We start from the raw sequence: 49,143 nt of genomic DNA, 5'->3' as shown, positions 1-49,143 counted from the left end.
GCGCCGCACAATGCGTCTACCTCGACAGCGCAAAGAGGCTGTGGACAATCTCCCCGATCGCCTGTGGATCATCGCGCCCGATACGCGGTCAGTTTGGCCGAGCTGAGCCCGGTCAGTTTAGGCGAGCCTTGACAGGCGTCGGCGTAGCATCCGGCGCCGGCGTTGCGCTGACGCGCGCGGTTGGACGACTCACCGCGGCGGTGGTGCCACCCGGGGTCCTGGTGCCACCACTTGGCGTCAGCGATGCTTTCGGCGTTGCCGAACTCTGCGGTGTGCGCTCCGGCCCGGGCGTCAGGGTAGTGGAGGTCGCCTCGGCCGCGGGCGTCTCACCTAGCGTAGCCGCTCCGGCTGCACCCGGTGTCGGCGTCTGGCCGCCCTTAACCGCCGCCCGTGGCTCGGGCCGCGGGCGTGGGGAAGGCACACCAGGTACTGGCTGAGCGGCTGTGGGGGGCCGCAGGTCACCACTTAACCGCGGCTGCACCGCTTGGGCCTTGTCTCCCGCCCGCAGCCGCGTGCCGGGCACAACCACCGTCGGGGGCGACGCGGCCTGCTGCGAAGGGCCGACAACCAACTCCAGCACCAGCACACTGTCAGGCATCTTGTCGAGGCTGAACTCATGCAATCCTACACGATCCATATTGATCAGATCACTCGGCCTCCATAGCGGCGTGTTCGGCACACCGGTATGCATGTAGAAGGCTACGCCTAACTCGGCGCGCAGTTCGCTATCGTCAAAAAAGAGCGCCCCGATGTTGTCGACCTCGCGCAGGTACAGGGAAAGCGCCTTTGGTCTCTTGTCCACTTGGAACGCGGTAAACGACCGCGCGAGTTGAACCACAGCGCTGATTCCCGGGGTCAGATTGTCACCGTCAAAATACAAGTTGAGTGCTGTGAACGGAGGGAAGTCTGCCATCGGACACTGCCATAGCAGTGTGAAGATATAACGGCCCGGCCGGAGTTCCAGATCGATTTCGCCGTTCTCGTTGTTAGCCAGCGGTGCTGTCCTGATATGCGCCGGGCTAGCATCGGTGATGCCGAGCGGGTGGCCGCCTGAGCCGCTTGCCGTATGCCAGAATGGCCCCGTAGTTCCCCTGAGCCTCACGCCGTAAATCAACGCCCCAGTCAGCTCCAGCCCTTGCACCGGAGCTACCACCACGAGCACCACTACCACAGCAACGACAAGAAGTAAGGCGCGAGGCGTAAGGCGCGAGGCGTAAGGCGCGAGGCCTAAGCCACGGATCAAAGATAAGGGGCGACGGGTCAGACGGACCACCGCCCGGGGCCGGCACGCCCGCAAGAAGCTTCTGCTAATCACTTTCACACCCTTCCGTCACTCCAACCCCCTAACTAACAGCCCGTTGAAAAGGGCTGTCCGCTCGCCCTTCGGGAAGCTTAGGGGTGAGCGCTTGGCGATCTCCACTTGCCCTCGTTATCCAGCGGGGCACCGCGCAGTCAGGGCGGCGGCGCCTGGCTGAAGCCGAGTGGCCGCGCGGGCCCATTCGACGTGTGCCTGAACGGCCCGACACGCAGGTTCAAGCCCCTACGCCGGTCAGCTCCAGCGCGTGCGCGCCTCGCGGCGTCACGAGGCTGATCGTGATCAGCCCGAACGCCGCGCACGCCTTCAACGTTCGTCGCCATCCCATGCTGCTCCTGGTGTGCGTCCCTCACGCCTGCACTCTGGCGTACGTGCGCACAAAGCTCAGCACGCCCAGCCAGTAGATGGCTAGAAACAGCACGATCACCGATGAAAACCCGTACGTCATGGCGATGATGATGCTACTGACCGATCCCACTACCGTCAGGCAGCCGTTGATGGCCCACGCCCACGCGACAAAGTCACGATTGAGCGCCGACGTGAGCCGGATGCCGTAAGGAAAAAACATCCCCAAGAGCCCACCAAGCGGCGCGCATAACACGAATGTGAGCACCACCTTCACCGCCAGCCCCGCGGCGAGTGAGGCCTCGAATATTGGCGGCAGCGCCAGGAGGTAGAAGGCCACCAGCGCCGTCAGCACACCGGCCAGCGCCGGCAGCGTGCGCGCCGGATTACCCGGCAGCCGGCCGCTGAGATGCGCCCCGATGCCGGCGGCAGTCAGAAACGAGAACAGCATGACCGTCAGCGAGTAAGTCGGGTAGCCAAGAAACAGAATGAACTTCTGCACGAAGCAAATCTCGGCGAAAATGAACCCGGCGCCGAGGGCGGCAAAGTAGACCAAGAAGCCCCAATGGCCGGGCATCCTGGCGGCGCCGGTGCCCGCACGGATCATCGGCAGCGCGATCGCCACGATCGAGAACAAGATCGCCAGAGCCAAAATCAAAACCAGCACCAGTTGCCCGGTTGCGAGGGTGTGGCCCTTGTCGATCTCGTCGCGGTGCTCAAACAAATTGCGCCACTTGTAGTAGCTGAAGAAGAACGGCCGATCATCAGTGGGCGGGCGCAGGTCTAGAAACGTGTCCGTGAAGAAGCGTTCGCGGTTCACCGCGGATTCTTCAAGCAGGGTACGAAACACGGCCTGTTGGCGCGCCGGGCGGTTGGGGAGATACCAGGCCTGAAACTCGTTCTCGTCGATGAACTGTTCCATAGTCGTGATTTCGGCGTCCGAAAACGGCTGCAGCTTGGTCAACACCTCGATCTTCGAAACCCCGTCGCGCGTGGCCACCACCATCACGTGCTCGTGGGGCCGCGCGACGCCGCGCTCGCGCAAGGCGTCATACGAGAGCGCGGCGAACCGGAGCGCGTGCCGCGGGTAGCTGGCCCGCGGGTGAAAGTCGAGTGTGCCAATGCTGTGTAACCCGTCGTCGCGCAGGACGCGAAAATAATCGCGGTACGCATCCACCGTGTAGAGGTAATTCTCGGCGAGAACGTACGCACCGCTCGACAGGGCTGCTAGGGTATCAACCCCCGTTATCTGAATCATGTCAAAGCGCTGATCCGTCGAGCGCACGAAGTGGCGGCCCTCACTGGCGTGAATTTTCACGTTCGGCTGATCGTAAATCCCGCCGGTGAAGTCGCGGTACTGCCGCGTGATCAGGTCGACAGTCAACGGATCCAGCTCCGCACCGGTGATCTTCGCCGCGCCGTTCAGCAGCCCGTTGATGACATCAGCCCCGCCGCCGACGCCGATGATCAGCACCTCCGGATTCGTGCGCACGACGTATGGCGCCGTGAGTACGTGATGCCGAAACATCTCCAGGCCTCGCTTCCCGCCAGTGACCTGGTACATGATCGCAGCAGCCCCGCCGTCGTGGACGATCATGCGATACGGTGGCGCCTCCCCCTTGTACCGCGGACTGGTGCCTTGCCTGCGGTACCCACCGAAGTCGGCTTCGGCCTCGCGACCGCCCATTAAGTCCGTGCGGAAGATCGAGCTCCACTTCGTGTAGTGGGTCACGCCGGTCTGCAGCCAGTTGGAGATGTTCTTGTCTTTACTCGGCGTGAAGGGCAATCGGCCCGGGAGCGGGCCGATCAGTACCAGTACCACCACGCTGATTCCAAGATTCCAGTTGCGAACCGCGGACGACTCGCCACTGCTGGCAATCAGGCCTGCCAGCGCAAACAGCAATGCCACCAGCATGACGACCCGCGGCGTTTCCAGCCAGTCGATGGCCCATACCACCAGCGCGCAGCCGAGGCCGGCGCCAATGAGGTCCCAGAAGTAGAGGCGATTGACCTCGGGGCCCGCCGCCCGCAACGCGATCGTAATCGAGAGACCCGCGAAGAAGAACGGAACCGACACGGTCAAGAAGTACAGCACGAACTTCGCCAACTCGCTGCCTTTCGACAACGCCTCGAAAGGATGCAGCGGGACCGTGCCGATCACCACCAACATCACCACCGTTGTGACCGCACAGAGAGCCGAGTAGGCCCCGATGGTGCGCCCGATTGGCTCGCTGCCAAGCGATGGAAACGCCGCCAGCATAGAGCCGCTCGCCCCGAAGCCCAGCAGCGCGAGGCTCACCGAGATGTAGGCGAAGTGGTACCAGATCGTGAACGAGAAGATCCGGCTTAGGGCAATCTGTACCATCAATACCGCGACCGACAGCAGGAAGACCGTTGGGAAGATGCGGCGCGGCAACCGCTCGGCGGCTTTGGGTGTACCTGTCTGATTCATTTTCATACCCTCCTTACCCGTTTCACTCTAGCCCAGTTTCATGGTGCCAACCCGCGACAGACGGATGAGATCTGCGAGACCCACCTCGCTGCTGATCCGGGTTGACCCACTCGCTCTCGGGGTCTCGTGGAAGTGCTCGAAGCGGTACGCCGCACACGATTACGTCAATCCCAGCCCCGAGCAGTTTCGTTACGAACAAGGTGGCACCACCGGCGTAAAGGCCGACCTCACTGCAGTCGATTGTTTCAAGATCCGATCGGCCCAAGCACCGACACAGCTCACTCCCCAGCAGGTACGGAATCACAGTCGTTTCGGCACCGTCGACGGAGCTCATCGTGGAGTCACCTACCGGCGCGATACGCACAGCCCCACCGGGAACCTGTTCTTAATGACTTAACGACGTCAACGAAAGCACGCAGTCGCCGCCCGAGGTTGCGTTCTCTCGGCATCTTGGGCGGAGTCACAAGGCGGGGCACAGCGAAACCGCCGAAGAAGCGCCCCGCAACCCACCAAACCACGACCACCTGGAACGCAACCTTGATAACGGTTGCGGTTACGCCACCCCCGAGATGGGGTCGGCGGATCGACTTCCACATCACAAACCGAGCAGTGTCGCCACGTGCCAAGGCCAAGGGGGTAGCCAGCCGCTCAACCACGCCAAAGCGCAACATATGCCCGTCAGGAAATCGACATGGATGTACGCGTCTTCTACAGAGGTTGGACCATGGTTGCAAGATTGACAAATGGGGTCGGAGGGGTCGGGCGGACCATCGGTCCGCCCCTCAAGGGGATGCCAACAGACGACGCGAACACCAGCACCGCCTCACGCCACATCCTTGATGGCCGGGCACCGAAGGGCCGCTCGGGCCTCGGAATGGGCTGACTATCACTCCGCCAGGGTCGCTTCTTCTTGCTGTGCTCGAGGTGTTCGCCCGTGGCGCCACCCGTCCATCCTCCGCCCCCCACCGCCTCACCTCACCCCCTACTCCTCACCCTTCAGGCCTCACCGACACGGCGCCAGTACGCGCGCGCGTCTGATCCGCTTGTCGTGTGCCAAACAGGTCCGACTTCGCCATCAAGGCTGGTCCGGTAGATGAGCTGACCCGGTCAGCTCCAGCACCTGGCTGGACGAGGTAACGCACCCCACCAACACAGCAACCACCAAAACCCTGCAGAGCGTGTCCACGTAGCCACCCCTTGTTCGGCGAGGATTCACAGTCATAATGCTCACCATAGCCTGCCCTGCCGGTTGACCGCCTCCGTACCGCTGTATTAGACGGGGGCAGCGTGGCCATTGACTGGTCTCCCTGACGTCCGATGCCTCACCAGACTTCCCCGACCCGTATTCCGTGGATTGATACTCTCAAGGCATGCGCCATTATCGCAGTTGTATGGATTCACGCTTTCCTTAGCTTCTCGCCGTCTCAGGCGGTTCCACTGGGGCTCTTCGGCAACCTCACGATCTCGGCTGTCCCGTCCTTCTTGTTTGCGTCTGGTTTCGTGAGCTACAGACCGCATCCAATACCGTGTGCGGATCTAGGCTCCCGACTTTGGCGACTCTTTACGCCGTATACTGGTTGCCAGCATGCTGGCCTTAGCATTTCGAGCGGCTGTAGAACGAGCCCCCCCAAGTACAACTACTGCTGAGTGTGCCCGGGGCGCCGCTCAAGCACTGCTGTGCGGGTCTGCCTTCGGCATCTACTACTTTGTCCCCATCCTATGTGGAGCACTCGTACTCGGCTGGGTGCTGTCCCGGTGTGGCAGGGCTGCGCTGTTAGTGGCGCTCGGCTTCTTCCTGCTGTCTGGCTACCTCGCCCTCTCGGGCCACGACCCTTTTGCCGATCTCCTAACGCCGCCAGCGGGTCGGCCCTTCTACTGGAGGTTCCGCAGCCCACTGCGCTGGTGGGGGTACTTCCTCTCGGGATGGACACTTGCCGCGTACTGGCCCCGAGCTGCCCCAGGGCTGCCTGCGCCGGCGCCGCGACAGTTCTGGTGCAACCGCAATGTCGGCTGGGCGCTATTAGGCGTGTCTGCACTGACTGCCTGGGCACTGGCGCTAGTCTCGCCCTCGCGCCCCTGTGCCTGGCGTGGTGCGTCGCTCAGTATTATCACCTACAGTGTAATCGCAGGCTTCGTCCTCATTCGTCCCACCGGCAGGGCTCCGTCGTGGGCGGTCACCCTGAGCCAGCTGACGTACCCGATCTACCTATACCACTTCTTCTTTGTAGAAGCGCTGGGTTTAATCTTCCAACTAGTCCCTTTCGCGATGCCTTGGGGTCTGGCAAGCCTCCTGAAGTTCGTAGCGGCCCTAGCTGGCTCGCTAGGGCTCGCCCAACTAGCACGTGCCTTCCTAGGCATACGACTTACTCGCATCCTCCTTGGGTAGGTTGGTCGGACGGACGCTGTTAACAGGCCTCCCGAGCGCACGCCCCGCGCCGATCTCAAGGCCGTAATGCGTGCCATGCGCCCTGCTGTCAAGGCTCCCGCTGTGCTCGCCGCTCCACGCTAGCGAGGGCAAGGACCCCCACGGCATAGGCTCCAACCGCGGCCAAAGTGACCTCGCGAAAGCTCCAGGTCATACCCATCATCACAGCCACGATGGTCCCCACCACCGTTGCACAGCCGTTCACGCCCCATGCCCACGGGATGAGCGGCGACGCTCGAAGCTCGAGGACGCGTATTCCGAGAGGGAAAAACGCCCCCAATATCAATCCGAGCGGCGCCAGCAGAACGATGGACAAGAGAACCCGCCCCGCCAGCGGCACCCCGAGAAACAGGTTAAACAAACTAGTCAGCCCTAAGTGGAAGGCGCCGGCAACAACCAGCAGCCACAACAATCGCCACAAGAGGACGCGCCCGAAGCCGTCGTGAATCTTGTCCGTTAGATAACTCCCGAGGCCCGTAAACACCAAGAGGGAGAGCAGGACTACGGTCAACGCATACGTTGGATATCCTAGGAATAGCACAAAACGCTGGATGAAACTGATTTCGAGCAAGATAAACCCAATACCCAACGCGGCAAAGTACGCTAGATAGCCAGCGCGTTGTGCCAGTAGGCCTGTTCCGCCAGTGCGCACAAAGAGCAGAGGTAGCAGGATTAGGCCGGCGCCGAATACGACGGACTGAATCAGCATCACCACCATAACAATTTGCCCAGTCGCCAGCGTTCGGTCGTAGCTAACATCGGCGCGGCCTGAGCGCTGCAAGAGAGCCGACCACTTGTAGAAGTTGAAGAAGAATGGAGATTCATCGGTCGTGGGCTGCAGATTGAGGTAGTACTCGCGATAGAACTGCGACAAGCGCGGTTGGTCCCAGGTTAGGATCTCGGCGGTCCGGGTCGGCAGAACCTGGTCTGGTCGATGCCAGAAGACAAAGCCCTCCTGATTGACAAAGGCTTCGACGGCGGCGACCTCGGCTTGGGTAAAGGGCTCGTTCTTCACTAGTGTGTGAGTGAGGGGCAAGTTATTTCCGGTGCCAACGACGAGCACATGTCGCGCCGGTTCTTGCACCTTGCGCATCTCGAGCGCCCGTCTTACGACGGAGGCCAACCGCAAGGTATGTCGCGGGGGCTCGCGCTCGTCGTTCAAATCGCCAACCGCCATTGCGAAGATGCCGCCCGGGTTAAGGTGCGAAAGATAGTCACTCACGGCGTCGGCCGTGTAGAGGTAGCTTTCGGACAAGACGTAGGCGCCGGTCGAGAGAGCGGAAAGCGTATCGACGCTGTTGATCTCAATGAGATCATAGTGCGCATTGCGTGTCCGCAGAAAGCTGCGTCCCTCGCTCGCAACCGCATCAACCTTCGGATGATTCAGAATGTTCCCGTTAAACTCTCGAAAGAGAGTTTTCCCGGCATAAACGGTGGCGGGGTTGATCTCGACACCGACAATCGAGCGCGCGCCGTTCAACAAGCCGTTCAGAACGTCGGCTCCGCCTCCTAGGCCAATCGCGACTACGCTCGGTTCCGACAGCAGTAGATACGGCACGCGCAGAACGTGGTGACGCAGGAACTCTATGGTCTCCGGTTTGCCGTCCCAGTTGTACATGACCGCACACGAGTCGCCGTCGTTGCCCACCATGAAGTAGCCGGGGCCCTGACCCTTGTAATTCGGGCTGATCCCCCAATTGACGTAACTGCCAGTGCGGGGCGGAGGATCGAAGGTCACGACATCGACGCGGTTGATCGGCGTCCAGCGACTAAACCCAAGCTGGGCACCCGCCGCAGCCAGAAATCGCGACACGAACTTCGTTGGGGCTGGGGTAAAGGTGGCTTGGGCGCACAGCAACACCCCTGCTAGCCCGAGGACCGCGGCAATGACGCCCTGACGCAAGCGAACCTGGGGTGCCGCATACGCCCATGCGGCAACACCGAACGCTACGGTCGCCATCCCGGTGGTGATGGGCGTACCGATCCACCATATGGACGGCACAATCAAGCCGCAGGCGATACCAGCTGCCAGCAAGTCAGCGAAGTACAATCGGCTCACGAGCTCGGGGCGGGCCTGCAGAGGGCCAGCGACACAGAGGCCGCCGGCAAAGAAGGGCAACGTGACCACTACGTAGTAGAGCAGCAGCCTACCAAGCGCGCTCTTGTCGGCGACCACCTTGAGTGGATCAAGCGGCACTGCACTGACGACTGCCAGCGCAAGTACCACGCCCACCTGCCCACCCACTGCAGCCCACGTTAGGAAATCGCGGCGCGTATTCGCGCCTCGAAACACCGTCAGAAATGACCCACTCGCGCCGAATCCGAGCAGGGCTACGCTGATGGTGAGATACGCGAAATGATACCAAATGGTATAGGAGAAGATGCGCGTCAGGCCGATCTCGAGAATGAGTACTGCTGCCGCCGAAAACGCGATCCCCGTATACAGCTGCCTGGGAGTATGCATATTTGTCACCTTGCGCGACCTGTTCTAAAATGTTGCCTCACCCTGAGATGAGATCAGCGTACAATCCAGCGTGTCCTAGGAGGTGCTGGAAAGTCTGCATAATCAGCCGCTAGCGCGCGCCGATAGTCCCGCGTAGCCCGGCCTGAGCCGAACCGCGATACGCGACATTCGAAACAGCCGGCAACCGTGGCACCTCGGTACCGGTGCCAGTTTGCCGAAGCCCGTTGCCGGTAGTTTCATCCATGTTTGTGACCATACAAGTGACTCTCCCTTAGCGCAAACTTGGCGGCACGAATTTCCCTTGTTGGCCTGACGTTCCCTTACTCGGGTCGGGCCGCACGCCCACTTCCCACTCTTCGCTTCTCACCTCTAACCCCTCACCTCTCACCCATCACCAACTCACCATTCACGACCACAGTGTTCCATCCGCGACCGTGGCGAGAAGATCGGCGACCGGTAGCAGAGCGATGCCGTCTGAGGTGCGGGCGCGCCGGCCTTCGGGGTGCACCGGCACCCGCCGGCTACCACCGCCACCGCCGGCTCGCCTGTGAGCTTCTGAAGCAGCTCCGCACGGCGCACCGCCCGCGCTACATCGTCCACCCCGATACCGCGTCCACCCCGATACCGCCCGAGACCTCGACCGCCAGGTACGCCACGGCGCCGTCGCGGCGCGACACCCCGCGCACGACGACATCGGCGGCCAGCAGCTCTTCGCTTTCCTTTTCGGCGATCAGGCCCCGCTCTTCCGCATCGTCCAGGAGCGCGGCGATCTCTTCGCTCGACAGCGCGTGGATGCGCCGCAGCAGCGGCGCGAAATACGCGGGCGCGCGTTCGCGGTAGCGGCGCTCCAAGTCCGATCCCTTCAGGCGGCCCACCTGGTTGGTCAGCAGGTGCATCTGCTTGACCAGATGTTCGACCGTGCGCGCCAACTGCGCGCCCGTCCACGTTTCACGACTTACTCGCCGCAGATCGCCAGCAAATCCACCGAGCCGGCGGCGTCGTTGCCGATGCAGAAGTCGGCGGCGGTGACCTCAGCCGACCCTCGGCTGTCGCGGGCGATGTTCTTGCGCACCAGGCGCGCCAGCTTGGGATAGGCCCACTCGATCAATTGGCGCGGCAGCAGGTTGCGCACGCCCAAGGGATCGAGCCTGAGAATGCGATTGGCTTGCACGCCACGCGCGCGCTCGAAAGCCATTACCCGCTCGTTGCCGCAGACGCCGCGCAATTCGACTCGGGCGAAAACCTCCCGCAGCAGCGCCGCCAACTCGCCGGCCTCGTACTCGTGGACGTGGTACGGGTTCTCGACGAGGGAATTGACCCGGTTCGGCGTGGTGACGATCAGCCGGCCGCCCGGGCGCAAGACCGCCTGCACCTGGCGCAGGAACGGCCGCGGATCGACCAAGTGCTCGATCACCTGGAAGTTGATGACCAGCTCGAAGCGCTCACCCAAATCCGCCAGCCGTGTCAGTTCGCACACGCGATACGTCAGGTTGGACGTCTGGTAGCGCCGCGCCGCCACCGCTACCGTGTCGGCCGAGCGATCGACGCCCACGACCCGTGCGGCGGTCTCGGCCAACAGGTGACTGCCGTAGCCGTCGCCGCAACCGGCATCGAGCACGAGCTTGCCACGCGCCAGCTCTTGCGCGTAGCGGTAGGCCACCAAGTGCCGGGCGAAGTCCACCGCAAACAGCGGATCACCCGCCACCAGTCGCTCGCCAGTGAAAATGCCTGCTGATTGGGACATGGGGATTAGGGGATAGGCGTGAGGGGTGGGTGAGGGGTTAGGGGTTAAGCGGCGTCGGTATGCAGTCAAGCGCCGGCTGTTTGCAGGGCAAGAATCCGCTTGGCGACAGCCTTCGGAAAGTCCACGAAGACAAAGTGACTCCTGTGGTAGAGGTAGTCTTCGCCGCTCTCGTCAACGATGCGAACCAAATCATCCCGCGCGGCCTTGGCGTCGGGCAGAATCCGGTACACTTTGCCGAGGATGAGGGACGCCTCGTATTCGGCGTTGTCGACGCAAAGAGCGAACGGTTTCGCAGGCTGCTTCATGGCTTCTCCGACAGGTAGTGCTTGATCTTCATATCCCGTCGCCCGATACCGTGCGCTTCATACCAATGGATTTCAACCCGGTGCAGCGCCCCGTTCGGCAAGCGAACCGTCGCAATCCCCTTCAACTTCCGCCACCGCGCGGCGCCGTATGCCCTGCGCAGCCCGTCGAACACGCACGCCCGGTCCCGCGGCAATGACCTCAACAGGCTCGATCCGACCGACGATCTCGAACTTCATATACTGCGGCAGCCGGACGCCATAATCGCGGTGGCTCCTGCCTTGGCTCAGCCCCTAACCCCTTACGCCTCATTCCCCACCCCTCACCCCCTTCACCCTCCTCACCGCACGCGCGGCGACGGCGGCCACCTGGTCATTGCCGTCGCGGGCGAGTTGTTCGAGCGCGGGTATGCTCTCGACCGCGCCTTCGTTGGCGAGTGCCCAGGCGGCAGCGATGCGGATCTCAGGTACCGCATCCTGCAAGCCATACTGTAGCGACTCAATCAGCCCGGGGTCATGCGTCGCCGCCGCCACCCAGAAGGCCTCCGCCCGTAGGCCGTCATTAGGCACCCGCATCGCCTTGGCCACCAAGGCACGCGCCAACGCCGGCGCCTGCGGATACAGCTTCACCGTCAAGACGGCAGGCACCAGCGGGTCGATCTGTATCAGCCCGGCTATGGCTGAAAGCATCTGCGTTCCAAAACCCAGCTCCACCAAGCTGTGCGCGGCGTCGACGCGCAGGTTGGGCACCTCGTTCGGATCACCGGCGAGTCGGACCAGGAACGGAATGGCCGCACGGTCACCGAGCCAACCGGCAACGCGAATCGCGAAAGAGCGCAGCGCCGGCGACTCCCACGGATTATCCAACCAATGAACAATCTGGTTGAGAGTCGTGGCCTCGAGGATTTCTGCCGCCTGCCGCGCGGGTGGCGCGTACCAGTAGTCTTCGAGCCAGGAGCGCGATGCCAGGGTAAAAAGGCTGCCGCTGATACCGCCGAGCTGGCTGGGCTCGGCGGTCTTGAGCAGGCGCAACAACGGCGCCACGGACCGCAGATCGCCGACTTCGCTAATGGCGCGCAGAAACAGCTCGCGCATGGTTGGATCGAGCCACGGCTCCTCCAACGCCAGCGCCAGAGCCGCCGCCCCTTCAGCACTGCGGCTCTTGCGAATCAGACCGGCCACTACCCGCTGGGCCGGCGCATCGAGCGCGGTCACGGTGGCAGCCAGCGCGGCAGTGTCGGCCGCAGAGAGTCGGCCCAACACCGCCTCCACACGCCGCGCGCGCTTGCCCGCGTGGTGCTGCAGCTCAGCCCGCCAGCGAGTGATAGCATTGCTCAAGGTGGTATCGCCCATCCCCTCCGCTGCCGGCGGGCCGGCGGCGTGATTCGGGGCCAACAGGTCCAGATTGCCGATCCTGCGCTCTAGCCGATAGTTGTCGGTAACGTACTGGCGCAGGTTGAAGTAGTAGATCGGCGCCGACATGAAGAACATGGCGTGGCCATGCAGGGCGACGATGTAGCGCGGCTGCCGGGCGCGCAATGAGTCAATGACTTCGGCCTCCACCTCGCGCCCAGGCCAGCCGGGATAGAAGTAGCCGTGCCGGGTCGGATTTTGCCGGTCGGCCAGAAAGCTCACCAGATCCAGCGCCGGGAAGCTGAAGACGAACTCGTCGGGCCGCGCGTGCTCGGTCAGGTAACGGGCCGCGGCCGACAATGACTCGAACGGTTCGCCCGCAGCCGGCTCCAGCACCAACGGCGCGCGGGGATTGTCCAGCCGCACGAGCGCACTGGCATCGTGCTCCCACCACGCGCGCGCCAGATAGCTAATGCGCACCAGCGCGGGGGCGATCAGAATCACGACCAGGAGGTACAACGGGGCCACGGCCGCCGCCGCCACCGCGCCGCGGCCCAGCGCGGTGCGCGCGCCCGCCGCCCATTGACGCGCCAAGCGCTCCAGCAGCCACGCCACCAACACCAGAATGCCCGGGCAAGCCGGCACCAGGTGCATGAAATCCGTCCGCGGATAGAGCTGCATGTGCATCAGCACCGCCGACAACAGCAGGAGCAGCAGCAGGCCCGCGTGGGTGTTCTGGCGCGGGTCCGCGTCCGGCTGCGCGGCGGCGGCGCGACCAGCGCGAATTCCGGGGGCGAGGTAGATGCCGATCGCCAACCACTCGGCCACCAAGATGATCCCGAAAGCGACGCTACGCAGCCGGGTCACCACCGAGATCTGGAAGCCTTCCACCATCGGCGGCGGGTGGCGCAACAGCCAGGCGAACGCGGCCAGCAGCACCAACGCGATTGCGCCGCCGACCAGTCGCAGCGGTAGCCAGCCGTGCCGAATCATCACGCCCACCGCCCAAGCCGCGAAGATCGCCACGCCCAGAGCAGCGTCCACCTGCCCAAGTTCGGGGTACGGCATGAAGTAGAAGCGGTCGAAATTGGTGCCGAGGAATAGGACCGCGCGCAAGAACGGCCGGGTGCCGAGCTGGCTCCAGAAGTAGGCCACCCACGGCAGAATCACGACGGCGAAGCCGATCGCCAGCAACAGCAGGTCCCGCCAGATCGCTAGCGGCGCCACCGCCCGCGCCAGTCGGCGCCCGCGCGCAGTCACGTGCTGGTAGGCCACCAGCACCACCAGCGGCAGCGCAAACAGCAGCGCCTCGCGGCGCCCGCTGCCGGCACCGCGGATGAACAGCAGGGTCAGCGCCAGCGCCAACCCCCAGGGAATCAGCCAACGCAGGCTGCGCTCGCCGGCAACGAGCAGGCCCCGGACACCGCCGCCGACTTCGGGGTTATTCTCCTGCGGCCGCTGTAGACGGGTCAGGGCGATCAACAACACCGCGAGATTGAGTAACCCGCTGTTGGGCTTGAAGGTGAACACCACGCCGGTACAGGCACCGGCGATCAACCAATGCCACGTTTGCCCGCGCTCCCACCACCGCACGGTGGCTATGACGCTCAACAGCCAGAAGAGCGTTACGTACCAGATCGGGTACGGGATGTTGAAGGCCGCGAATTGGCCGTCGTAGTAAGGGATGAAGGCAAGATAGACCAGCCCGGCCACGGCCGCGGCCACCGGCGACGCGCCCAGCCGGCGCGCTAGCCAGTAGAGGCAGTACACGCTCAGCCCATTCACCACCGCCAGGCACAGCCGCAGCACGACCACGTTGACGCCAAACAACGAAAACAGCGCCGCGTTCCAGTAGAAGAGCCCCGGCGTGTAGCCGGCGTGGAAGTCCACGTACAGGACCTGCCCGAGATAGGTGCGGTAGATCTGGTACAGCAGCGTCCCTTCGTCATCGACGTTGAGCCCGTAGGGTGCCAGCGCGGCAAAGTACGCCACCGGCAAGGCCAACATCAGCCCGCCCCACAGCGCCGCCGTACCGCTGAGCTTCTCACGTCTCACTTCTTACTCCTCACCCCTTACGCCTCACGTCTCACTTCTACTTCTTGCTTCTGACTTCTCACCCCCCACACCCAGCCACGCCAGGCTCGCCTGAGCGAAATCGCGCACCTGCTCTACCGAATCACCACGCCACGCGCGTTCAATGTCAGCCCGTGCTGCCTCGAGATGGAGCACACCGGCGGCCCAGATGGCGGCGATGCGTACGCGCGGCAGAGGGTCAGTGATGCCGCCGAGAATCGTCTCGCCCAGCACCCGATCACCGAGCGCGCCGGCGATGAAGGCCAGCGTCTCGCGCTGCTTGTCGTTGCCGCGGCGAAACGCCTCCGCCAGCACGACGCGAGCGCGTTCGGGGTTGGCCTGACTCCAGGCGAGCACCGCACCGGGCAGAAACATCTCGTCGTAAGCCAATCCTGCCAGCAGCGGTTCGATCACGCCGTCAGCCACGCCCAAGCGCAGCAACGCATCGGCGGCGACCGCCTGCATGGCCACGTCGGGTTCAGCCAGCAGGCGGCGCAAGCCCGGTTCGGCGGCCGAGTCGGCGCGCACACCGGCGATCCAGGCGCCGGCGAAACGCAGCCGCAGGTCCGATTGGCCTTCGGCCAGCCACGCCAGCGCTGCCGCGCCAATGCGCGGGTCCGCCCTTACCTCTTCCTCGCCTTCGGTGCGCGGCACGAACAGCGTGCGTAGGATGAATGCGCGGCTGGCTACGTTGAACAGAGCGGTATCCAACTCATCGCGCGCCTGCCCCGTGAGCCTCTCCCGCGCCGCGACCAACACCGGGGCCGTACGGGCATCGGCCTGCTGGCCAATCACTCGAACGGCGGGCAGCATCGCGCCTGGCGCCAGCGTGCCGGCGCGCACGGCATCCGCCAGCGCCCAAGCGCCGTCGGCATCTTGCGCAGCGCGCGCTGCCAGCACTGCGCGCCCCTGCAGCGCCGGGCTGACGCCCATCCGCCAGCATCCGCTTAGCTCGATGCTGCGTCCTGAACGTTCGCGTTCCGCTGCGGCCAGCGCCGCAGCGCAATCTGCCGGTATCTGCGCTAGTACGTCCGTCGGGGTCGGTTGCGAGGCCACAGTTGCCCTCTTTGCACCACGCCGTCGCAGGATATCGTAGCTTCCAAACCGCGCCGCCGGTTCGTAGTTACGCTGGACGTACCGACGCAGGAGCAGATAATAAAGCGAGGCATGCCCCATGAAGAGCAGGGGATCGCGGTTCAGGATCATCAACGGTGTCCGGCGCGACTCGATCGCGTTGACGATCTGAGCTTCCAGCACGTGATCGGGCCAGCCGGGGTGGAAGTAGCCGTAGCGCGCAGGTGATTGGCGCGCGGACAGGAAGTTGACCAAATGCAGATTAGGAAACCCCAACAAGGTGTCATGCGGCTCGCTGTTCTGCCGGATGAACTCGACCGCACGCTGTAGGTCGTCGAAGCGCTGGCGCCGGCCGGCTTCCAGCACCACGGGGGCGTGCGCCAGATTCAGCTGCGCGAGGTCGTCTGCGGGCGTCAGCTGCAGCCGGGTCGCGAGCAGTACGTTCGGTGCCGCCAGGATTAGCACCGCCGCGCAGGCGGGCAACGCCGCTACACGCGACCAGCGCTCCCCGGCTAACCAGGTGCGCGCCACCTGCCAATAGCACCACATCCCGAGTACCAGAGTAACGGGTGCGCTCAGCAGCCAATGAAAGAAATCGCTGCGGGGATAAATGCTGAGGTACAAGCAGGGCGCGCTGACCGCGAGCGCGACGATGGCGGCGTTGGTGGGCATATTCGCCGCGCCGGTGGAGGTGAAAAAGCGCCGCGCCAAAACCAGAACTCCCGCCCAGTGCACGATCAGCGCCGCCCCGAAGCTGACATGCTGTGCCCGCTGCACGACCGCATTCGAAAAACCCTCCGGCATGGGTGCCAGCGTCAGGATTCCTGCCATCGCCAGCGACAGCAGCGTTGCCGCAGCCACAGCCACCAACCGCGGCGCCACCTCCAGTCGTCGCAGGGCTCGACCGGCGATGACAAACGCCACGGCCCCTAGCGCAAGCACCGCATCACCGGCACCCAGGTCTCTGATCGGCAGCAAAAAGAACAGCTCGTGACCGCTGCCGATGAATAACACTTCGCGCAGAAACCGCTCGCGGCCCAACTCGGCCAGGTAGTACAGCATCCACGGCAGCGTGACCGCGGCAAACCCGCCCACTAGTGCGGTTGCCCCGGCGGCAAACTGCCGCGGCGACAGCGTTCCCAACTGCCGCTGTGGAGCGACGAGACGCAGCAACCCGATAGCAAACAGAGGCCACAGCAGGAGCCGCGCGTCTCGAGTTGCAGGCTGGAAGTGAAATACGGCGGCGAGGGCTCCCAACACCCCAGCCAGCAAGCTCCACCACAACAGCCGCTGCCAGCACGTTCCGCGCGCCGCGCTGGTGCACAACAACACCATCGCCAACGCCGCCAGGTTGAAGGCGCCCGTGTTGGGCTTGAAAGCGCACGCGACACCTACCAGTAGCCCGGCCACCGCCATCCAACGCACTTGCGCGCCGGCACAGAAGCGTACCACTGCCAGTGTGCTTGTTACCCACGTTAGCACCACATACCAGGCAGGATATGGAACGTTGAACATGGCGCACTCGCCGGCAAAGACCGGCATCAGCGCCACGTACGCCAGCGCTGGCACTGCCGCCGGCAGCGGCGGCATCACCGCCGCACCCAGGCGGTAGAGCCCGAATACGGCCAGCGCGTTGACCGCGGCCAGCGCGCCTCGCAACACAAGCAGATTGGCTCCAAAGACATGAAACAGCGCGGCGTTGAAGTAGAAGAAACCCGGGGTATAGCCGCTTGCAAAATCCAGGTATGGGCGGTGGCCGGAGAAAGTGCGGTAGATGAGGTAGACCACATCGCCGTCCTCGCCGAGATTGTAACCGTAGCGGACGAAGCTGGCGAAGTAGAGCCCGGCCCCACCGAGAACCGCCAGGCCGGGCCAATCAAGCCACTTCGCACGGCTAGCGCCCGTCACGATTGCCTGACCTCCGCCGTCCCATCTTCGCCCTCAAACCAAGCTGGCCTCTCCGCCTGGCAGGGAGCGCCAGCTGCTTCCTCGATGCACTGGCGCGTGGCCTCGGCAACACCCGCCCACGAAAAGCGCTCGGCCCACTGCCGCGCCCCGCGCCCCAGCTGTCGGCACCGCTGGTGATCGCGTAGCAGCTCGACCGCGCTCCGCACCAGTGACTCCGCGTCTCCATGCGGCACCAGTACGCCCGTGCGCCCGTCACGCACGGCATCGCGCAGGCCGGGCACGTCACTGGCCACCGTCGCCAAGCCGCAGGCGGCGGCTTCGAGCACCGTCAGGCCCCAGCCTTCTTTCTCCGAGGTATTGAGCACCAGATGCGCTGAGTGGAGGTGCTGGATCTTCTCCTGCTCGCCAACGAAGCCGGTGCAGGTTACGCAGTCGCCCAACCCAAGGCGGCGGACGTGATCGCGCACCGCGTCGAGTCCGGTGCCACCACCGACCACCATCAGGCGCACCGCGGGAACCTGCTCGCGGATGCGTACCAGCGCTTGCAACATCACATCGATGCGCTTGTAGGGCTCCACCCGCCCGAGTGCCAGCAGTGTCGGCGGCCCATCGGACTCACGCGCAGGCAAGCAGTATCGCTCGGTGTCGACGCCGTTGGGCACTACTCGGATGCGCGCCGCCGCTACCCCACGCTCGATCAAGTCGTGCTTGGTGCTGGGCGAGACGGCGATGAACTGACAACGGCGATACACCGGCGGAATCAACCATTCGGCCGCCACCACGACCGCCGCCACCGGCCATGGCACCTGCCAGAAGGCGGTGGCGCCGAAGAGGTGATGGGTAATCGGCAGCACCGGCACCTTGGTGTAGAGCGGGGCACAGAACGGCAGCTTGCACAGGTGCTCGATGATCACCGTGTCCGGCGTCAGCTCCCGCCGCACCCGCGGCGGTAGTTGTAGGTAATACGTCAACCGGTTGCCGAGGCGAACTACGCGGATGCCGTCGATGGTCTCCTCTGCCGCCGCGCCGGCAAAGCTGGTGCATATCAACGTGGCGCGGTATCCCAGCGCCACCAGCCGGCGCGTCACCTCGAACAGATTGACCTCCGCCCCGCCGGCATTGGGATGGCGGATGTCCCGCTCATTGAGGATCAGCAGCGGGCGCATGGTTGGCAAGGAAGTGAGAAGTGATGAGTAAGAAGTCAGGGGTAAGGGGTGAGAAGTGAGAAGTCAGAAGTTAGAGGCGGCCGGCCAAGTGCATGAGGCGCAGCCACCACACGATCCACAGGGCTTCGAGGGCGATGCGCTTGTTCATCTTCGAGTCGCCGTCGGTGCGGTCCATGAAAATGATCGGGATCTCCTTGATGCGGTAGCCCAGGCGCCAGGCGCGGTAGGTCATCTCGATCTGGAAGGCGTAGCCGTTGGAGCGCACGCGCTCGAGCCCGATGCGATCGAGGACCTCGCGGCGCCAACACTTGAAACCGCCGGTGACATCGTGGTTGGGCAGGCCGGTGATCCGGCGCGAATACCAGTTGCCGAAATAACTCAGCAGCAGCCGCTCGATCGGCCAGTTCACCACGGTGATGCCGTTGAGATAGCGCGAGCCGAGCACGATGTCGTAGTCGCGCATCTCACGGATGAACTCGGGCAGCATTTCGGCCGGGTGCGAAAAATCGGCGTCCATCTGCACGATGTAGTCGGCGCCGTTGCGCAAGGCTTCGATGAAGCCGGCCTTGTAGGCCGGACCGATACCCTGCGCCTGCGCCCGGCTCAGCAACGCCACCCGGCTGTCGGCGGCGGCCAGCTCGCGCACGATGTCGGCGGTGCCGTCGGGCGAGTTGTCGTCCACCACCAACACCGAGATGCCCGGATCCTGGTGCAGCACCGCGGGAATCAGCCGGCCGATGTTCTCCCGCTCTCTGAAGGTGGGGATGACGACGACCGTGTGCTTCAATGAATCGCTCACGAACCTAGATACCTATCCGAAATACCTATCCGAATTACCAGCGAGCATAGCTCCGCCCACTTCGCCGCGCACGGGCAGGGGCGATCGTGTGCTTGTAAGCTGCTCCGGCGGGCTTTTGCAAGTCGATTCTCCGCACCCCAGCCGATTTCCCACGACTCAATGCGGCGCTTACAGGGCGGCGTCAGCCTGGAGACGGCGTGCCCTGACGCTGGCCTTCAGCCGCCTTTACCGCGAATGAAATCCGAACCGGCAGTTTGACCGCAATCACGGTGCCCGCCACACACTCGACACGAGCAGTGGGCAGCACGCTGGCAACCGCGGCGCGGAACTCGCGTTCGAAAGCGCCGGAATCGTCATCTAGCGGCATCGGCCGAAGCGTCTCGATGAGGGGTGAGCGGCGAGCAGCAAGCGGTCAAACACCTTCACGCTGCACGCCTCACGGCTTGCCGCGCACCCTTCCTTAGAACTCCACGAACTCTTCCGGATAATGCGACAGGTCGAGCTTCTCTTCGGTGGGGTTCAGGCTGATGCCCCATTGCTGCATCGCGAGCGCACCGAACAGGATTTCGATCGGCTTGCCGTCTTCGTCGTTACCGATCTCGTCGATCACCAAGGCGTGGGTCGAGAAGGGGTGCCCCTCGATTTCGCCCTCAAGCAGCGCCGCCCGGTTGGCTTCCCTCACGGTCCCGCCCAGCGCCGTGCGGATCACCCGCGGGGTGGCCGAGGTCGTCAGAATCTCCGCCACCGAAGGAACCACGTACGTGTTGCGCGCACCCGAATCGAAGAGCGTCCAACACTGGCGGCCGTCAACCGCAATCGCTTGCCGAATCCGTCCCATCGTCATAACTGTAGAGAACGCGAGAATCCGCAGTCAAGCCGGTCACGACCTTTTCGGCGATCAGGCCGCGCTCTTCCGCATCGTCCAGGAGCGCGGCGATCTCTTCGCTCGACAGCGCGTGGATGCGCCGCAGCAGCGGCGCGAAATACGCGGGCGCGCGTTCGCGGTAGCGGCGCTCCCAGTCCGATCCCTTCAGGCGGCCCACCTGGTTGGTCAACAGTTGCATCTGCTTGACCAGATGTTCGACCGTGCGCGTCAACTGCGCGAGTTGCGATGTCATTTCTTGCTGCGCTGCCGCGAGCTGGTCGACGCGCTGGGTGAGCTGATCGACGCGCTCGGTCAGACGCTCCAGCCGCGCCTCGGTGGCGCGTTGCGCCTGGGCGAGCTCGCCCATCAAGCGCGGCAGGTCGATGACGTCGTCGCTGAGCAATACGCGGCGCAGCTCGCGGCGCCATTCGGGGCGTTGCTCCAATTCCCGAACTAACTCCTGAAACTCGCTGGCGCTGATTGCCATCCAACTTGCTCTTACCACGGCCCGTGCCTTTGGTGCCAGCGTTCGGCCACAACCGGCGAAACGCGGGGGTAAGGGGCTAAGCGTTATCAGGGAGCGGAATCATGCCACGCTTCACCGCTCACTCGCCGCAGATGGCCGGCAAATCCACCGAGCCGGCGGCGTCGTTGCTGATGCAGAAGTCGGCGGCGCTGACCTCAGAGGCTGTGAAAAACTCTGAGGAGTGGAGCAATGCTCCACCCCTCAACAATGATGCGATTCGCTCCCGCCTTCCGATCTTGAGGGCGGGAGCGGTGCTCCCGCCGCGGCCATCTCGATCTGGAAGGCGCAGCCGTTGCAGCGTACGCGCTTGTTACCCCGCGCCGCGCTGCCAAGGTCAGACCGCGCTGAGCACCGCCGTTCGGGACTGCAAGACGTATCCACTACTCGACGGCGTAGCCTAGCGCGCGCAAGCGCTCGCGTGTGGCCGCATCGGGTCGGGCAGTCTCGGCCTCCGGCGGCCGAGCGATGTACCAGACCAGGATCATAGCGCCGGGAAATGCCGAACACTCCGGTGCCTCGCCCGCAGCGACCGTGAGCCGCGCGGCCTCCAGCTCGATCGCACCGGCGACCGCCGCCGGTGAATCGTGGCCAAGACGCAGACTGGGCCGCTCTTGCTCAGGCCGCGACGACACCCGCAGCGTCGGCCGCGTGCCTGCAAACCACAGCTCGTCGGCATCACGGGTTGCGGTATCAACCAGTTTGCCCAACAACTCACGCTGGCGTGTCACCGGGCCGACCGTCGCCTCGAGGCGCAGGCGCCCGCTGCCGGCGGCGGCCTCCAGTCGGTCTTCTGCTTCCAGGTCGGTGGACTCAACTGCACCCTCGACCCCATCCACGGCGACGCTGATGGCCTGCGCGCCGGCGCCGCCGCAGATGCGCACGTGCCAGCCGCTGCGGCCGCGCGCCAGCTCGGCATCGAGCATACGCTGCAACTCGTCCCGCCGCGCCTGGTCCGCGCTCGGCCGGTGTTCTTGCGGGTCGGCCTGCAAGTCGAACAGCAGCGTGTCGTTGTGCGGGCGCAGGCGGCGAATGAGCTTGTGCTCCGCCGTCATCAGCCCGTACGCCAGTGTGCCGTCCAACTGAGTCGATGCCGTGAGCCGGCTGCGGCCGGCGGCCTTGCCCGCCATCGCGGGCATCAGGTCCTGCCCTGCGATCGCCGGCGGGCTCGGCCAGCCCATCGCCGCCGCCAGCGTCGGCAACACGTCGGTCAGCGAACTCATCCGTGCCACGCGCTCGCCGCGATGGGCCGCTTTGGGAAACTTGATCAACAGCGGCACGTGCAGCATCTCCTCGAACAGGGTCTTGCCGTGACTGATGTCGCCGTGATCGGTGAACTCCTCGCCGTGGTCGCCGACCACGGCGATGGCCGCGTTGTCGTACAAGCCGCGCGCACGCAGCCGCTCGATGAACTGGCCCAGCGCCGCATCGGCGTGACGGATCTCGCCGTCGTAGCGCCGCACCGCGGCGGCGATCACTGCCGGCGGGTCGGTGGCCCGCAGGTTACGCCCCGGGCTCTGGGGCGAGTAGTCGGGAAACAGCTGGCGCGCCGCCGGCGGCGGCGGATCGTAGGGGCCGTGAGGATCGTTCACATGCAGATACAAGAACAGCGGCAGCGGCTCATCGTCCAGCAGCCGTTCGGCGCGGGCAAAGACCTGCTGCGCGTCGGAGTTCTCCAGCCAGCGAAAGGAATCCAAATCGATGAAGCGCCCGAACCCCTGCGCCAGCCCCCACAGCGGGAGCACGTTGGGGTTGGTGCTGACAGCGGCAGTGCGAAAGCCTTGGCGGCGGATAACCTCCGGCCAGGTGGTGATCTGCTGCGGCAGCCGGTCGACGCGATCGACGACACGGTGAGTGAGCGGATCGAGGCTGGTCAGAAGCGACGTTACCGACGGCCGCGTCCAAGGCGCCGGGGTGTGCGCCTGCGTGAAGGTCACGCCATCACGAGCCAGCTGCTCCAAGTTGGGCGTGGTCGGCAGGTGGTAGCCGAGCAGCGAGGTGTGATCGGCTCTCAGGGTGTCGATGAGCACGACCACCACCAGGGCCGGCGCCAGCGCCGCCGGCGGCTCGATCCATGGATCACCCAGCAGCACCGCGCTCGGCTCGGATTGCGGCACTGTAAAGCTGATCCGCTGGCCGGCACGCAGCACCTGCCCGGTTGCCATGGTTTGCCAGTGCCTGTGGCTGGCGGCGGCAACCGTGGCCAAGCGCGCCGCACCGCCGCCGGCTTCGGTGGCATTGACTTCGAGCCGGGGCGGATGCTCGGCCGCCTCGGCGCGCTCGGCCGCAAAGGCAAAATGCAGCCGGCCGCTGACCGCCACCGGCCAAGCCACCGTCGCCCCCGGCGCCAACCGGACTCCCGGCCGTGTCTCGTCACCGACTGTGAGCAGCGTGACCTCGGCTGCCGGCGCCGAGCCGCCCGCCAGCAACCACTGCCTCACCCCGGGCGCCTCCCGCCCGCATCCTGACAGCACCAACAGTGCAAGCAGGAGCCAGCCCGATGTCGAACTCAGCGGCTGCGATAGGTCACTTGCGCGTCGTAGAGGCATACGCCCGGGCCGGTGAGCAGCACTTGCAGCAGATAGGTGTAGCGCTCGTTGTCGATCACGGGCGCACTAATGTCAGCGCTGGCGAGGGTTTCCAGCTCGGTGGTTCCGGCGGACACCGGGCTGATCGCCAGCACTTCGAAGCGCTCGGGCTCACGGCGCACCAGCGACATCAGGCCGAGGGCGTCGCGGTTGGTGTCGACCAGCAGCATGGCCACGCGCTCGATGACCGCGCCGTCGGGCAGTTGCAGCGGAGCGACAAAGTAGCCCGCCCCCTTGTGCGAGCACAGGCGGCCGAGCCCGCCCTGCTCGACAACATAACCGGCTGCGTTGTTGGCGGGCAGAAACGCGATCGGAGCGACGTGGAGCAGCTGACTCGCTGCCGCAGTAGTCTGCCCCGCCGCCGCTCCCGGCAGCACCCACGCAAGAGCGGCCCCGCCAAGCAATGCTCTCCAGCGCCGCCGCGGTGTGATCATGGCCTCCGTTACTAGCTGCCAGGCGCGGCCCGCGCAAACCCGCCGGGTTCCCCACCCGGCAAACCTTTGCCTCGCTGCATCGCCTGGTGTACACCGCTGCCCATGCAACGCGAGCTGAGGCAGATCTTTGCGGCCAGCATCGCCGCGAAGCAGCAGTTCCTGCGCCAGCACGGCCGCGCGATCGAGCCGGTCGTTCATCTGATCGCCGACGCCCTATACGCCGGCAACAAACTGCTGCTCTTCGGCAACGGCGGTAGCGCCGCGGATGCCCAGCACATCGCCGCCGAGTACGTCAACCGCTTCGCGCTCGAACGCCCGCCGCTGGCGGCGATTGCGCTCACTACCGACTCCTCGACCTTGACCTCGATTGCCAACGACTTCGGCTACGACGAGGTCTTCGCCAAGCAAGTCCGTGCCCTCGGGCGGAGCGGCGACGTGGCCATCGCCCTCTCCACCAGCGGCAACTCCGCCAGTGTGCTGCGCGCCGTCGCTGCCTGCGGTGAAATGGGAATTCGCACCGTCGGCCTTACCGGCGGCAGCGGCGGCAAGCTGGGCGCGCTGGTCGATCACCACCTGTGTGTAAGCGCAACCGGCGACACCGCACGGATTCAGGAGACCCACATTCTGATCGGCCACGCGATCTGTGAGCTGGCCGAGCAGATCCTCTTCGGCCGAGCGGCGGGTCCGCCGGCGACACCCCGACGGCCGCGCCAGCGGAGCAAGGCGGCCAGGCGATGAGGCGATTTCCGCCGCTCGACCTCGCCCAGGTCCGCACCTATCCGCTGGGGAAGCGGCCGAGCAAGGTGGCCACCGGCGCGCTCGGCGTCCCGCATCGCGCGAACGGCAGTGTCCGCGACTTGCTCGCTGCCCTGCCCGACGTCCTCGCGGCCCGCGACCTGCGCGCGATCGCCGCGGCGATCGCGAGCCGCCAGCGCGCCGGCAAGACGATCGTTCTCGGTATGGGCGCGCACCCGATCAAAGTCGGGCTGAGTCCGCTGATCATCGACCTGATGGAGCGCGAAGTACTCCACGCCGTGGCCATGAACGGCGCCGCGATCATCCATGATTTCGAGCTGGCTTATCAGGGTGAGACCTCGGAAGACGTCGCGGCGCATCTGCCCGACGGGCGCTTCGGCATGGCGCAGGAGACCGGCGAATTCCTCAACCGGGCGATTGTGCAGGGGGCCCAAGCCGGCCTCGGCCTTGGCCAATCCGTCGGCCGCGAGATCGCGCGCGCCGCCCTGCCGCATCAGCGGTTGAGCATCCTGGCGGCTGCCGACCGTTTGGCAATCCCGGCCACGGTGCATGTTGCCATCGGCACCGACATCATCCACATGCATCCGAGCGCAGACGGGGCCGCCATCGGCAGCACCAGCCTCGCCGATTTCCGCGCGCTGGCGGCGGTGGCCGCAGGCATGGACGGCGGCGTCTTCATCAACCTGGGTTCCGCCGTCGTCATCCCGGAGACGTTTCTGAAGGCGCTCAACCTCGCCCGCAACGTGGGCGCGACGGTTGCCGATCTCGTCACCGTGGACATGGACTTCTTGCGTCACTACCGGCCGCACGTCAACGTCGTGCAGCGGCCGACGCTCGGCAGCGGCCGCGGCTACGAGCTCACCGGCCACCACGAGATCATGTTCCCGCTGCTGTGCGCGGCGATCACGGAGGAAATGGAGCGGCCAACCCGGGCGTGATCCCGGCCGGCAGGGCTCGTCGTTCATCGAGGAAAGCACCGATGATCGCTGCCGCCGAAACGCCGCCGCGCACGGCGAGCGGATCATGGACCTGCCGCCTCTCCTCGAAGGCCTTGACCACAGCAAACGGGTTAGTATGGTCGATGCGTGGCAAAGGTCGTCTTCGGTGACTTCGAATGGGATGATCTAAAGGCTGCTGCCAACATCAAGAAACACGGCGTGTCCTTCGAGGAAGCGATCACCGCGCTCGCGGATCCGATGGCCGTCGGGGCGCCGGATCTGGTTTTTCCGCAACGCTGGATCACCATCGGCCGTTCCGCTCTGCTGCGGGTTCTTTTCGTTGTGCACACCGAAAGCCTGCTCGCTGGGCGGGTTCGCATCATCAGCGCACGCAAGGCGTCCGCCACGCAAAGGAGGAAATACGATGAGCCGAATTGACCCCAGCAAACTTCCCGAGGGGCATCCGGGTCGCTACGACTGGTCGAAGGCCACCCGGGGAAGACTCGCCGGCAAGGCTGGCAGAGCATCGGCGCTGCTCCGGGTGCTCGATCCGGATCTGGCGGCGCGCTTTCCCGACTCCCAGTGCGTGAACGAAGCTCTGCGTGCCCTCGTGGCCCTCGACGAAGCGTTGCCGCGACGGCGCTCCCGCAGGAGGCGGGCGGCATGATGGGGGGTTCAACCGCATCACCGATGACGCCCGCCTCTGCGATAGATTGCTCGCGGCTTGGCAATCGACTCTCAAAAACCTAGTTTACGGTCGCTGGAGGGAGATGGTCATGACAAAGCTTCACCTCGATCTGCCTGGCGAGATCACGTGGCCGCTCAAGGCCGCCCCCGAAGAACCGGCCGAGGTCGCCTGAAGGAGCCCGCGCACAATGCGCGACCTCATCGACATGTGGGGCAACACGCGCATGGTGGTGCTCACCGCCATGAGCGCGTCGCTGTACGCGGCCATCTTGATCCCGTTCAAAGTCTTGCCGATCATTCCCGGCGTCACCGAGTTCCGCCCGGCCAATGCCGTGCCGGTGATCTGCTCGTTCCTTTTCGGTCCGGCCGGGGCCTGGGGCGCCGCCATCGGCAACGTCATCGGCGACTTCTTCGGCGGCATCGGCCCCGGCGATCTGTTCGGCTTCTTCGGCAACTTCCTCTACGGGTTCGTGCCCTATAAGGTGTGGACCGCGCTGATGGGCGAGCGCGACCCGGTGCCGAAGCTGCCGCTCGAGTGGCTGGTCTTCACCGGCGTCGTCGGACTGGCCAGCGCGGTCTGCGCACTGACCATCGGCTGGGGCATCAACCTGCTGGGCTTCGTCCCCTTCTCGGTGCTGGGCAACATCATCTTGGTCAACAACTTCGTCGTCGCCGTCGTGCTGACGCCGTTTCTGCTGGCAGTGATCTATCCGCGGGTGAAGGCTGCCAAGCTGCGCTACAGCGACGTCATGGGTGCCCGGGCGCCGCGCTCGCGCCTGTCGCGCGCAGTCGGGCTGATCTTGGTGATCGGCGCGGTGGCCGGCGGCATGATTCTCGGCACGCTGCTCTCCACCGGCCGCCTCGAGCTGCCGTTGATCGCTCACTACACGGTCTCGACCACCCGCGCCGCCGACGTCGGCTTGGGCTTGGCACCGATCATCGTCGTTCTGCTCATCGGCCTGGCGATGCTATGAAGGATAGTCCGAAGGTCCAACGTCCAAGGTCTACGGCCGAGGTCTAAGGGCCAAAGTAGACAGTCGGGTCGGCCGTGGAAGGCAACGTCGCCATCGCCCTGCGGGGAGTTTCGTTCACTTACAGTGATAACGAGGAGGCGGCGCTGCGCGATATCGACCTGACCGTTCACCGCGGCGAGCTGATCGTGGTGATGGGGGCAAGCGGCGCCGGCAAGTCGACGCTGGCGAAGTGCCTCAATCGCACGGTTCCGGCCTTTCAGCCCGGCACGCTGACCGGCAGCATCGAAATTCTCGGGCGGCGATTGACCGGCGAAGGGGTCGCCGACCTGGCCGGCGTCGTCGGGCTGGTGTCGCAGGATTTCGAGGCCCAGCTCTTCGCCACCAACGTGCTGCAAGAAATCGCCTTCGCCATGGAGCAACTCGGCCACACTCCGAGTGAGATGAGACAACGGGTGCCCGCGGCCCTGGCCGCGGTCGGCCTCGCCGGCTTTGAGCGCCGCGACCCGTCGACGCTCTCGGGGGGCGAGAAGCAACGCCTGGCGATCGCCGCCATCCTCGCCCTGCGCCCGCCGATCTTCATCTTCGACGAGCCCACCACCGACCTCGACCCGGCCGGCAAACAGGAGATCTTCGACGTGCTCGGCCGCCTGCGCCGCGACGGCTATACGCTGGTGCTGATCGAGCACGAGATCGAGGCCGCCGAGCGCGCCGATCGGGTGGTGCTGCTGGACCGCGGGCGGATCGTGGCCAGCGGCGCGCCCGCCGAGGTGCTGCCCGAGGTCGAGTTGCTCGAACGCCACGCCGTGCGAGCCGCCGATCTCGATCGCCTGGCGCGCGCCTTCGGCCTCCGGCGAACGGTGCGGACACTCGAGGCGCTCAGCGAGGATCTCCGCCAGCGCCTGGGGCGGCGCCAAGGCAACGACCCGCTGCCGGCGCCCGCGCGCGCCGGCGCCGCTTTGAACGCCGCCGCTGCCCCGATCCTGCAGGTCGAGGCGGTGACGTACGCCTACGAGCCCGAGCGCAACGCGCTCGAAGAAGTATCGCTGGAGATTCGCGCGGGCGACAGCGTCGCACTCATCGGCCAGAACGGCTCGGGCAAGACGACCCTGGCCAAGCTGCTCAACGGCTTGCTCGTGCCCACCGGCGGCCGGGTGCTGCTCCACGGCCAGCCCCTGGCGGCGCTGCCGCTCAGCCGGGTGGCCGGCGAGGTCGGCTATGTCTTCCAGAACCCAGACCACCAGATATTCGCCAACACCGTGCGTGATGAGGTGGCTTTCGGCCCGCGCAACCTGGGCCTCGACCCGGCGGCGGTGGCCGTTCGGGTCGACGAGGCCTTGGCCGCCGTCGGCTTGTGCGGGGCCGAGGAGCACGACCCCTTCCTGTTCACCAAGGGCGCACGCCAGCGCCTGGCCGTGGCTTCGCTGTTGGCACTGCGCCCGCGCGTGCTGGTGCTCGACGAGCCCACCACCGGTCTCGATTATCCCGAGCAGCGCCGGATGATGGATCTCGTCACCCGGCTGCAGCAGGCGGGAATGACGTTGATCATCATTACCCACAGCCCGTGGGTGGTGGCCGAGTATGCCCGGCGCGGCGTGCTGCTGGCGCGCGGCCGGGTGCTGTTCGACGGCTCGTTGCGCGCGCTGTTCGCGCAGCCGGAGTTGCTCGAACGCTGCCACTTCCGCGTCCCGGACGTCACCCGGCTCGGCCGGCGCTTCGGTTTCACGCCGCTGTCGGTTGACGAGTTCGCGCGGGCGGTGGCGGATGAGACACCGCCCGCCTCAGCCCGCACCCCTGACGGTTGGTGAAGCGTGCGCCTCTACCTCTACCTCGAGCGCCGCACGCCGCTGCACCAACTGAATCCGACGGTGAAGGTGCTGGCGATGCTGGGTTTCTTCGTCGCCATCTTCGTCACCGAACGGCCGCTGCTGCAGCTGCCGCTCACGCTCGGGGTCTTCGGGTTGATCGGCTGGATCGGGGCGTTGGCTAACGTGCGGCGCCTGCGGGTACTGTTCGTCATGGTGTTCGTGATGACGCTGCTGATCTGGAGTCTGTTCTACGGCCAGGGCGAGCCGCTGCTGGAGCTCGGGCCGATTCAAGTCAGCGCGGCGGCCTTGGAGTTTGCCCTCGGCATGGCGATGAAGCTGGCCACGTTCTTGGCCGTCGGGGTGTTGTTCCTATCGATCACCAAGATCGAGGAGTTCGCTTACGCGCTAACCCGCATCGGGATGCCGTACAAGCTGGGCTTCACCATGACGCTGGCGTTCCGGCTGGTGCCGGTGTTCGTCGAGGCCGCGTTCACCGTGGTCCAGGCGCAGCGCAGCCGCGGCTTCAACTTCGACGAGGGCAACCTGCTCCAGCGCATGCGCCGTTACGTGCCGGTGTTGGTGCCCGTCTTCATGGGCGCGTTGCGGCGCGCCGACGCCATGGCGATGGCGCTCGAGGCGCGCGGCTTTCAGTCGCGCCGGCGCCGCACCAGCTTCGAGCAGTATCGCTTCGCGGCCGGCGACGCGGTGGCGCTGGCGCTGGTGCTCGCGGTCACGGCGGTCTTCGTCAGCTTGTGGTGGAGCGGCTATGCGCGCGTGCTGGTTTAGCCTGGCGGCCTGGGTGCTCCTTGGTATCGCCCCGCCACCTGCCGCCGCCTGGGGCACACGCACGCATCGGCTGGTGACCGACCTGGCGGTTGATCTGCTGCCGGCGGCCTGCGCCCCGGTGCTACGCGAGCACCGCGCGCTGCTGTTGAGCCGCTCGGTCGAACCTGACACCGTCCTGCGCCAGCGCGAGGGCCAGCGCGAAGCGGTACGTCACTTCATCGATCTCGATGCGTACATGCCTTACCCGTTCGCCGACTTCCCCCGCTTCTACCGCCAGGCGGTGGCGCGGGCGGGGCGCGCGGCGGTGCACGAGCGGGGGGTGCTGCCCTGGGTCATTCTGCGCTTCAGCCGCACGCTGCGCGACGATCTGCGCCGCGGCGACGCCGCCGCCATCGTGCGCAGCGCCGGCTATCTCAGTCATTACGTCGCCGATGCCCACCAGCCGCTGCATCTGACGGTGAATTACGACGGCCAGCACAGCGGCAACCGCGGCGTGCACTTGCGCCTGGAAGTCGGCGTGGTCGACGATCGCCTCGTGCGCTACGAGGCCGCGCTGCGCGGCCGGTTGCAGCCGGCGCGGCCGATCGCCGACCTGCGCCGCGAGTTGTTCGACGGCTTCACTCGCACTTATCCCCTGATCGACACCATCTTGCGGGCCGACCGCGAGGCCGCCTCTGCGCTCTGGCCGCACAACCCGCTGTATTTCCGGCGTCTGGATACGGCCTTGCACGCCGTGATCGAGCAGCAACTCGGAAGCGCCGCAACCTTGCTGGCGTCACTCTGGGTCACGGCCTGTGATCAGCCGGCGTCTCAGAGGTGACCGCCGGCCGGAGATCCGAAGGCGAGACTCACCGGGCGTCGAAGACGTTGTCGGCGTTTACACCGAGCCCGGGCAGGATCAGTGAGGTGGCCGCGGTGCCACGGCCGAATGAACCGTGTTCTCGGTAGCCGCCGGCCTCGAGCTGCAGCACCGTGATCGTCTCGGCTTTGCCATCGACGATCCAGTACTCCGCGATACCGGCCTCCGCATACTCGCGACGTTTGGTGACTGTGTCGCGCTCGGGGTCGTCCTCGCTGAGCACCTCGATGACCAGATCGGCGCCGTCCCAATAGGCGTCGTGCCGGCGCGCATCGCCGGCCGAGCGCAGCACGAGCAGATCGGGCTCGCGAAACCGGCCCGTGCGTAATCGCAGCCGAAACGGCGCGAACACAACCTTACCGCCGATTCGCTGCGCGACTGCCAAGAAGGCCAGAAAGAGCTGCGCGACCATCGCCTGGTGCCGCTCGCTGGGCATGGCCAACACCTCAATCACCCCGTCCGCCAATTCGACAAGTTGATGCGTGCGACGTGTCAGCCACAGGTAGTCCGCATCCTGCCATTCCCCAGGGGCTGGCAGCAGCGAACTCACTTGCCCGGCCAACTGCGTTTGTGCCTCCCTCGGCTCCATACTCACAGTTCGTATCAAAGCCCGCCGAGCGCTCCAATGCAATCACCTTCAGGCCCAATCATCTGCCAGCCGTCGCCGCCGGCTGCCGGTGCCAGCCGTCGCGGCCGGCGGCCGGCACCAGCCGCGCTGGCCGGCCGCTGGCAGGGCTCAGGCCATCACCATCTTGTTGTAGTCGGCGCTCAGCCAGCGCTCGGGCGTCAGCGTCACCAGAACGCTATCCGCGCGCTCGGAGGCAGTGGTGCGCAGGTACCAGTCACCCATCTCTTGGCCGAGATAGCGGTACGCCAGCGGGCGCAAATCGGTCTCAAAGTCGGGCTCGCGGATGGTGATCGGCCCCTCGACGCTGACGTATTGGTACGGCGGGGTTTCGGTTTGCACGCACAGGCTGGCGCGGCCGGCGGCGCGCATCAGCGCTGCCTTCCTCGAGCTGCCGCCGGTGGCGAAGCGCACCGCCCCGCCGGGCTCGTAGCTGTACCAGATCGGCAGGCAGAGCGGCGCCCGCCCCGGAGCCGCGACGCTGACCACGGCCACTCGCACCGCCGCCAGAAAGGTTTCCCGTTCCGTTCGACTCATTGCTAAGGACATGTTCGGCCCTCCTCCCGCCGGCTCGGAGCATTGATCGTTCGCAACCAACCTGTCAAGCCGGCAGCCGCCGTGGCGGTTCGCCGGGGTGGCTTGACGCCGGCACCGACTATGCGTAGTTTGTACGCAAACTAAAGGAACCGGCATGATCCCTCACCCCGAACCAACCGCCGCCGAACTGGAGCAGGAGTTCGCCTGTCTCAATACACCGCAGCTTTACAACCGCGACAACTGCGCCGAGTTGGCAACGTTGATCCACCGCGTCAACCAGCTCAAGCAGCAACGCAACGCGGTGGTGCTGGCGCACAACTACCAGCGGCCGGAGATCTTCGAGGTCGCCGACTTCGTCGGTGACTCGTTGGAGCTGGCGCGCCAAGCCACCGGCGTCACCGCCGGCGTCATCGTCTTCTGCGGCGTTCACTTCATGGCCGAAACCGCCAAGATCCTCAACCCCGACAAGACCGTCCTGCTCCCCGACCTGCGCGCCGGCTGCTCGTTGGCCGACGCCGTGAACGCGGAGGAACTGCAGCAGCGCCAGCGCCAGCTGCGCACCCTCTATCCCGACCTCATGACCGTCGCCTACGTCAACACCACCGCGGAGGTCAAGGCGGTGGTCGATGCCTGCTGCACTTCCTCGAATGCGGCCCAGATCGTCGCCGCCCTGCCCGCGCAACACATCCTGTTTGTCCCCGATCAACACCTGGGCGAGTACGTGCAGACGCAAACCACCAAGACCATCATCTCGTGGAACGGCAACTGCTACGTTCATCACCAGATCACACCCGCCAACATTCAGGCAGTCAAGGATGCCCTGCCCAACGTCAAGGTGCTGGTCCACCCCGAGTGCCGGGCCGACGTGGTAGCGCTGGCCGACGCAGTGCTCAGCACCAGCGGCATGGTGCAGTACGCCAAGACCAGCCCGGCCGAGGAGTTCTTGATCGTTACCGAATGCGGGCTGTCGGACCGCCTGCTGATCGAGGTGCCGGAGAAGCGTTTCTACAAGTCGTGCAAGCTCTGCCAGTTCATGAAGATGATCACGCTGGCGGGCACGCTGCAAGCGCTCGAAAACATGGAGCACGAGATCGTGCTCGACGAACAGGTGCGCGCCGGCGCCGAGCGTTCGCTGCGCCGGATGCTCGATCTCAGCCGCTGAGCCGGTGGGCCGCACGCTGATGACACAAGCGGCGGCGCAGCTTCAACCCTGGGTGGCTGTCGACGTGGTGATCTTCACCATCGACGAGGCCGTGCTCAAGGCTTTACTGGTCAAGCTCAAGGACGGGCCCTTCGCCGGCCGCTGGGCTTTCCCGGGCGGACTGGTGGGTGTGGGTGAGTCGCTCGAGGCCGCCGCCAAGCGCGAGCTGTACGAAAAGACCGGCCTGCGCCACCCCTATCTGGAGCAGCTGCGCAGCTTCGGTGCGCCGCGGCGCGATCCGCGGGCGCACGTGGTCTCGGTCGCCTATTTTGCACTGCTTCCCCGTCGCGGCCGTGATCTCGGGGAGCATCCGAAGTACGCTCGGCTGGAGTGGCGCGCGGTCGATCAGCTGCCGCCGCTGGCGTACGATCACCGCGCGGTGGCGCGCTATGCCCGCGACCGCCTGCGGGCCAAGCTGGCTTACACCAACATCGTTTACAGCCTGCTGCCGCACGAGTTCACCGTCGGTGAGCTGCAGGAGGTCTACGAGATCATCCTCGGCCGGCGCCTCGACCGGCGCAACTTCCGCAAGAAGATGTTGGCCACCGGGCTGCTGCGCGAGCTGCCCCGGGTGCGCCGCGGCCCACACCGGCCGGCAGCGCTGTATGCCTTCGCCCAGCGCCGCTTGGTTAATATTCCAATACTGTAGCACCTACCTTGACTTGCGGGGGCAAATCCGGTGACGTGACCGCACCTGCCCATGGATGGTGAAGCCCCGTCGTTGACCGTGACCGCCGAACCGGTCAGCCCCCGCGTGCCCGCGCCAGCCATCGCCGTGAGCCAGTCCGAGTTGCGCCGCGTCATCTGGGCGCTGGCGTGGCCGGTGATCATCACCTTCCTGTTCGAGTCGCTTGTCGGCCTGGTCGACACGCTGATGGTGGGGCGGCTGGGAGCAGCCGCGGTCGCCTCGGTCGGTGTCGGGGCGCAGATCCTCTCCGGCGTCAGTGTCGCCATGACCGCGGTGGGTACGGGGACACTGGCGCTGGTGGCGCGGCACATCGGTGCCGCCGAGCCCGAGGAGGCGCGCGGCGTGTTGGCGCAGTCGCTGCTGGCGGCCGCGCTGCTCTCGGTGGCGGCGATTACACCGGTGATCATCTGGGCGGAGCCGCTGGTGGCGTTGTTCGGTGTCGAGCCGAAGGTGATCGAGCTGGGCAGCGGCTTCGTCCGTTTGGTCATGCTGTCGATTCCGGCCTCGGCCGTGCTCTTCGTGGTGGGCTCGGCGTTGCGCGGCGCCGGCGACACGCGCACGCCGCTGGTCATCGGCGTGGTGGTCAACGTGCTCAATGTCGCCGGCAACTACGCGTTGATCTTCGGCAAGTTCGGCCTGCCGGCAATGGGGGTGCGGGGCTCGGCGCTGGCGACGACCATCGCCTTCAGCGCAGGCGGCGCCATGGGGTTGCTCTTGCTGGCGCGCGGGACGCTGGCGCTCACGCTGGCGCCGCGCCAGCTCTGGCCGCACGCCGGCACCATCCGGCGCATCCTCGCCATCGGCTATCCGAGCGCGGCGGAGCAATTGCTGATGCAGATCGGGTTCTTCTTCTACTTGTGGTTCGCGGCGCGCTACGGCACCAGCGCGGTGGCCGCGTACTTCATCGGGGTGCGCATCCTGGCGCTCTCCTTTCTGCCCGGCTTCGGCTTCGGCGCCGCCGCCGGGGCTTTGGTCGGGCAAAACCTCGGGGCCGGCGATCCGCGCCGCGCCGAGCGCGCCGGCTGGGAAGCCAGCTGGCTGTCCGTCTATCTCATGTCGGCCTGCGGGCTGCTGATCATCGTGGCGGCCCGGCCGATTGCCCGGCTCTTCGTTGACGATGACGAGGTCGTCGCCGACACGGTTTCGTTCATCTACATGCTGGGGCTGGCGCAGCCGTTGATGGCGATTGATTTCACCATCGGCGGCGCGTTGCGCGGCGCCGGCGATACCCGCTTTCCGCTGATCACCGTGCTGGTGGCCTTCTACGGCTGCCGGCTCGGCTGTGCCTACCTGGCCGCCTCGGTGTTCCACCTGAGCCTGGTCTGGGTGTGGGCCGCGCTCATCGGCGACTACGTCGCCCGCGCCGCGCTCAAGTCGTGGCGCTTCCGCAGCGGCTACTGGAAGACCATCGAGGTCTAGGCGAGTTCTAGCCGGCGGGCTTACGGCCAGCGCAACCCCGAGGACTGGGCCAGAGCCGCAGGCTCGAATACGGCGGGGGAGAAATCTGGGTTCTCCGTCCAGCGCAGCCGGAGCGTGCTCTGGGTGCGCAGCTTGAAGTCTTCCATCGTGACTGTGCGCGGCCGCCAGCTGCCGGCGATGCGGGCGTGATCGCCATCGCGCTGCATCTTGACCAGGTTGTTGAGCGTGCCGCGATAGTAAAGGATCTTCAGCGGCACCTTGCGCTCGAGATCAATGGTCATCACCAGCAAGCAGTACTGCGAGGCTTTGGGTACGAGCGCGAGGGTGATGCGAGTGGCGCTCTCGTCACTGATGCGGACGTCGCCGAAAGCAGCGGCGCGGAACGGCTGCAAATCCTCGCGCGAGAACTCGCTGCCGGCCCAGGCCGCGTCGGCGGGAAAAGGCTCGGGGCGGCTGGCACCGGCGGCGAGCCGCAAGCTGCGCGCGCCACCTTCCAGCACCAGGGCCTTGCCGCCGTTGTGGCCGAGCTCGAAGTATAGCTCGCTGGCATGCCGGCCGGGCCGAGAGAGCAAGATCAAAGGGTAGCTGAGGGTCTGCTCGGGCGAGGCCACGGTCAACTCGCCGTCGGCCCGCAGCGCGGTGGCCGGCTGCACCGCCGCTTCCACTGCACGCAGCAGTGCGGCCACCCGATCGGGCGGTTCGGCGCCGGCGCGCCCGAGCAGGAGCGTGAGCGTGAATCCGGCGGCAATGATCGAGCTGCGCATAAGCGTGTGGCCTCCGCGGCTGCATCTACGCCCGCGCGGCGTTGCCTTGTCAAGCCACGTTGGCTTTACTGGCGGCCACGGAGGTCGGGGCGATGAGGCGATTGAGCTGGAGCCATGGGCTGGCGCTGATTCTGCTGCTGGAGAACGCTTACCTGGCCTGGCCGCCGGTACGCGACCTGGCGCTGCGCGCCGAAGCTCATCCTGCCGTGCGCGGCCGGCAGCTGGCGCTCGGCCTCGGCTGCTTCAGCTGCCACGGGCCCGAGGGCCGCGGCGGCGTGCCCAACCACGGCAGCAAGTATGAAACCGTGCCGGGCTTCGGCGAGCAGACGCTGATGATGTTCGTCAAGGACGAGGCCGAGGTGCGCGAGTACATCCGCGACGGCGCGCCGCAGCGCCAGCGCCAGCGCGCCGCTTATCAGGCCGAGTTGGCGGCGCAGGCGCTGCGTATGCCCGCCTTCGGCGACTGGCTGAGCGAAGCCGAGAGCGATGCGCTGGTGGCCTACCTGCGGCTGGTCTCCGGCCTGCTCCGTCCTACCGACCCCGCCATCACACATGGTGAGCAGATGTTCGGCCGGCTCGGCTGCGCCGCCTGCCACGGCGAGATGGGCATGGGCGGGCGGCCCAATCCGGGCTCGCTCAAAGGCTACATCCCGGGATTTCTCGGCGACGACTATCGCGAGCTCGTACGCGATGACGCGGAGTTGCTGGCCTGGCTGCGCGACGGCGCACTGGCGCGCGTCGCCGAGCATCCGCTCGGCCATTACTTCTTCGAGCGCCAGCGCGTGCGCATGCCGGCCTACAAACACTTCGTTGCCGACGACGACCTGCGGGCGATCGCCGCCTACGTGCGCTGGCTGGCCGCGGGCGCTTGGCAGGAGCAACCGCTGGCACCTTAGGCCGCTGCCGGCCGTTCACGCGCGGTCCGCCAGGAACGAGCGTACTTCGTCCTCGCTCAACCCCAGCTGCCGGCCGACGCGGGTGGCGACGATCAGGCCGTAGAGATTGCTGTCGCCGACGATCTCGCGCGCCACCGGGTACGCGGCGCCGTCGAGCGCGAGCGTGCGCTGGCCGTCCTGTTCGCTGAGTTGTGCGCGGCTGAAGGGCCAGGCGCCGGGCAACTCCTGCCCCAGCACCGCCAATGACGGGTCATCGGCGCACAGCAGCACCGCCTTGCCGCGCTCGGTCAGATCACGACATAGGCACGCGATTTCCGCCCGTAGCACCGCCAGCGCCTGATGGTCCTCGCTGAAGCTGGGGCTCAGCCTGGTGATGACGCCGATTTCGGGGCGCACGGTGCGCAAGTGCCTGGCCATCTCGCCGGCATGCCGCACCCCGAGTTCGAGCACCAGTACGTCGAGCCGGGCGCGGGAGAACAGCGCCAGCCACAGCGCCCGCGCCAAGCCGCGCAGCACCGAAGCCGGCTGGCGCGTGTCCATGACGGTGTCGAGCACGGCCAGCGGCACGCCGACTTCAGTGTTGTAAGAGAGCGGGTTGGCGCGCACCGCCAGGCGCCGCCCGAGCGCTTCGGCGAGCAGACGCTTGATCACGGTCTTTCCGCGGCTGCCGGCAATCGCTACCACCAGCGGCCGCCGGCGCGCCAAGTACAGCCGCGCCAGCCCATGCAACGCGGCTACGCCGGCGCGGCGAAAGAGCGCCCGCCGGCGGCCGGCGGCAGGTGCCGGTAACGGTGGGGCCACGCTCGCGCTCGGCCGCTCGGCCACTCGCCCGGCGAAGTAATCGGTGAGCCGCTCGAAAGCGAGATCGATGTCTCGGTCATCACGCGCGTAACAGATGCGCAAGTGGGCTTCGCCGGTGGGGCCGAAGGCGACCCCCGGCACCAGCGCCACCCGCGCCCGCTCGAGGATGTCGGCCGCTAAGCGCTGGGAATCACGCGCCCAAGGCACGCTGTCTTTCAGCCGCGGGAAGACGAAGTACGATGCGTTCGGGCGCTGATAATCGAAAACCTCGGAGAGGGCATCCAGATAACCGATCACGCGGTCGCGCCGGCGATGAAATATCCGGCGAAACTCGGCGACGAAGGGCTCGCCGAGCGTGAGCGCGGCGATCGCCGCGTACTGCGATACCACCGGCGCACAGGTGACCAGCGTGTCGTGCACCTTGAGGATGTCGGCGGCGCGCGCGCGCGCCGCGTGCAGGAAGCCGACGCGCCAGCCGGTCATGCCGTACGATTTCGAGAACGACACCGTGCGCACCACCCGGCCGCGTGCGGCGCTCACTTGTGCCGGGCTGAACGGCACGGCGTCGTTGTAAACGAAGTCCTTGTAAACCTCGTCGGTGATCACCAGCAGATCGTGCTGCTCGGCCAGCGCCAGCATGCGCAGCGTTTGCGCGCGGGAGAAGATCGTGCCGGTGGGATTGTTGGGGTTGCACAGCAGCAGGGCGCGGGTGTGGCGGGTGAGCGCCTCGGCAATGGCGTCCGGGTCGAGATCGAAGTTGGCATCCTCGGCGAGGGCGACGAAGCGCGGCTCGCCGCCGGCCAAACGGATGGCGGGCAAGTACGAGGCGTAGGTCGGCGAGGTCACCAGCACCTCGTCGCCGGGATTGATCGATGCCAGCAAGGTGGCGGTGATGGCCTCGATCGCGCCGCAGGTGACGATGATTTCGGTGTCGGGGTCGTAGCGCATGCCCTCGCGCAGCAGGGTCTCGGCGATCAGCTCGCGCAACTCGGGCAGCCCGGGTGTCACCGAATACTTGGCACATTCACCGGCGGCCAGCTTCTCCGCGGCGAAGCGCTTGATCGGCTCGGGAGTGTCGAAGCTCGGAATGCCTTGCGCCAAAGAAACCACGCCGGGGATACGGCTGGCGCGCAGTTCCACGGCTTTGATCGGCGATAGCTCGACGGCGCTGAGCCGGCGCGCAGCGGCCGCCTCGGCCGTCCGCCGGCCGGCCAAGGCTGGAAAGCGCAGCGCCATCAGAGGTGCTCGACGCGGTCGAGCCCGGCGGCACACCAGCTGCCGTTGACTCGGCTCAGTACGTGAATCGAGGCCAGCTCGACTGCCAGCTGGCGGCGCGCGTGCCCGTCGAACTGCAACAGCTCGCTGACGATATTGCGGATGACGCCTTTGTGGAGCACGAACAGCAACGCGCCCGGCGGCGCCGCCGCCAGCAGCGGGTGCAGTGCCGCCACGGTACGGGCACGAAAGGCGGCGGTCGCCTCGCCGCCGGGATAGGAGAAGTCCGCCGGCTGCGCCGCCCACGCCGCGTAAGCCTCTGGGTCGCGCCGGCGAATTTCCTCCGCCGTCAGGCCCTCCCAATGGCCGAAATCGATCTCGTTGAATCCGGGCACGGCCGTGACCTCGGCGCGCCCGGAAACGATGCGTGCCCCTTCGCGCGCGCGCGCCAAGTCACTGGCATAGACCGCCGCGAAGTCTTCGCCGGCGAGTGCCGCCGCCGCCCGCCGCATTTGTGCCCGGCCGGTCTCGCTCAACGGCACGTCGGTGGCGCCGTAGTAGCGAATGCTCGACTGCCCCGCGGTCTCGCCGTGCCGCACCAACACCAAGCGCATGACTCATCCCACGGCTTCGCCGGCGGGGGCCGGCAGGTTGTGCATGGCTTCACCCGCGGAGACGCCGACAAACAGCAGGATTACCCCCACCAGCAGCGCCACCACCGCGGCCAGGTACAGGAAGACGGTGCCGAGATCGCCGCCGGCATTGGCCCACTGCACCAGCTGCACCGCGGTTGAACCGACCCCGAAGGTGAGCACGAACTTGACGCCGTAGCCGGTGGCGCGCCAGCGCGCCGGTGAGAAGCGCGCGAACAGGCTGTTCTCGATCGGCTGCATCCCCAAGCTGAAGAACACAAACAGTGCCGCCAGCCCAACCAGGGCGGCGTCGCTGGCACCGGCCATGAGCACGAGCAGCGGCAGGCTGGCAGCGTGGAAGCCCAAGTAGAGCCAGCGCAGGTCGTAGCGGTCCGCCAGCACGCCGCCGGCGTATTGGCCGGCGATCCCCACCAGATAGACCAAAGAGGTCACGGCGCCGAAGTGTAACTGCGAGACCTGCTCGGCGAAGTAGGCGGGTTGCACCAGGGTGTTGCCGCGATAGCTGATACCGGCCAGCATCGCCGCGGCACACAGCAGCGCAAACAGCAGCCAGCGACTGCGCCCAGCGGCCGGCACCGGCATCGCCAAGGAATCCGGGCGCTCGCGAATGGGTAGAAAACTCAGCCCCACCGCCAGCGTACAGGCGGCGAAGCCAGCGAGCGCGAAGGCTTGGCGCGTGCCGAAACGCTCGACCAGCGCCGCCGTCAGCACCGGTGTGAGCGCGATGCCAAGATTACCGCAGATGCCGTTGATCCCCAACGCCCGGCCGCGGGCCGCGATGGTGTGCGAGATCAGACTCATGCCGGCCGGATGGTAGAAGCTGGCAAACAGCCCCAAGCTGGCCAGGCAGAGCGCGAGGCTGCGGCCGGGCGCGGACTCGGCGGCCGCCAGCGCCGACACGCCCATTCCGGCCAGCCCGAGCAGCAGCACGCGCCGGGCCCCGAAGCGATCGGCGAGCACACCGGCGGGCAGCGCCCCCAGGCCGAAGAGTAGGTAGCCGGCAAAACTCCAGCCCAGCACCTCGGCCAGCGGCAGCTGCACCTCGCGCGCCAACACCACCGCCAGCGTCGGAAACATCAGCTCGAAGAAGTGCGTAGTGAAATGGCTCAAGCCGGTGAGCAGCAGCACCCGGCCTTCGTTCCCGGCGGCTCTCGCGCGCAGCGACATGATTGCAAACAGTATCGGAGGGGTGCCGGCGGGACAAGGTGCAGACGGGTGGCACTTCCGCTTGCCCGCTCTTGACCGCCGGCCCCGGCCGTTGATCGCTGGCCCGAGTTGACCCCCTGCGGCCCCTCCTTTATGGTGCGGCTGCTTGCACGTAGTTTCGCGCGATGGCGGCGGTCACCCTCGGCTTTGAAGAAATAGAGCAGCGCCTGCAGGCGGTGCGCCGGCGCGTGAATCTGTTTGCGGCACAACAGCTGGTCTACCTCGGCCTCAGCGTCGTGGCGCTGGCGAGTGCCGCGTTGCTGGTGGCGGCGTTGCACGGGTCGTCGCCGGTCTTTCGGCTGGTGTTTTGGCTATCACTCGCGGTGATCGGAGCGGTGCTGGCGGGCGGACCCTGGCTGTTGTGGCGCCGGTGGTACGATCTGCCGGCAATCGCGGCGCTGATCGACCGCCGGGCCGCGTTGCAAGACCGGCTGGCGACCTTGCTGGCCGCGCGTGCGCGCCGGCGGCCCGCGCGCCTCGCCGGCCTGTTGCTGGCCGACACCCTGGCGCTGGCGGCCCGCTGGGAGCCGCGTGTACTCTCGCCGCGGCGCATCCCGCGCTCGGCCTACCTGCTGCTGGCCGCGCTGCTGCTGCCGACCACAAGCGCGCTCATCTCGCGGCCGGCCGCACCGACTGCCGACAAAGCGTCGCTGACTCGCACCGCCACGACGGCGGCCCCGGCCGGGGCCCCTAGCTTCACCGATCAGGCGCCGGCGACCGCCTCGCTGGCAGCGCAAACCGCGGCGGCGGCTGCGCCGGAAGCCGCCGGCAGCGCAGCCCACTTCGCCGGCCAGAGCGCTGCTGGCGATCGGCACGCGCTCGCTGACAGCGGGCCGGGGCCGGAGGATCTTGCCGGCACCGATCCCACTGGGGCCGAGCCGGACCTGGCAGAGCGCTTGCGCCAACTCCTGCGCGCGCAGTTCCACGCCGACCCCTTGCCACGCAACAGCGACGGCTTGTTGCCGCGCCGTCAGCCGCGGGGAGGCGACGCGCCGGACACGCCCGGGCTCGCTGCGCGCGCCCAGCCGGGGCGCGAAGCTGCCGGGTCGGGCCTGCGCGCTCAGCCACAACCGCCGGGTGCACTCGCCAAGGCCGATCCCGAACCCCGCCGCGGGGCGCAAGACCGGCCCGGCGGCGCACCGCAGGCGGCGGGCGCCAATTCCGCGGCCGGCACGGGGGCCGGGGCCGGCAGCGCCGGGGCCGGCGGCTTGTTGGTGAAGGACGAGGGCGCAGCCGCACCGGCCGGCGACGGCCCCAGGACGTTCAAGGTCACGCTCACCTCGTTTCTCCATGGCCTCGCCGCCAAGCCGGCAGAGTCGGCCCGCGCCCCGCGCGCACGCGTCACTGGCGAAGGCGCTACCGCCAGCGCGCGCACCCTGCCGGCATTGAACCCGCAGCAGGCCAGCGACGACGTTCTGCGCAAGGCCGAGATCCCGCCCGCGTACGAAGAAATCGTGCGCCGCGTGTTCAGTCAGCGGCCGGGACCATGAGCACGCCCGCAGGCCGCCAGCAGATCGAACAGTTCCGCGCCACCTTTCAGCAGATCGGCACGGAGCTGGGTCGCGCCGTCATCGGCCATCACGACATCATCGAGCAGATATTGATCGCCTTCTTCGCCGGCGGACACGTGCTGATTGAAGGCGTACCGGGCACCGGCAAGACGCTGATCGTGCGCTCATTGGCCGAGGTGCTGAACGTACGCTTCAGCCGCATTCAATTCACGGTCGATCTCATGCCCGCCGACATCACCGGCACGCGCATGGTGATGGAGGTCGACGGCCGGCGCGAGTTCGCTTTCATCGAGGGCCCGATTTTCGCGCACGTGCTGCTGGCGGACGAGATCAATCGCGCCACACCAAAGACCCAGGCCGCGCTGCTCGAAGCGATGGCCGAATTGCAGGTCACGGTAGCCGGCACCACCTACCGCTTACTGCCGCCGTTCTTCGTGCTGGCCACGCTCAATCCGATCGAGATGGAAGGCACGTATCCGCTGCCCGAGGCGCAGCTTGACCGCTTCTTCTTCAAGGTGCGGCTGCCTTACCCGAGCGCGGACGACTTGCAGCGGATCATTGCCACCACCACCGTCGGTGAGCAGCCGGCGGTACGGCCGCTGTTCGATCCCGACGACGCGCCGGCGCGCATCGAATCGCTGCGGGCACTGGTGCGCGAGGTGCTGGTGGCGCCGCACTTGGAGAAGTATGCCGCGGCGCTGGTGCGCGCCACGGTACCGGCCGGCTCCAAGTACGCACCCGCCGGCGCCGGCAGTTTGCCGGCGGACGAGCGCTTCGCCCGCTACGTCAGCTTCGGCTCGAGCCCGCGCGGCGGTCAGGCGCTGCTGCTGGGGGCCAAGGTGCGCGCGTTGCTCGACGGGCGGGTCAACGTCACCTACGACGACATCGATGAAGTGGCGGTGCCCGCGCTCAATCATCGCCTGGTGCTGAACTTCGCCGCCGAGGCCGACGGCGTCGACGCCGGCCAGCTGATTGAAGGACTCGTCCATGCCGCTCGCCGGCTCCGGCGCTGAATCGGTAAGCGGGCCGCCGCGCCCGCCGGCAGCCCCGCTCGATCAGGTATTCACCGCTGGTTTCTTGCGCAAACTAGAGCGCCTGCAGCTGCGCGTGCGCCAGAGCCTGGCCACCCGGCCGGGTAACACGCCGATGCCGCGCGGCGCCCAGGCCTCGGGGCTCGAGCTGGCCAGCCATAAGGACTATGCCCCCGGCGATGATCTGCGCCACCTCGACTGGAACGCCTTCGGGCGCCTGGATCAGCTGCTGATCAAGACCTTTCGGGCCGAGCGTGAGGCCGCCCTGCACCTGCTCCTCGACTGCAGCGCCTCGATGGCGGCGCCGGCGAGCGACGGCAAGTTCGCCTTCGCCAGCGCGCTGGCGGCTGCCGTCGCCTACATCAGCCTGCGCCACAACGATCCGGTCCGCGTCGTGGCGCTCGCCGGCAACGGCCGGCGAGCGTTTCGCTGCTCGCCCTGGTTTCGCCATCGAGACGCGCTCGCGCGGCTGCGTGACTACCTCGCCAGCCTGCAACCGGCCGGCACCACGACTATCGCCGAGGGCGTCAGGCACTACGCCGGCCAAGTCAGGGTTCCGGGCGTGGCGGTGCTGCTATCCGATTTCCTGCTGGAGCCGGCAGGCTACGAGTCGGCACTGCAAGCGCTGGCCGGACGGGGCTGGACGGCGGCGGCGCTGCGCGTGCTCGGGCCGGCCGAGCGCGACCCGGGCCGGCTCTTCCGGCGCGGCCGGTTGTGCGACAGCGAGACCGGCGCCGAGCGCGTGATCACGCTCACCGCCGCCAACCGCGCGCGCTATCAAGCCGCGCTGCAGCACCACCTCGACAGCTTGCGCACCTGGTGCCAGCGCCACGCGCTCCCCTTCAGCGTCGTTGATCCGAGCGCGGGCCTAGAACACGCCTTGTTTTACAATCTCCCCGCCGCCGGAATCGTGAAATGAGTGCGGGTGGTGGACGGCAAGCTCAGGCTTCGGCTCCCGGCGCCGCCGCCTGGCAAGCCCGGCAATCCGCAATCACCAAATGGGCCTACTCAACCCCGGCGCGCTGATCTTTGCCTCGCTCTATGCAGTCCTGGTGTTGCTCTACCTGTGGGAGCGCGTCAGACGGCGTCTCGAGGTGCCGTCGCTGCTGTTATGGCGGTCGGTGCCCGAGGACATCGTACAGGCGCGCAGGTTCAGGCCGGACTGGCTCTTCCTGCTGCAATTGCTGTTGCTCGCCGGGCTGATTGCGGGACTGGCGCGGCCCTATCTACGCGACGGCCGGGCGGCGGCGGCGGCGCGCCGCCACATCTTCATCCTCGACACCTCGGCGAGCATGCAGGCGCGAGAAAGCGGCGGCACGCGCTTCGAGGCAGCGCGTACCGAGCTGCGCCGGCGTTGTGCAGCGTTGCCCGCGGATGACGAGGCGATGCTGATAACGGCGGCATCACGCCCGCAGGTCTTGGCTGATTTCACCCGCGACCGCGCGGCGTTCACCCGCGCGCTCGACGGCGTGCGGCCGACCGATACCGGTACGCAACTCGACTTGGCGTTGGCGCTGGCCGCCGGTGCGCGCCAACGCACCGATGTGGGGACCGAGGTCCAACTGTTCTCCGACTTGCCGCCGAGCCAGCTGCCGCCGCGCTGGCAGGCGGCGGCAGCGCGCGGCGAGCTGGCAGTCGAACAGTTCGGCGAAACCGATGCCAACCTGGCGATCACCGGCTTGCAGATCTTCCAAGGCCGGTTCGAGGACGCGCCCGCGGCGCGCGCGAACGTGGTGGTGCAGAACTTCTCACATCGCGAAGGGCAAGGGGTACTGACCGTGCGGCTGGAGGAAACCCCGGTGTTGCGTACCGGCTTCAGCATCCCGGCCCGCGAGCTACGCTCGTTTCACGCCAGCGGCTTTCCGGGGCCGGGTCGGGTGACCGTGCAGTTGGATGCGCAAGTCGACGGTGGCGACGCGCTGCCCGCCGACAACCAGGCGCTCGGGTGGATTCGGCCGCTCGCCGCCATGCGGGTGTTATTGATCTCCGCGCCTGGCCCCTTGACCGACGAGCTCAAGACGATTGCCGCAGCAACGCCCGCGCTGCAGCTCGGCGTGCTGGCCCCCGAGGCCTACGCCCCCAGCGCCACCGGCGGCGCTGACGTGGTTATCTTCCACCGCTTCGTGCCCGCAACGCCGCCCCCGGCGGCGGCCATGTACATAGACCCGCCGCCGGGCAATCCGCTGTTCGCAGTCGCCGGCGCGGTGCACGGGGTCGAGCTGCTCGACTGGAACGACCGGCACCCGGCCCTGGGCGGGTTGCAGCCCCTGACCGCGTTGCCGATTCAGCGGGCGCACGTGGTGCTACCGGCGGAATGGCACGAGCCGCTGTTGCTCGCGCGTACGGCCGAACGCGAGTTCGCACTCGCCTTTGCCGGCGAGCAGAACGGGCAGCGGGTCGCCTGCATTGCCTTCGATCTCGAAGCCGAGCGCTTGCTCAGCAGCGACCACGTCAGCTTCTTGTTGTTCTTTCTCAACTTGGTGAGTTGGTTGGCACCACCGCGTGATGCCGTGACGACGACGATGACCGGCCGCGTGGTCTCGCTCAGCGACCTGCCGCCCGTGCCGGTGACGGCGATCGATCCCGATGGCCAGCGCCTCGAACTCGGGCGGGGCGGCTCAGCCAGCCTGGAGCCGCTCAGCGCCGGCGAGTATCGCATCAGCGCCGACGGCGTTGCCGGCAGCGTCTACGCCAACTTCCTCGATCCGGTAGAGTCCGACATCGGCCGCGCCGGCAAGCAATCGCTCTCGGTGCCGCCGGCGATCGAGCCTGCGCGGGCGGCAGTCGACGCTACCGGGCCCGGCCGCGAGTTCGGCTGGTGGCTGCTTGCCGGCGGCGCGGGTCTGTTGCTGCTGGAGTGGTTGGCGGCAACGCGGAGGTAGGTCTTCGATGCTCAGCCGCGCCGGACGCACGTTCCCCAACATGATGCCCTGGAGACCTAACGGACCTCACCGCCGGCCAGTGCCGGTGTCGCCGCCTGGTGCGAGAGCGGGGTGCTGGCGCAAGAGCGTGCGCTGACAATGGTCGAACCGACGCTGTCCTACCTCTTTGCCCACCTCGAAACCGCCGGCGTCACGGTACGCCAGCCGTGGCTGCTGCTGTTACTGCTGTTGGTGCCGGTGCTGCTCGTGCGCGGGCGCCGGGTGCCACGGGCTGCCACGGCCTTGCGGATCGCGGCATTCAGCCTGCTGGTCTTGGCGCTGGCCGGACTGGCGTTGACGGCGCGGCTGCCGAGCGAGCGCTTGTCGGTGGTGGCGGCGGTGGATGTGTCGGCGAGCATCGATGAACAGGGGCGACAGTGGGCGGCGCGCTATCTCAGTGAACTCGCCGCGGCCTTGGCGCCCAGCGACGAGCTGGCGGTGGTGGCGTTCGCGCGCGAGGCCGAGGTGGTGCGTCCGCCCGCGCCCCCGAGTCCGGTGGAGGGGTTGCCGCGCGTGCTGGCGGCGCCGGCAACCGACATCGAGCGTGGTCTGGATGCCGGCCTGGCGTTGCTGGCGCCCGACGCCGAGCGGCGGGTGATCTTGCTCAGCGATGGGCTTGAGAGCCGTGGCGACAGCAGTCGAGCGATCGCCCGCGCCCGGCGCAGCGGTGTGCGCGTCTTTGCCGCCGCTCCGCCGCAAGCGCTGCACCGCGACGTGGCGCTGCTGCGGCTGCTGGTGCCGCCGGTGGTGAGCGAAGCGGCGATCGTTCCGCTGCGGCTGATCGCGCGCAACCAGGCGGCGGCCGGCCCGGCGCAGCTGACGCTGTTCGCCGACGGCCAGCCGCTGGGCAGTGAGCGCGTCACGTTGCAGACGGGCTTGAACGCGATCGAGATCCCCTATCGCATCAGCGGCGCTGGGGCCCACCAGCTAGCGGCGGAGTTGAGCGCGCCGGATGACGACATCACGGCCAACAACCGGCGCGAGACCAGCCTCATGGTGCTGGGCAAGACGCGCGTGCTGCTGATCACCTCGGCGCCGCACTCGCCGCTGGCGGCGGTGCTCGAACGCAAGGGGATGGTGGTCGAGGTGCGCACCCCCGAGCGCCTGCCTGAGCGGCTCGATGAGCTGCTCGCCTATCAGTGTGTGATCATGCAGGACACCGCGGCGGCGCGGTTGGACGCCAAACGCCTGGCGCTGTGGGAGCGCTACGTGCGGGATTTCGGCGGCGGGCTGGTGGTCATCGGCGGCGAGCGCACCTTCGGCGACGCCGGCTTCAAGCGCACGGCCTTGGAGTCGCTGCTGCCGGTGAGCTTGGAGCCGCGGCGCCCGCAGCGCAGCGAACGCGAGCCGCTGGGCCTGTTCGTACTGATCGACCGCTCCAACAGCATGGGTTACAACAGCCGGGCCCGCAACCTGCGCGACGGCGAGAAGCTGCGCTATGCGCGCGAGGCCGCGCTGGCGGTAATCCAGCAGCTCAAGGACCAGGACCTAGTCGGCGTCATCGCCTTTGATTCGCAACCCTTCGAGCTGGCGCCGTTGCGCCGGCTGCGCGAGAATCGCAAGCGCCTGGCCGACACCATCCCGCGGCTGGCCGAAGGCGGGGGCACGGATTTCTACGACGCCCTCGAGTCGGCGCGCGCGCAGCTGGCGGCCACCGCGGTCGGAACACGCCACGTTATTCTACTCACTGATGGTGATACAAACCGGGCGGCGGCCGATCACTATCCGCTCATCGCTGCGCTCGGCCAGGCCGCCATCAGCGTCACCACCATTCGCATCGGCGCCGACACTGTCAACCTGACGCTCCTGCACGACATCTCGGCGCAGACCGGCGGCCAGTTCTACCACGTGCAAGACGCGGAGACTCTGCCCGAACTGATGCTGCGTGACACCTCGCAGCGGCTGGTACAGGCGCCGCGTCAGGAGCAACAATTCCTGGCGCAGCTGGGCTCGCCGAGTCAGCTGCTGCGCGGCCTCGAGCCGCAGCAAATGCCGCCGCTGAGCGGGTATGCCTACAGCCGGATCAAGCCGGGCGCGGAGGCGGTATTGGCTGTGACCGCTCGCGATCGTACCGACCCGCTGTTAGCCGTGTGGCAGTACGGGCTCGGGCGGGTGGTGGCATTCACCGCCGGCCTGGGCGACGACGCCGAGACCTGGGTGGGCTGGCCGGGCTTTGGCAAGCTGTGGTCGCAAGTGGTGCACTGGACTGCCCGAGACGAAACCCCTTGGGACTATGCTGCGGCAGTGCACCGCCGCGACGGCCAGCTCGAGCTGGTGGTGCGCACCTTTGACGGCTCCTTCGACGGCAGCTTGTGGGCGCGGCTGCACCTGAGCGAGGAACAGACGGTGGACCTGGCCTTGGCCGCCAGTGAGCCGCGTGAGTTTGCCGCACGCCTGCCCGGCCTCGCCGCCGGGCGCTACGCCCTCACCATCGTCAAGCGCCGCAGCGAACGCGATGTGAACCAGCGCACCGTGGTGGTGACGGTTCCGGGCGAAGACGAGCAGGTGCCGGAGGAGCGCTTCGCCCCCAACGCCGACACCGCGTTGCTGGCACGGCTGAGCGCGTCCACCGGCGGGCAGCTCAATGCACCAGTGCGCGAGCTGGTGGCCCGCCACGCGGGCACCCGCCAACTGGCCCGCGGCCTTGACGATGTGCTTGTCCCGCTCGTCATGGCGCTGTTTCTCGGCGACGTCGCGGTCCGGCGCTTGACCCGGCGGGTAGCGGAGTAATCAGTTTCGTAGCAGGCGACGACCGGAGCCGGAAAGCGGCGCACATGCGCCGTTGCTGTACGGGTGTGCGACAAATCTGTGGGTAACGTGCAGCCGACCGGGAATCCTCACCAGTCTGACAGTACTGTGTACTGTCAGGCCGAGGCCCATGGCCGAAAGGGACGCAATCTGTCATCTTCCAGGCGCCGCGCCACTTCTTCAGCTGCTTCTCCCGCACGATTGCGGTCTCTGCGCAGCCGTGCGCTTCGTAGTGGACCAGCTTGTCAACGCCGTACTTGCCCGAAAACCCTCCACTACCTTGCTCTTATGC

38 protein-coding genes are annotated in these 49,143 nt (G+C 66.8%); 17 read left to right on the top strand and 21 right to left on the bottom strand.

Annotated features, from left to right (window positions below):
- Window positions 1-112: 112 nt before the first annotated feature.
- From HY699_03015 to HY699_02945, 15 genes are all read right to left on the bottom strand, one after another.
- Complete coding sequence (locus HY699_03015) at window positions 113-1,162, bottom strand: hypothetical protein (protein MBI4514770.1); 1,050 nt, start codon at window positions 1,160-1,162, stop codon at window positions 113-115.
- A gap of 502 nt (window positions 1,163-1,664) precedes the next feature.
- A complete protein-coding gene (locus tag HY699_03010) occupies window positions 1,665-4,112 on the bottom strand; it encodes a hypothetical protein (GenBank protein ID MBI4514769.1) in 2,448 nt (815 codons plus the stop codon).
- A gap of 2,474 nt (window positions 4,113-6,586) precedes the next feature.
- A complete protein-coding gene (locus HY699_03005; GenBank protein MBI4514768.1) occupies window positions 6,587-9,001 on the bottom strand; it encodes a hypothetical protein in 2,415 nt (804 codons plus the stop codon).
- Between the two features lie 587 nt (window positions 9,002-9,588).
- On the bottom strand, window positions 9,589-9,930 hold the full coding sequence (locus tag HY699_03000) for a hypothetical protein (protein MBI4514767.1): 342 nt from the start codon (window positions 9,928-9,930) through the stop codon (window positions 9,589-9,591).
- A gap of 26 nt (window positions 9,931-9,956) precedes the next feature.
- Window positions 9,957-10,745 (bottom strand): class I SAM-dependent methyltransferase, encoded by a 789-nt coding sequence (locus tag HY699_02995; protein MBI4514766.1) that lies wholly within the window; start codon window positions 10,743-10,745, stop codon window positions 9,957-9,959.
- 65 nt (window positions 10,746-10,810) lie between these two features.
- Window positions 10,811-11,050: a hypothetical protein gene (locus HY699_02990; GenBank protein ID MBI4514765.1), complete on the bottom strand. Its 240-nt coding sequence runs from the start codon at window positions 11,048-11,050 to the stop codon at window positions 10,811-10,813.
- 306 nt (window positions 11,051-11,356) lie between these two features.
- The gene (locus HY699_02985) at window positions 11,357-14,455 is read right to left on the bottom strand and encodes a HEAT repeat domain-containing protein (GenBank protein ID MBI4514764.1); all 3,099 of its coding nucleotides are present in this window, start codon (window positions 14,453-14,455) and stop codon (window positions 11,357-11,359) included.
- A gap of 24 nt (window positions 14,456-14,479) precedes the next feature.
- Window positions 14,480-17,455, bottom strand: a complete 2,976-nt coding sequence (locus tag HY699_02980) for a glycosyltransferase family 39 protein (protein MBI4514763.1) — start codon at window positions 17,453-17,455, stop codon at window positions 14,480-14,482.
- Window positions 17,452-18,621 (bottom strand): glycosyltransferase family 4 protein, encoded by a 1,170-nt coding sequence (locus HY699_02975; protein MBI4514762.1) that lies wholly within the window; start codon window positions 18,619-18,621, stop codon window positions 17,452-17,454. Before HY699_02975 ends, HY699_02980 begins: the two co-directional genes overlap by 4 nt.
- A 70-nt stretch (window positions 18,622-18,691) precedes the next feature.
- Complete coding sequence (locus HY699_02970) at window positions 18,692-19,408, bottom strand: polyprenol monophosphomannose synthase (protein MBI4514761.1); 717 nt, start codon at window positions 19,406-19,408, stop codon at window positions 18,692-18,694.
- Window positions 19,409-19,601: 193 nt separating this feature from the next.
- Entirely contained in the window at window positions 19,602-19,787 is a 186-nt protein-coding gene (locus HY699_02965) for a hypothetical protein (protein MBI4514760.1), read from the bottom strand.
- 93 nt (window positions 19,788-19,880) lie between these two features.
- Window positions 19,881-20,165 carry a hypothetical protein gene (locus tag HY699_02960; protein MBI4514759.1) on the bottom strand — a complete coding sequence of 95 codons (285 nt, stop codon included), beginning with the start codon at window positions 20,163-20,165 and terminating at the stop codon, window positions 19,881-19,883.
- 61 nt (window positions 20,166-20,226) lie between these two features.
- Complete coding sequence (locus HY699_02955; GenBank protein ID MBI4514758.1) at window positions 20,227-20,772, bottom strand: hypothetical protein; 546 nt, start codon at window positions 20,770-20,772, stop codon at window positions 20,227-20,229.
- Between the two features lie 419 nt (window positions 20,773-21,191).
- Window positions 21,192-23,249, bottom strand: a complete 2,058-nt coding sequence (locus HY699_02950; protein MBI4514757.1) for a sulfatase — start codon at window positions 23,247-23,249, stop codon at window positions 21,192-21,194.
- Between the two features lie 68 nt (window positions 23,250-23,317).
- Entirely contained in the window at window positions 23,318-23,830 is a 513-nt protein-coding gene (locus HY699_02945) for a hypothetical protein (GenBank protein MBI4514756.1), read from the bottom strand.
- A gap of 102 nt (window positions 23,831-23,932) precedes the next feature.
- Here HY699_02945 and HY699_02940 point away from each other — a divergent pair, with 102 nt between their 5' ends.
- From HY699_02940 to HY699_02905, 8 genes are all read left to right on the top strand, one after another.
- On the top strand, window positions 23,933-24,568 hold the full coding sequence (locus HY699_02940) for a D-sedoheptulose 7-phosphate isomerase (protein ID MBI4514755.1): 636 nt from the start codon (window positions 23,933-23,935) through the stop codon (window positions 24,566-24,568).
- Window positions 24,565-25,524, top strand: a complete 960-nt coding sequence (locus tag HY699_02935) for a hypothetical protein (protein ID MBI4514754.1) — start codon at window positions 24,565-24,567, stop codon at window positions 25,522-25,524. The genes HY699_02940 and HY699_02935 overlap by 4 nt, the downstream gene beginning before the upstream one ends.
- A 147-nt stretch (window positions 25,525-25,671) precedes the next feature.
- On the top strand, window positions 25,672-25,962 hold the full coding sequence (locus tag HY699_02930) for a BrnT family toxin (GenBank protein ID MBI4514753.1): 291 nt from the start codon (window positions 25,672-25,674) through the stop codon (window positions 25,960-25,962).
- Complete coding sequence (locus tag HY699_02925; protein MBI4514752.1) at window positions 25,949-26,191, top strand: hypothetical protein; 243 nt, start codon at window positions 25,949-25,951, stop codon at window positions 26,189-26,191. Before HY699_02930 ends, HY699_02925 begins: the two co-directional genes overlap by 14 nt.
- A 208-nt stretch (window positions 26,192-26,399) precedes the next feature.
- On the top strand, window positions 26,400-27,185 hold the full coding sequence (locus tag HY699_02920) for a QueT transporter family protein (protein ID MBI4514751.1): 786 nt from the start codon (window positions 26,400-26,402) through the stop codon (window positions 27,183-27,185).
- Window positions 27,186-27,259: 74 nt separating this feature from the next.
- Complete coding sequence (locus HY699_02915; protein ID MBI4514750.1) at window positions 27,260-28,990, top strand: ATP-binding cassette domain-containing protein; 1,731 nt, start codon at window positions 27,260-27,262, stop codon at window positions 28,988-28,990.
- Between the two features lie 3 nt (window positions 28,991-28,993).
- Entirely contained in the window at window positions 28,994-29,776 is a 783-nt protein-coding gene (locus tag HY699_02910) for an energy-coupling factor transporter transmembrane protein EcfT (GenBank protein MBI4514749.1), read from the top strand.
- Window positions 29,757-30,596: a hypothetical protein gene (locus HY699_02905; protein ID MBI4514748.1), complete on the top strand. Its 840-nt coding sequence runs from the start codon at window positions 29,757-29,759 to the stop codon at window positions 30,594-30,596. Before HY699_02910 ends, HY699_02905 begins: the two co-directional genes overlap by 20 nt.
- Before the next feature lie 28 nt (window positions 30,597-30,624).
- Here the strand turns inward: HY699_02905 and HY699_02900 are convergent, their stop codons facing one another.
- Together HY699_02900 and HY699_02895 are read right to left on the bottom strand one after the other, a co-directional pair.
- Window positions 30,625-31,224, bottom strand: a complete 600-nt coding sequence (locus tag HY699_02900) for a Uma2 family endonuclease (GenBank protein MBI4514747.1) — start codon at window positions 31,222-31,224, stop codon at window positions 30,625-30,627.
- Between the two features lie 147 nt (window positions 31,225-31,371).
- Window positions 31,372-31,809, bottom strand: a complete 438-nt coding sequence (locus HY699_02895) for a pyridoxamine 5'-phosphate oxidase family protein (protein ID MBI4514746.1) — start codon at window positions 31,807-31,809, stop codon at window positions 31,372-31,374.
- Window positions 31,810-31,951: 142 nt separating this feature from the next.
- Between HY699_02895 and nadA the strand changes: the two genes are divergently transcribed.
- From nadA to HY699_02880, 3 genes are read left to right on the top strand one after another with little or no spacing between them, the layout of a single operon-like run.
- Window positions 31,952-32,959, top strand: coding sequence for a quinolinate synthase NadA (nadA, locus tag HY699_02890; GenBank protein ID MBI4514745.1), 1,008 nt, complete (start codon window positions 31,952-31,954; stop codon window positions 32,957-32,959).
- Between the two features lie 19 nt (window positions 32,960-32,978).
- Window positions 32,979-33,647, top strand: coding sequence for an NUDIX hydrolase (locus tag HY699_02885; GenBank protein ID MBI4514744.1), 669 nt, complete (start codon window positions 32,979-32,981; stop codon window positions 33,645-33,647).
- Window positions 33,648-33,698: 51 nt separating this feature from the next.
- Window positions 33,699-35,105 (top strand): MATE family efflux transporter, encoded by a 1,407-nt coding sequence (locus HY699_02880; protein MBI4514743.1) that lies wholly within the window; start codon window positions 33,699-33,701, stop codon window positions 35,103-35,105.
- 20 nt (window positions 35,106-35,125) lie between these two features.
- On the opposite strand, the gene HY699_02875 is transcribed toward HY699_02880, so the two are convergent.
- Window positions 35,126-35,869 carry an outer membrane lipoprotein-sorting protein gene (locus HY699_02875; GenBank protein MBI4514742.1) on the bottom strand — a complete coding sequence of 248 codons (744 nt, stop codon included), beginning with the start codon at window positions 35,867-35,869 and terminating at the stop codon, window positions 35,126-35,128.
- A gap of 92 nt (window positions 35,870-35,961) precedes the next feature.
- On the opposite strand from HY699_02875, the gene HY699_02870 reads away from it, so the two are divergent.
- Window positions 35,962-36,765: a c-type cytochrome gene (locus HY699_02870; GenBank protein MBI4514741.1), complete on the top strand. Its 804-nt coding sequence runs from the start codon at window positions 35,962-35,964 to the stop codon at window positions 36,763-36,765.
- A gap of 15 nt (window positions 36,766-36,780) precedes the next feature.
- On the opposite strand, the gene HY699_02865 is transcribed toward HY699_02870, so the two are convergent.
- The 3 genes from HY699_02865 to HY699_02855 are packed head-to-tail and all read right to left on the bottom strand — an operon-like array spanning window position 36,781 to window position 40,601.
- Window positions 36,781-38,802, bottom strand: a complete 2,022-nt coding sequence (locus tag HY699_02865; protein MBI4514740.1) for an aminotransferase class I/II-fold pyridoxal phosphate-dependent enzyme — start codon at window positions 38,800-38,802, stop codon at window positions 36,781-36,783.
- On the bottom strand, window positions 38,802-39,395 hold the full coding sequence (locus HY699_02860; protein MBI4514739.1) for a histidine phosphatase family protein: 594 nt from the start codon (window positions 39,393-39,395) through the stop codon (window positions 38,802-38,804). Before HY699_02860 ends, HY699_02865 begins: the two co-directional genes overlap by 1 nt.
- A 3-nt stretch (window positions 39,396-39,398) precedes the next feature.
- Window positions 39,399-40,601, bottom strand: coding sequence for an MFS transporter (locus HY699_02855; GenBank protein MBI4514738.1), 1,203 nt, complete (start codon window positions 40,599-40,601; stop codon window positions 39,399-39,401).
- A gap of 164 nt (window positions 40,602-40,765) precedes the next feature.
- On the opposite strand from HY699_02855, the gene HY699_02850 reads away from it, so the two are divergent.
- The 5 genes from HY699_02850 to HY699_02830 all read left to right on the top strand — a co-directional run bounded on the left by HY699_02850 (window position 40,766) and on the right by HY699_02830 (window position 48,833).
- Window positions 40,766-42,130 carry a hypothetical protein gene (locus HY699_02850; GenBank protein MBI4514737.1) on the top strand — a complete coding sequence of 455 codons (1,365 nt, stop codon included), beginning with the start codon at window positions 40,766-40,768 and terminating at the stop codon, window positions 42,128-42,130.
- Window positions 42,127-43,164: a MoxR family ATPase gene (locus HY699_02845; protein ID MBI4514736.1), complete on the top strand. Its 1,038-nt coding sequence runs from the start codon at window positions 42,127-42,129 to the stop codon at window positions 43,162-43,164. Before HY699_02850 ends, HY699_02845 begins: the two co-directional genes overlap by 4 nt.
- Entirely contained in the window at window positions 43,139-44,101 is a 963-nt protein-coding gene (locus tag HY699_02840) for a DUF58 domain-containing protein (protein MBI4514735.1), read from the top strand. The genes HY699_02845 and HY699_02840 overlap by 26 nt, the downstream gene beginning before the upstream one ends.
- A gap of 79 nt (window positions 44,102-44,180) precedes the next feature.
- Window positions 44,181-46,064 (top strand): VWA domain-containing protein, encoded by a 1,884-nt coding sequence (locus tag HY699_02835; protein MBI4514734.1) that lies wholly within the window; start codon window positions 44,181-44,183, stop codon window positions 46,062-46,064.
- Window positions 46,065-46,175: 111 nt separating this feature from the next.
- Entirely contained in the window at window positions 46,176-48,833 is a 2,658-nt protein-coding gene (locus HY699_02830; protein ID MBI4514733.1) for a VWA domain-containing protein, read from the top strand.
- The last annotated feature ends 310 nt before the right edge of the window (window positions 48,834-49,143 follow it).

The organism is Deltaproteobacteria bacterium (genome assembly GCA_016210005.1).
Taxonomy (GTDB): Bacteria; Desulfobacterota; Binatia; order HRBIN30; family JACQVA1; genus JACQVA1.
This window is presented reverse-complemented; position numbering and strand designations above follow the sequence as displayed.

Excerpts from the sequence above, each read along its gene's own strand:
- HY699_02975 (MBI4514762.1), bottom strand. The coding sequence starts at position 18,621 with ATGCGCCCGCTGCTGATCCTCAATGAGCGGGACATCCGCCATCCCAAT.
- HY699_02875 (MBI4514742.1), bottom strand. The coding sequence starts at position 35,869 with ATGCGCAGCTCGATCATTGCCGCCGGATTCACGCTCACGCTCCTGCTC.
- HY699_02870 (MBI4514741.1), top strand. The coding sequence starts at position 35,962 with ATGAGGCGATTGAGCTGGAGCCATGGGCTGGCGCTGATTCTGCTGCTG.
- HY699_03005 (MBI4514768.1), bottom strand. The coding sequence starts at position 9,001 with ATGCATACTCCCAGGCAGCTGTATACGGGGATCGCGTTTTCGGCGGCA.
- HY699_02855 (MBI4514738.1), bottom strand. The coding sequence starts at position 40,601 with ATGTCGCTGCGCGCGAGAGCCGCCGGGAACGAAGGCCGGGTGCTGCTG.
- HY699_02990 (MBI4514765.1), bottom strand. The coding sequence starts at position 11,050 with ATGAAGCAGCCTGCGAAACCGTTCGCTCTTTGCGTCGACAACGCCGAA.
- HY699_02835 (MBI4514734.1), top strand. The coding sequence starts at position 44,181 with ATGGGCCTACTCAACCCCGGCGCGCTGATCTTTGCCTCGCTCTATGCA.
- HY699_02905 (MBI4514748.1), top strand. The coding sequence starts at position 29,757 with ATGCGCGCGTGCTGGTTTAGCCTGGCGGCCTGGGTGCTCCTTGGTATC.
- HY699_02995 (MBI4514766.1), bottom strand. The coding sequence starts at position 10,745 with ATGTCCCAATCAGCAGGCATTTTCACTGGCGAGCGACTGGTGGCGGGT.
- HY699_02945 (MBI4514756.1), bottom strand. The coding sequence starts at position 23,830 with ATGATCACACCGCGGCGGCGCTGGAGAGCATTGCTTGGCGGGGCCGCT.
- HY699_02955 (MBI4514758.1), bottom strand. The coding sequence starts at position 20,772 with ATGGCAATCAGCGCCAGCGAGTTTCAGGAGTTAGTTCGGGAATTGGAG.
- HY699_02925 (MBI4514752.1), top strand. The coding sequence starts at position 25,949 with ATGAGCCGAATTGACCCCAGCAAACTTCCCGAGGGGCATCCGGGTCGC.
- HY699_02845 (MBI4514736.1), top strand. The coding sequence starts at position 42,127 with ATGAGCACGCCCGCAGGCCGCCAGCAGATCGAACAGTTCCGCGCCACC.
- HY699_02865 (MBI4514740.1), bottom strand. The coding sequence starts at position 38,802 with ATGGCGCTGCGCTTTCCAGCCTTGGCCGGCCGGCGGACGGCCGAGGCG.
- HY699_03010 (MBI4514769.1), bottom strand. The coding sequence starts at position 4,112 with ATGAATCAGACAGGTACACCCAAAGCCGCCGAGCGGTTGCCGCGCCGC.
- HY699_02860 (MBI4514739.1), bottom strand. The coding sequence starts at position 39,395 with ATGCGCTTGGTGTTGGTGCGGCACGGCGAGACCGCGGGGCAGTCGAGC.
- HY699_02880 (MBI4514743.1), top strand. The coding sequence starts at position 33,699 with ATGGATGGTGAAGCCCCGTCGTTGACCGTGACCGCCGAACCGGTCAGC.
- HY699_02885 (MBI4514744.1), top strand. The coding sequence starts at position 32,979 with ATGACACAAGCGGCGGCGCAGCTTCAACCCTGGGTGGCTGTCGACGTG.
- nadA (MBI4514745.1), top strand. The coding sequence starts at position 31,952 with ATGATCCCTCACCCCGAACCAACCGCCGCCGAACTGGAGCAGGAGTTC.
- HY699_02920 (MBI4514751.1), top strand. The coding sequence starts at position 26,400 with ATGCGCGACCTCATCGACATGTGGGGCAACACGCGCATGGTGGTGCTC.
- HY699_02935 (MBI4514754.1), top strand. The coding sequence starts at position 24,565 with ATGAGGCGATTTCCGCCGCTCGACCTCGCCCAGGTCCGCACCTATCCG.
- HY699_02840 (MBI4514735.1), top strand. The coding sequence starts at position 43,139 with ATGCCGCTCGCCGGCTCCGGCGCTGAATCGGTAAGCGGGCCGCCGCGC.
- HY699_02850 (MBI4514737.1), top strand. The coding sequence starts at position 40,766 with ATGGCGGCGGTCACCCTCGGCTTTGAAGAAATAGAGCAGCGCCTGCAG.
- HY699_02900 (MBI4514747.1), bottom strand. The coding sequence starts at position 31,224 with ATGGAGCCGAGGGAGGCACAAACGCAGTTGGCCGGGCAAGTGAGTTCG.
- HY699_02895 (MBI4514746.1), bottom strand. The coding sequence starts at position 31,809 with ATGTCCTTAGCAATGAGTCGAACGGAACGGGAAACCTTTCTGGCGGCG.
- HY699_02965 (MBI4514760.1), bottom strand. The coding sequence starts at position 19,787 with ATGCCGCTAGATGACGATTCCGGCGCTTTCGAACGCGAGTTCCGCGCC.
- HY699_02940 (MBI4514755.1), top strand. The coding sequence starts at position 23,933 with ATGCAACGCGAGCTGAGGCAGATCTTTGCGGCCAGCATCGCCGCGAAG.